The organism is Viridibacillus soli (genome assembly GCF_016612995.1).
In the GTDB taxonomy this organism is placed as follows: domain Bacteria; phylum Bacillota; class Bacilli; order Bacillales_A; family Planococcaceae; genus Viridibacillus; species Viridibacillus soli.
Genome location: NZ_JAEOAH010000006.1, coordinates 115344 through 173014, shown reverse-complemented (window position 1 = coordinate 173014; position 57671 = coordinate 115344). Strand labels below are relative to the sequence as shown.

62 protein-coding genes, 2 pseudogenes, 1 riboswitch and 2 other annotated features (2 of these 67 cut by a window edge) are annotated in these 57671 nt (G+C 37.8%); of the genes and pseudogenes, 50 read left to right on the top strand and 14 right to left on the bottom strand.

Annotated elements, in window-relative coordinates:
* Positions 1–798 carry the 5' end (the start) of an asparagine synthase (glutamine-hydrolyzing) gene (gene asnB / locus JFL43_RS07350; RefSeq protein ID WP_200748490.1) on the bottom strand. Its footprint begins 1038 nt before the window's first position, so the window shows 798 of its 1836 coding nt (coding positions 1–798); it begins with the start codon at positions 796–798; its stop codon lies beyond the left edge, outside the window.
* A gap of 66 nt (positions 799–864) precedes the next feature.
* Positions 865–1209, bottom strand: a complete 345-nt coding sequence (locus JFL43_RS07345; protein WP_200748489.1) for a winged helix-turn-helix transcriptional regulator — start codon at positions 1207–1209, stop codon at positions 865–867.
* Positions 1210–1333: 124 nt separating this feature from the next.
* On the opposite strand from JFL43_RS07345, the gene JFL43_RS07340 reads away from it, so the two are divergent.
* Entirely contained in the window at positions 1334–1936 is a 603-nt protein-coding gene (locus tag JFL43_RS07340) for a nitroreductase family protein (protein WP_100795552.1), read from the top strand.
* A gap of 168 nt (positions 1937–2104) precedes the next feature.
* On the top strand, positions 2105–3031 hold the full coding sequence (locus JFL43_RS07335; protein WP_200748488.1) for a 1,4-dihydroxy-2-naphthoate polyprenyltransferase: 927 nt from the start codon (positions 2105–2107) through the stop codon (positions 3029–3031).
* 63 nt (positions 3032–3094) lie between these two features.
* Here the strand turns inward: JFL43_RS07335 and thiW are convergent, their stop codons facing one another.
* The 5 genes from thiW to tenA are packed head-to-tail and all read right to left on the bottom strand — an operon-like array spanning position 3095 to position 6557.
* Positions 3095–3586 (bottom strand): energy coupling factor transporter S component ThiW, encoded by a 492-nt coding sequence (gene thiW / locus JFL43_RS07330; RefSeq protein ID WP_200748487.1) that lies wholly within the window; start codon positions 3584–3586, stop codon positions 3095–3097.
* Positions 3583–4236 carry a thiamine phosphate synthase gene (gene thiE / locus JFL43_RS07325; RefSeq protein ID WP_200748486.1) on the bottom strand — a complete coding sequence of 218 codons (654 nt, stop codon included), beginning with the start codon at positions 4234–4236 and terminating at the stop codon, positions 3583–3585. The genes thiW and thiE overlap by 4 nt, the downstream gene beginning before the upstream one ends.
* Positions 4229–5062, bottom strand: a complete 834-nt coding sequence (gene thiD / locus JFL43_RS07320) for a bifunctional hydroxymethylpyrimidine kinase/phosphomethylpyrimidine kinase (protein WP_200748485.1) — start codon at positions 5060–5062, stop codon at positions 4229–4231. The genes thiE and thiD overlap by 8 nt, the downstream gene beginning before the upstream one ends.
* Complete coding sequence (thiM, locus tag JFL43_RS07315) at positions 5059–5868, bottom strand: hydroxyethylthiazole kinase (protein ID WP_325166647.1); 810 nt, start codon at positions 5866–5868, stop codon at positions 5059–5061. Before thiM ends, thiD begins: the two co-directional genes overlap by 4 nt.
* Positions 5868–6557, bottom strand: a complete 690-nt coding sequence (gene tenA, locus JFL43_RS07310; protein WP_200748484.1) for a thiaminase II — start codon at positions 6555–6557, stop codon at positions 5868–5870. Before tenA ends, thiM begins: the two co-directional genes overlap by 1 nt.
* Positions 6558–6653: 96 nt before the next feature.
* Positions 6654–6758: riboswitch (TPP riboswitch) on the bottom strand.
* A 167-nt stretch (positions 6759–6925) separates the two neighbouring features.
* Between tenA and JFL43_RS07305 the strand changes: the two genes are divergently transcribed.
* The 5 genes from JFL43_RS07305 to JFL43_RS07285 all read left to right on the top strand — a co-directional run bounded on the left by JFL43_RS07305 (position 6926) and on the right by JFL43_RS07285 (position 12792).
* Complete coding sequence (locus JFL43_RS07305; RefSeq protein WP_200748483.1) at positions 6926–8296, top strand: MATE family efflux transporter; 1371 nt, start codon at positions 6926–6928, stop codon at positions 8294–8296.
* Positions 8297–8499: 203 nt separating this feature from the next.
* Positions 8500–9357, top strand: a complete 858-nt coding sequence (locus JFL43_RS07300) for a putative RNA methyltransferase (RefSeq protein WP_200748482.1) — start codon at positions 8500–8502, stop codon at positions 9355–9357.
* A gap of 88 nt (positions 9358–9445) precedes the next feature.
* Positions 9446–9940, top strand: a complete 495-nt coding sequence (locus tag JFL43_RS07295) for a PH domain-containing protein (protein WP_100795561.1) — start codon at positions 9446–9448, stop codon at positions 9938–9940.
* Positions 9940–11409 (top strand): PH domain-containing protein, encoded by a 1470-nt coding sequence (locus JFL43_RS07290; protein WP_200748481.1) that lies wholly within the window; start codon positions 9940–9942, stop codon positions 11407–11409. Before JFL43_RS07295 ends, JFL43_RS07290 begins: the two co-directional genes overlap by 1 nt.
* Before the next feature lie 51 nt (positions 11410–11460).
* Positions 11461–12792 carry an FAD-dependent oxidoreductase gene (locus tag JFL43_RS07285; RefSeq protein ID WP_200748480.1) on the top strand — a complete coding sequence of 444 codons (1332 nt, stop codon included), beginning with the start codon at positions 11461–11463 and terminating at the stop codon, positions 12790–12792.
* A gap of 51 nt (positions 12793–12843) precedes the next feature.
* On the opposite strand, the gene JFL43_RS07280 is transcribed toward JFL43_RS07285, so the two are convergent.
* Complete coding sequence (locus JFL43_RS07280) at positions 12844–13317, bottom strand: VanZ family protein (RefSeq protein ID WP_100798088.1); 474 nt, start codon at positions 13315–13317, stop codon at positions 12844–12846.
* Positions 13318–13445: 128 nt separating this feature from the next.
* On the opposite strand from JFL43_RS07280, the gene JFL43_RS07275 reads away from it, so the two are divergent.
* From JFL43_RS07275 to JFL43_RS07195, 17 genes are all read left to right on the top strand, one after another.
* On the top strand, positions 13446–14438 hold the full coding sequence (locus JFL43_RS07275; RefSeq protein ID WP_200748479.1) for a YecA family protein: 993 nt from the start codon (positions 13446–13448) through the stop codon (positions 14436–14438).
* 168 nt (positions 14439–14606) lie between these two features.
* Positions 14607–15839: an acyl-CoA dehydrogenase family protein gene (locus JFL43_RS07270; protein ID WP_200748554.1), complete on the top strand. Its 1233-nt coding sequence runs from the start codon at positions 14607–14609 to the stop codon at positions 15837–15839.
* Positions 15839–16615, top strand: a complete 777-nt coding sequence (locus JFL43_RS07265) for an SDR family oxidoreductase (protein ID WP_200748478.1) — start codon at positions 15839–15841, stop codon at positions 16613–16615. The genes JFL43_RS07270 and JFL43_RS07265 overlap by 1 nt, the downstream gene beginning before the upstream one ends.
* Before the next feature lie 18 nt (positions 16616–16633).
* Positions 16634–17194 (top strand): TetR/AcrR family transcriptional regulator, encoded by a 561-nt coding sequence (locus tag JFL43_RS07260; RefSeq protein WP_200748477.1) that lies wholly within the window; start codon positions 16634–16636, stop codon positions 17192–17194.
* An 11-nt stretch (positions 17195–17205) separates the two neighbouring features.
* Complete coding sequence (locus JFL43_RS07255) at positions 17206–18261, top strand: phosphotransferase family protein (protein ID WP_200748476.1); 1056 nt, start codon at positions 17206–17208, stop codon at positions 18259–18261.
* 78 nt (positions 18262–18339) lie between these two features.
* Positions 18340–19344 carry a GTPase gene (locus JFL43_RS07250; protein WP_200748475.1) on the top strand — a complete coding sequence of 335 codons (1005 nt, stop codon included), beginning with the start codon at positions 18340–18342 and terminating at the stop codon, positions 19342–19344.
* 229 nt (positions 19345–19573) lie between these two features.
* Positions 19574–20458 (top strand): DUF7662 domain-containing protein, encoded by an 885-nt coding sequence (locus JFL43_RS07245; RefSeq protein WP_200748474.1) that lies wholly within the window; start codon positions 19574–19576, stop codon positions 20456–20458.
* 44 nt (positions 20459–20502) lie between these two features.
* A complete protein-coding gene (locus tag JFL43_RS07240; RefSeq protein WP_157812903.1) occupies positions 20503–20649 on the top strand; it encodes a peptidase U61 in 147 nt (48 codons plus the stop codon).
* 22 nt (positions 20650–20671) lie between these two features.
* Positions 20672–21139 (top strand): NUDIX hydrolase, encoded by a 468-nt coding sequence (locus tag JFL43_RS07235; protein WP_200748473.1) that lies wholly within the window; start codon positions 20672–20674, stop codon positions 21137–21139.
* 85 nt (positions 21140–21224) lie between these two features.
* Entirely contained in the window at positions 21225–21419 is a 195-nt protein-coding gene (locus JFL43_RS07230; protein ID WP_100795573.1) for a hypothetical protein, read from the top strand.
* 120 nt (positions 21420–21539) lie between these two features.
* Positions 21540–21869 (top strand): PadR family transcriptional regulator, encoded by a 330-nt coding sequence (locus JFL43_RS07225; RefSeq protein ID WP_200748472.1) that lies wholly within the window; start codon positions 21540–21542, stop codon positions 21867–21869.
* A complete protein-coding gene (locus JFL43_RS07220) occupies positions 21866–22981 on the top strand; it encodes a DUF2812 domain-containing protein (RefSeq protein WP_200748471.1) in 1116 nt (371 codons plus the stop codon). The genes JFL43_RS07225 and JFL43_RS07220 overlap by 4 nt, the downstream gene beginning before the upstream one ends.
* Before the next feature lie 82 nt (positions 22982–23063).
* Entirely contained in the window at positions 23064–23222 is a 159-nt protein-coding gene (locus JFL43_RS07215) for a DUF3953 domain-containing protein (RefSeq protein WP_100798089.1), read from the top strand.
* A 122-nt stretch (positions 23223–23344) separates the two neighbouring features.
* Positions 23345–23665, top strand: a complete 321-nt coding sequence (locus tag JFL43_RS07210; RefSeq protein WP_100795576.1) for a PadR family transcriptional regulator — start codon at positions 23345–23347, stop codon at positions 23663–23665.
* On the top strand, positions 23662–24684 hold the full coding sequence (locus JFL43_RS07205) for a DUF4097 family beta strand repeat-containing protein (protein ID WP_200748470.1): 1023 nt from the start codon (positions 23662–23664) through the stop codon (positions 24682–24684). The genes JFL43_RS07210 and JFL43_RS07205 overlap by 4 nt, the downstream gene beginning before the upstream one ends.
* A 397-nt stretch (positions 24685–25081) precedes the next feature.
* Positions 25082–25951, top strand: a complete 870-nt coding sequence (locus JFL43_RS07200; RefSeq protein WP_200748469.1) for an NAD-dependent epimerase/dehydratase family protein — start codon at positions 25082–25084, stop codon at positions 25949–25951.
* A 167-nt stretch (positions 25952–26118) separates the two neighbouring features.
* A complete protein-coding gene (locus JFL43_RS07195) occupies positions 26119–26622 on the top strand; it encodes a DUF2179 domain-containing protein (RefSeq protein WP_100798090.1) in 504 nt (167 codons plus the stop codon).
* Between the two features lie 151 nt (positions 26623–26773).
* Here the strand turns inward: JFL43_RS07195 and JFL43_RS07190 are convergent, their stop codons facing one another.
* Positions 26774–27001, bottom strand: coding sequence for an NUDIX hydrolase (locus JFL43_RS07190; protein ID WP_200748468.1), 228 nt, complete (start codon positions 26999–27001; stop codon positions 26774–26776).
* A 338-nt stretch (positions 27002–27339) separates the two neighbouring features.
* Here JFL43_RS07190 and JFL43_RS07185 point away from each other — a divergent pair, with 338 nt between their 5' ends.
* The 17 genes and pseudogenes from JFL43_RS07185 (at position 27340) to JFL43_RS07110 (ending at position 42124) form a co-directional block, all read left to right on the top strand.
* Positions 27340–27945 carry a lysophospholipid acyltransferase family protein gene (locus JFL43_RS07185; RefSeq protein WP_200748467.1) on the top strand — a complete coding sequence of 202 codons (606 nt, stop codon included), beginning with the start codon at positions 27340–27342 and terminating at the stop codon, positions 27943–27945.
* A gap of 123 nt (positions 27946–28068) precedes the next feature.
* Complete coding sequence (locus JFL43_RS07180; RefSeq protein WP_100795581.1) at positions 28069–28356, top strand: helix-turn-helix domain-containing protein; 288 nt, start codon at positions 28069–28071, stop codon at positions 28354–28356.
* 163 nt (positions 28357–28519) lie between these two features.
* Complete coding sequence (gene lepB / locus JFL43_RS07175; protein ID WP_200748466.1) at positions 28520–29056, top strand: signal peptidase I; 537 nt, start codon at positions 28520–28522, stop codon at positions 29054–29056.
* 331 nt (positions 29057–29387) lie between these two features.
* A complete protein-coding gene (locus JFL43_RS07170; RefSeq protein ID WP_200748465.1) occupies positions 29388–30020 on the top strand; it encodes a thermonuclease family protein in 633 nt (210 codons plus the stop codon).
* A gap of 228 nt (positions 30021–30248) precedes the next feature.
* Positions 30249–30383: pseudogene (locus JFL43_RS07165) on the top strand (neutral zinc metallopeptidase); the annotation flags it as partial.
* Positions 30384–30581: 198 nt separating this feature from the next.
* The gene (locus tag JFL43_RS07160; RefSeq protein ID WP_200748464.1) at positions 30582–31295 is read left to right on the top strand and encodes a YebC/PmpR family DNA-binding transcriptional regulator; all 714 of its coding nucleotides are present in this window, start codon (positions 30582–30584) and stop codon (positions 31293–31295) included.
* Between the two features lie 148 nt (positions 31296–31443).
* Positions 31444–31578, top strand: coding sequence for a hypothetical protein (locus JFL43_RS23015; RefSeq protein WP_267907758.1), 135 nt, complete (start codon positions 31444–31446; stop codon positions 31576–31578).
* Entirely contained in the window at positions 31538–32083 is a 546-nt protein-coding gene (locus JFL43_RS07155; RefSeq protein WP_200748463.1) for a DNA alkylation repair protein, read from the top strand. The genes JFL43_RS23015 and JFL43_RS07155 overlap by 41 nt, the downstream gene beginning before the upstream one ends.
* 617 nt (positions 32084–32700) lie before the next feature.
* Positions 32701–33801: a glycosyl hydrolase family 8 gene (locus JFL43_RS07150; protein ID WP_200748462.1), complete on the top strand. Its 1101-nt coding sequence runs from the start codon at positions 32701–32703 to the stop codon at positions 33799–33801.
* Positions 33779–34636, top strand: coding sequence for a diguanylate cyclase domain-containing protein (locus JFL43_RS07145; RefSeq protein WP_200748461.1), 858 nt, complete (start codon positions 33779–33781; stop codon positions 34634–34636). Before JFL43_RS07150 ends, JFL43_RS07145 begins: the two co-directional genes overlap by 23 nt.
* Positions 34626–36344, top strand: coding sequence for a DUF2334 domain-containing protein (locus JFL43_RS07140; protein WP_200748460.1), 1719 nt, complete (start codon positions 34626–34628; stop codon positions 36342–36344). Before JFL43_RS07145 ends, JFL43_RS07140 begins: the two co-directional genes overlap by 11 nt.
* Entirely contained in the window at positions 36337–37608 is a 1272-nt protein-coding gene (locus tag JFL43_RS07135; RefSeq protein WP_100795591.1) for a glycosyltransferase family 2 protein, read from the top strand. The genes JFL43_RS07140 and JFL43_RS07135 overlap by 8 nt, the downstream gene beginning before the upstream one ends.
* On the top strand, positions 37605–39716 hold the full coding sequence (locus tag JFL43_RS07130) for a cellulose biosynthesis cyclic di-GMP-binding regulatory protein BcsB (protein WP_200748459.1): 2112 nt from the start codon (positions 37605–37607) through the stop codon (positions 39714–39716). The genes JFL43_RS07135 and JFL43_RS07130 overlap by 4 nt, the downstream gene beginning before the upstream one ends.
* A gap of 146 nt (positions 39717–39862) precedes the next feature.
* Positions 39863–40576: an AAA family ATPase gene (locus JFL43_RS07125; protein WP_200748458.1), complete on the top strand. Its 714-nt coding sequence runs from the start codon at positions 39863–39865 to the stop codon at positions 40574–40576.
* Positions 40577–40588: 12 nt separating this feature from the next.
* Complete coding sequence (locus JFL43_RS07120) at positions 40589–41023, top strand: GNAT family N-acetyltransferase (protein WP_200748457.1); 435 nt, start codon at positions 40589–40591, stop codon at positions 41021–41023.
* A 99-nt stretch (positions 41024–41122) separates the two neighbouring features.
* Entirely contained in the window at positions 41123–41686 is a 564-nt protein-coding gene (locus tag JFL43_RS07115) for a YdcF family protein (RefSeq protein WP_234447639.1), read from the top strand.
* Positions 41687–41704: 18 nt separating this feature from the next.
* Positions 41705–42124, top strand: coding sequence for an NUDIX hydrolase (locus JFL43_RS07110; RefSeq protein ID WP_407701966.1), 420 nt, complete (start codon positions 41705–41707; stop codon positions 42122–42124).
* A 37-nt stretch (positions 42125–42161) separates the two neighbouring features.
* Here the strand turns inward: JFL43_RS07110 and JFL43_RS07105 are convergent, their stop codons facing one another.
* Positions 42162–43199 (bottom strand): YecA family protein, encoded by a 1038-nt coding sequence (locus tag JFL43_RS07105; RefSeq protein WP_200748455.1) that lies wholly within the window; start codon positions 43197–43199, stop codon positions 42162–42164.
* A gap of 209 nt (positions 43200–43408) precedes the next feature.
* Here JFL43_RS07105 and JFL43_RS07100 point away from each other — a divergent pair, with 209 nt between their 5' ends.
* Both JFL43_RS07100 and JFL43_RS07095 read left to right on the top strand, forming a co-directional pair.
* Positions 43409–45106 carry a M3 family oligoendopeptidase gene (locus JFL43_RS07100; RefSeq protein WP_200748454.1) on the top strand — a complete coding sequence of 566 codons (1698 nt, stop codon included), beginning with the start codon at positions 43409–43411 and terminating at the stop codon, positions 45104–45106.
* Between the two features lie 63 nt (positions 45107–45169).
* Positions 45170–45445 (top strand) — a binding site (T-box leader).
* A 94-nt stretch (positions 45446–45539) separates the two neighbouring features.
* Positions 45540–46400 (top strand): SAM hydrolase/SAM-dependent halogenase family protein, encoded by an 861-nt coding sequence (locus JFL43_RS07095; RefSeq protein ID WP_200748453.1) that lies wholly within the window; start codon positions 45540–45542, stop codon positions 46398–46400.
* An 18-nt stretch (positions 46401–46418) separates the two neighbouring features.
* Here the strand turns inward: JFL43_RS07095 and JFL43_RS07090 are convergent, their stop codons facing one another.
* Positions 46419–48287: an LTA synthase family protein gene (locus tag JFL43_RS07090; protein ID WP_200748452.1), complete on the bottom strand. Its 1869-nt coding sequence runs from the start codon at positions 48285–48287 to the stop codon at positions 46419–46421.
* Positions 48288–48497: 210 nt separating this feature from the next.
* On the opposite strand from JFL43_RS07090, the gene JFL43_RS07085 reads away from it, so the two are divergent.
* The gene (locus JFL43_RS07085) at positions 48498–49577 is read left to right on the top strand and encodes an AI-2E family transporter (protein WP_100795599.1); all 1080 of its coding nucleotides are present in this window, start codon (positions 48498–48500) and stop codon (positions 49575–49577) included.
* 9 nt (positions 49578–49586) lie between these two features.
* Positions 49587–50207 (top strand): NUDIX hydrolase, encoded by a 621-nt coding sequence (locus tag JFL43_RS07080; protein ID WP_200748451.1) that lies wholly within the window; start codon positions 49587–49589, stop codon positions 50205–50207.
* 675 nt (positions 50208–50882) lie between these two features.
* On the opposite strand, the gene proS is transcribed toward JFL43_RS07080, so the two are convergent.
* Complete coding sequence (proS, locus tag JFL43_RS07075) at positions 50883–52313, bottom strand: proline--tRNA ligase (RefSeq protein WP_200748450.1); 1431 nt, start codon at positions 52311–52313, stop codon at positions 50883–50885.
* A gap of 39 nt (positions 52314–52352) precedes the next feature.
* Positions 52353–52552: a binding site (T-box leader), on the bottom strand.
* Positions 52553–52615: 63 nt separating this feature from the next.
* Between proS and JFL43_RS07070 the strand changes: the two genes are divergently transcribed.
* The 5 genes and pseudogenes from JFL43_RS07070 (at position 52616) to JFL43_RS07050 (ending at position 54943) form a co-directional block, all read left to right on the top strand.
* Positions 52616–53155 carry a histidine phosphatase family protein gene (locus JFL43_RS07070; protein WP_200748449.1) on the top strand — a complete coding sequence of 180 codons (540 nt, stop codon included), beginning with the start codon at positions 52616–52618 and terminating at the stop codon, positions 53153–53155.
* 46 nt (positions 53156–53201) lie between these two features.
* Positions 53202–53672 (top strand): hypothetical protein, encoded by a 471-nt coding sequence (locus JFL43_RS07065; protein WP_100795603.1) that lies wholly within the window; start codon positions 53202–53204, stop codon positions 53670–53672.
* Positions 53669–54115 (top strand): annotated as a pseudogene (locus tag JFL43_RS07060) (GNAT family N-acetyltransferase). Before JFL43_RS07065 ends, JFL43_RS07060 begins: the two are co-directional and overlap by 4 nt.
* A gap of 18 nt (positions 54116–54133) precedes the next feature.
* On the top strand, positions 54134–54307 hold the full coding sequence (locus JFL43_RS07055) for a hypothetical protein (RefSeq protein ID WP_157812908.1): 174 nt from the start codon (positions 54134–54136) through the stop codon (positions 54305–54307).
* 30 nt (positions 54308–54337) lie between these two features.
* Positions 54338–54943 carry an alpha/beta hydrolase gene (locus JFL43_RS07050; protein WP_200748448.1) on the top strand — a complete coding sequence of 202 codons (606 nt, stop codon included), beginning with the start codon at positions 54338–54340 and terminating at the stop codon, positions 54941–54943.
* Between the two features lie 47 nt (positions 54944–54990).
* Here JFL43_RS07050 and JFL43_RS07045 read toward each other — a convergent pair whose 3' ends face one another.
* Entirely contained in the window at positions 54991–57108 is a 2118-nt protein-coding gene (locus tag JFL43_RS07045) for an MMPL family transporter (protein WP_200748447.1), read from the bottom strand.
* Between the two features lie 142 nt (positions 57109–57250).
* On the bottom strand, positions 57251–57671 hold the final stretch of the coding sequence (locus JFL43_RS07040) for an inorganic phosphate transporter (protein WP_100795606.1). It continues 578 nt past the right edge of the window; 421 of the gene's 999 nt are visible here — the last part of the coding sequence; its start codon lies off the right edge, out of view; the stop codon is at positions 57251–57253.

The window sequence follows — 57671 nt, the reverse complement described above, 5'->3', positions numbered from 1 at the left end:
ACCTGATAGGAAAGTACAAAGGGGTACATCGGAAACAAGTTGTCTCTCCACCGCATCTGTCACAAGGTCCCGCACATTGGTAACTGTATGATCAAAGGAATCTATATGCTCGGAACTTTTAACGTTCCAGTAGCGCCAAATACGAAGGCCACCCTTCGTAAAAGTAAGTGCATGAGCAGGGCGCAATTCATTAATATTGTGGAAAATTCCATTGCCAGGGGTACGAGAAGGACCAAGGCTGAAAACATCAGCAAGTCCGTCATGCTTAATGATCGGCTGGACTTCTGGATGTGCGAGGAGTGCCTTTATTTCAGAACCGAATAATAAGCCGCTATTATGTTCTGTATAGAAGAGTGGTTTAACGCCAAGTCGATCTCGTGCAATGAAGAGTTTTTCTGTGGCATCATCCCAAATAGCAAATGCGAAAATACCATTTAGATGATCGACACATTGTTCCTGCCATTCAATATAGCTTATAAGTAAAACTTCAGTATCTGAATTAGATGAAAAGTGGTAATCACGTTTTTGTAATTCACGGCGTAATTCATCGGTATTGTATAGTTCGCCGTTATATGCGAGGGTGTAATTAGTGCCTTTTTTTGACCGAGTCATTGGTTGTTCACCGCCACTTGGATCAATAACGATGAGTCGTTGATGCCCAAAGGCTACATGTGTTTCGGTCCAAAGGTTTTCTGCATCTGGACCACGTTTTTTTAATGTTTTAGTCATGCTATGTAAAACATTTTGTTGTAGCCTTAAATCCTTTTTGAAGTCCACCCATCCTGTAAAACCACACATTTTTACACATCCTCTGCAAGTATTCATTACGTAGTATATGCGAGCGGGGCAGCGGAGGTGCAATTGTTAGTTATCTTTTTCTTTCATATGTTCAATGTGGTTGGCGCCCCATTGCTGCATCGTTTTTAACATAGGCTGAAGTGTCATGCCGTATTCTGTAATTCGGTATTCTACTTTAGGTGGTACTTGTGGATATACAGTACGTGTTAGGATGTCATGTTCCTCTAATTCACGTAGATGCATTGTGAGCATTCGTTGTGTGATATCTGGAATGAGTTTTTTTAATTCATTAAATCTAAGTGGTTCCCCATGTAATAAGTGATCTAAAATAATTGGCTTCCATTTGCCGACAATCATGTTTAATGCGACGACAATTTGGCATTGCTGTGGATTTTTTTTGTCCTTTAACATGTGTAACCTCCCATTAGTATCTTTTTTAATACTATGTTTAAAAAATGTGCCTACTTACAATTCGTAACTACTTACATCATAATTGATATTAGTTAAGAAATATACATTAATTGGGGGATTTATAATGACTAATAAAGATTTTGCAACAGCTGTAGAGGAACGCCGTAGCATTTATGTAATTAATAATGAAGCAATCGTATCCGATGAACGTATCCAAGAAATTATTGAACATGCAGTGAAACATACACCATCTTCATTTAATTCTCAAACTGCACGTGCAGTTGTTTTACTTGGTGAGCAACATTCGAAATTATGGAGTATCACAACTGAAACTTTACGTAAAGTAGTACCCGCTAATGATTTCGCGCCTACTGACGAAAAAATGAAAATGTTCGGTGCAGGTTATGGCACGGTGCTGTTTTTCGAGGACCAATCAATTGTAAAAGGATTGCAAGAGAAATTCCCTTCCTATGCAGATAACTTCCCGATTTGGTCATTACAATCATCAGGTATGGTGCAATATGTAGTGTGGACTGCACTTGAACAAGAAGGTTTTGGTGCCACATTACAACACTACAATCCATTAATTGACGCAGAAGTGAAAAGTGAGTGGAATATTCCTGAGGATTGGAAATTACTTGCTGAAATGCCTTTTGGTAAACCTGTTGTTGCAGCTGGAGAAAAACAATATTCACCAATTGAAGATCGTGTGAAAGTCTATAAATAAGATATGGATTTTGGGGCTACTCCTAAGTATTACTTAGGAGTAGCTTTTTTGTTGTGTAGAAGAGATGTGTACGTTCCATCTAATATGTTAGAAATTTCTCCTTTGGCATGATACCTACAAATCAGTTAATATAGAGTAGTTGTAGTTTAATATGAAAGGAAGTTGATTATGAGTCAAAATCGTAATCAGAATATAGAAGAAATTAGTACGGCAAAGTTAATGTGGCAACTAACTCGTCCGCATACATTAACAGCGACATTTGTACCTGTTATTCTTGGAACAGTACTTGCTATGTTCGATGTAAAAATAGATATGTTATTATTTGTGGCAATGCTTGTATGCTGTTTAGCGCTACAAATTGCGACGAATTTATTCAATGAATATTATGATTTCAAACGTGGTTTAGACACAGCTGACTCTGTAGGAATTGGGGGCGCGCTTGTACGTCACGGTACAAAACCATCTACTGTGCTAACTTTTGCACTAGCGTTATATGGAGTTGCTGTTGTACTAGGCGTTTTTATATGTATGAGTAGTAGCTGGTGGCTTGTTGCAATTGGTGCAGTAGGTATGGCAATCGGTTATTTATATACAGGTGGACCTTTTCCAATTGCATATACACCGTTCGGGGAACTGTTTGCGGGTCTTAGTATGGGGATTGGATTCGTGTTGATTTCATACTTTATCCAAGCTGGAACGGTGAGCATGACAAGCTTTTTAGTGTCAATTCCGATGGGGATATTAGTTGGAGGCATTAATATGTCAAACAACATTCGCGATATCAAGGAAGATATAATTGGAGGACGTAAAACATTGCCGATCCTACTTGGCCGTGAAAAGGCTGTAAACTTACTAGCCATTTCATTTGTCGTATCTTATGTATGGATTATCGTTCTTGTTATTATGGGTACAATTAGCCCGTGGTTACTCGTTGTTTTCATTAGTATTCCAAAACCGCTACAAGCAATAAAGGCATTCAAAGAGGGCGTAAATGAGCCAGCGAAGCAGGGGATTGCGATGAAATCTACGGCGCTAACAAATACATTCTTCGGATTCTTATTGTCAGTAGGACTAGTTATTAGCTATTTTTTGTAATTGCATAAATGTAAAAACTGTCTAGTAGTCAAGTGATACTAGACAGTTTTTTTATAGTGAAAATTAATGTTTCTGCAATTGATGAACAAATTTTGTTTCCTTTAGACGTATAGCGATAATGCAGCCAAGTAGTGCACCGCTAATACTGGAGACAAGAAATGCAGGCATGAAGAATAGCGCAGTAACGGACGTACCCATTAAAATTTTGGCATATGGTACGGCGAACAATGAAGCTAATATACCTGTGCCAATGACTTCACCGACAGCAGCGAGCCAAAATTTTCTGTAATGCCTATAGAGAATGCCCGCTAAAAAAGCACCAATCATGCCTCCTGGAAAGGCGAGTAGTGAGCCAGTACCTGTTATTACTCGAATGAGCCCTGTGAGAAAGGCGATAAGTACAGCAGGTCCAGGCCCAAGCATAACAGCTGCTAAAACATTTACGGCATGCTGAACAGGATAAGCGCGTGCAATACCTGCTGGAAATGATATGAAAACCGATCCTGCTACCGCAATTGCGACAAACATAGCTATGATCATTTTACGTGTTGTCATAATATTTTCGTCTGCTGTTGCAAGACATGTAGTATTTGTCGTGTTGCTACAAATGGTTCTTCATGTGCGGCGATAGCAGAGATGAGTGAAATGCCATCTGCTCCTGATCGGATGACGGTTTGGCAATTATCAATTGTAATACCACCAATGCCAACTAATGGTAAGTCAGGATACACAGTAGTCGTTTGCACAATTAAAGCTGTACCAGCAGGGGGCTTTGCATCTGATTTAGATGTTGTAGCGTAGATTGGACCAATGCCTACGTAATCAGCACCGTCCTCAATCGCGGCAGTCACCTCTACTAATGAATGAGTAGAAACACCTAAAATTTTCTTAGGACCAATCTTTCCCCTTATAACATTGGCGCTAGCATCCTCTTGCCCAACGTGTACACCATCTGCATCTAAAGCAATTGCTAGATCTACGTCATCATTGATGATGAAGGGCACGTGGTATTTTTTACATAGAGCTTGGCAGGCTTTTGCAAATTGTATTTTATCCTGTCCTGTAAGGGAGTCTGCCCCTTTTTCTCTTAATTGAAAGATAGTAATACCTCCGCGAAGTGCTTCTTCTAAGACCACAAGAGGATCACGTTGTCCGGTGTTTTGACTGCCCATGATGAAATATAATTGAAGTTGTTCTCTATTCAATGATCAGAACTTCCTTTCGAACCTTTTCTGAAATTTCACGATAAGCCCAATGATTTGTCGGTCCGTGACCAGCGCCTAAATGTAGACCATTTGCTATAGCAGCTTGTATAAAATGTTTCGCATCAATCACTGCAGCAGAAGCGGTGAAGCCTTGCGCTAAGCGGGCTGCAATAGCTGCTGAGAATGTACAGCCAGTGCCATGTGTATCTTTTGTATTGATTCTTTCAGAACGCATAATGAAACGTTCACCGTTGGCAGCTAAAAATAAATCTTCTGCATAATTTGCTGTATCACGATGCCCACCTTTTAGTACAACGGCTTCCGCTCCCATTTCAAGCAGCTTTTTAGCTGCATTTTCTACATCGCTATCCGTTTTAATTGTGAGACCTGTCAACACTTCTGCTTCAGGAATATTCGGTGTAATAATGGTTGCGAGTGGCAGAAGATCGGTTTTAAGTGCGTTCACGGCGTCGTCTAATAACAGTGATGCTCCGCCTTTTGCAATCATGACTGGATCAATGATAAGTGTATGTTGTTTATAGGCTTTTAATGTTTCAGCGATAGCGTGAATGATGTCTGCTGAAAAGAGCATGCCAGTTTTAATAGCACTTACTTGGAAGTCGTTTAGTACGGCACTAATTTGGCTAACAACAGCTTCAACGGCTACGGGATAAACATCGTGAACACCTAATGTGTTTTGTGCGGTTAGAGCAGTGAGTGCTGACGTTCCAAATGTGCCGAGCTCTTGGAACGTTTTTAAATCAGCTTGAATACCAGCACCACCGCCACTATCAGAACCCGCAATTGTCATCGCTACATTCGTCATAATTGAATGCCCGTATTTTCTACAATTGTCATATTGTCACGCAAATCCTCTGAAGTGAATGAATATAGACTGTTGATCAATTCGACTGCGAATGTACCTGGAGCAATCGCGTTTTGTGCTGCGTTTTCGCCTACTTGTTTGTAAAATGCTAGAGCAGTAGCGGTAGCTTGCAGATTTTGTCCATCAGCAACTGCAAGAAATGCACCTGTAACGGCACTTAATAGGCAGCCAGATCCTGTAATAAGTGGCATTAAGTTATGACCACCTTCAATTTGGAACGTCGTTTGTCCATCAGTGACCGTATCTTTAACCCCAGTAACAGCAACGATGCAGTTATGTTGTTTGGCAACTTGTTCAGCAACGTTTTGGACATCTAGTTGCCCTTCACCAGCATCGACACCTTTTGCCTGCCAATCGACATTAGCAAGTGCTGCAAGTTCACCGGCATTACAACGGATAATGGTTACTTTGACTTCTCTTAAAATATTGGCAATCGATTGCTTACGAAATTCGCTTGCACCTACTCCAACTGGATCGAGAACAACGGGTGTACCTTTTTGATTGGCACTTTTACCAGCGATAATCATGGCTAGGACGTTTGCATGGTCAAGGGTACCAATGTTGAGTACCGTACAGTCTGCATGACTAGACATTGCAGCAACCTCTTCAATCGCTTGCGCCATAATGGGGGAAGCGCCGAGTGCAATTAGGCCATTTGCTTGAAAATTGGCAACGACAATATTCGTAATATTATGGATAAGTGGTTTTTGGGTACGTACTTTTTCAAGTAAATGTTGTTTGGTCACTATTTAGACAACTCCGTTTCATAATTTTGAATAGTCCATTGTTGTTTTGTCCAAGCCATGTTCCAAAAATGCCATTCATAGTAGCTACTCTTACGAAAATGCTCTTTCAGCTGTTGAATACGTGTAGGTGGTAAGTCTTTTGCGAGATCATTCATGCGGTTAATCTGCTCCTCGACTAGCTCTCCGAACCACTCAGAGCCATATGTTTGAATCCATTTATCGTAAATAGGGTGATTAGGTTTTGCGTCTTTTAAACGTTCGCCGATTTCATAGTAAAGCCAGTAACAAGGAAGTAATGCAGCTAGAGTGTCGGCTAAGTCACCATTATTTGCTGTACGATACATATGCGATACGTATTCGTATGCAGTCGGTGCTGGCTCAAACGCTGCGAACTCTTCTTCAGTAATTTTTAACATTGCGAAAAATTGTTCATGAAGAGCTAACTCAGCACCACATGTTTCTTCAGCGTGTTTGGCAAAACGTTGTGTTGTATGTAAATCAATTGCTTTTACCGCTCCGAGTGCTTGCACTTTTGCAAAATGGGTTAAATAGTAAGCATCTTGTTGTACGTAATATTGGAAAATGTCGAGTGGTAAAGTACCTGCTGCTAGTGATTTTACAAATGGATGTTGGAAGCTTCCTTCCCATAAATCATTACATTCTTGTCTTACTTCTTCACAAAATGTCATCTCTTTGCACCCCAAATTCTTCATTTTTTGAAAATAAAAAGCCGCCCCTAATCTTAGTCAGGAGGCGGCGGACAATCATTTTCAATGAAACAAAATAGACTGGTAGCGCCACTTCCCTCCGCTGGTATGAGCCAGATCAGGTTCCAAGGGTCCGCAGTGTTGTGCGTCTCAGTCAAATAAATGACTCCCCTAGTGGTTAAAAGCGATTTAGTTTTCATCATCAATATAACATAAATAATGTGATTGGCAAGATGTAAGTTAATCATAGTAAATAGATTGTAATAAATGGCATTATGTCATAGCGGTGCATTAATTTATATGTTAAGATACAATCTATCTCAATTTAATGAGGAAAGATAGGTGGTTGAATGGCAGCAATGGCAACAGTGAAAGCGCCTAAGGAGAAATTGAATTTATTTCATTTAACATGGCCAATCTTTTTAGAAGTGTTTTTATTTATGTTGATGGGGCTTGCTGATACATTTATGCTGAGCGTATTGTCTGATGATGCGGTTTCAGGTGTAGGGGCAGCCAATCAATATATTCATATAGCAATATTGATTTTAGAAGTAGTAGGAAACGGGGCATCGATTGTTGTTGCCCAATATTTAGGATCGAAGCGTTATTTAGAAGCTTCTAAAATTTCAGCATTGGCCGTTTCATTGAATTTAGTTATTGGTTTAATAATGAGTGTTGCTTTTGTTATTTTCTCAAAAAATATAATGATAGCAATGAATTTACAAGGTGATGTTCTTGAGTACGCTAGTAAATATTTATTCATTGTTGGGGGAGCTATTTTCTTACAAGCAATCATTAATTCATTAGCAGCGATTATTCGTGTGCATGGTTGGACGAAGCAGACGATGTATGTGTCACTTGGAATGAATATTTTTCACGTAATAGGGAATTATGCTTTGATCTTCGGTAAATTTGGTTTCCCTGAACTAGGTGTGCAAGGTGCAGCCATTTCTTCAGTTGTCAGCCGTGTTTTGGCTCTACTAGTATTCTTCTGGCTATTGTATCAAGTACTAGAGGTGCGCATTAAATTACAATACTATGTGTCATTATCGAAAGAATACATCGGTAAGATTATGCAAATTGGCCTTCCATCTGCTTTTGAGCAGGTGATGTACCAAGGCTGTCAAATTGTCTTCTTATATTATGTGACGTATTTAGGCGCAGAGTCACTGGCGGCCCGGCAATATGCGTATAATATTTCAATGTTCACCTATTTATTTGCCATAGCGATTGGGACAGGTACAGCGATTATGGTCGGTCGTTACGTTGGTGCTAATGAGAAGGATGTGGCTTATAAACAATTGTGGGTAAGCGTGAAGTGGGCAATTATCTTTACATTAGTGATGGTCGCAGTAGTCGTTATTTTCCGTTATCCATTAATGCGTCTCTTTACCGATAATCCAGAGGTTATAAAAATTGGTGCGACGGTGTTAGTATGTAGTATTTTGTTAGAAACAGGACGTACATTTAATATTACGATCATCAACTCATTACGTGCATCAGGTGACGCCAAATATCCGTTAGTCATTGGATTTTTCTCAATGGTTTGTATGAGTTTGCCGCTTGGCTATTTGCTTGTATTTCAATTGGATATGGGATTAATAGGTGTGTGGTTAGCGATTGCAGCAGATGAATGGTGCCGAGCTATTCTCGTCTTCTTCAGATGGAAAAGTCGTCGTTGGGAAAGATATGCACTTGTTGCTCCGAATAAAACAAAATAATTGGATTGGATGTTATATATAGTTTGGGATGAGAGGAAAGACGCTAGCATTTGGGTGCTAGCATTTTTTTGAACTTTGGTGAGGATGAATGCTATTCAAAAGCAAACTATTAATTCCTCGAATCCCACCATATTTTATCCTTAGCCAATCACCCCCTAGTTTTGTATACTAAGTAAAGAAGAAAAATGAACGAGGTGTTTGGCATGGCATTGCCGAGGAAAGTAGCAAGTGCGAATTATATGAGGGAACGTGAGGAGCTTTTTGCTTGTCCAGTTTGTGGGAGCGAGATGATGGTGACGGAGGATTGCAGTATTGTTTGTGATAATCGGCATTCCTTTGATATTGCGAAGCAAGGCTATGTGAATTTTATGACACATGCTGCTACCTCAATGTATGGGAAAGGTTTATTTGAAGCGCGTAAGCAGGTTATCGAAAGTGGTTTGTATGCACCGATGCATACAGCGCTTTGTGATTTACTGAAGCAGATGAATACTAATGTTGTTGTATTAGATACGGGCTGTGGAGAAGGGTCACATTTAGCAAGCATAAAAAATGAATTCCAGGAGCAATCTGATCACAGTTTTGTTGGAGTAGGTATTGATATTGCAAAAGAAGGAATTATCGCAGCAGGGCGCAATTACGATGACATGATTTGGTGTGTCGGCGACCTAGCAAAAAGTCCGTATCAACAAACTAGCTTTAATGCGATTTTGAACATTTTATCACCTGCAAATTATACGGAGTTTAAACGGCTATTAAAGCCGAATGGAATGGTTATTAAAGTCGTGCCGCAAAGTGGATATTTACAGCAATTACGCGCTATGTTTTTCGCGGATTCTGAAAAAGAATCCTATTCAAATGAACTTACTGTTGAACGATTCAAAGAGAATTTCCGTGAAGTTGAGATAAAGCGTATTGCAAAAACTATAGCAATAGATCAGGAATTGGTGCCTCTATTAATGCATATGACACCGATGGGCTGGCATCAAAATAATAATGATACAGCTATAAATTTAACTGAAATTACGATTGATTTAGATATATTAGTTGGGAAAATATAAGATAGTCCTCCGCTTTTTAGCGGGGGACATTTTTTATTTAGAAACTTTTTCCTTATCCTATCCGTATAAATAAAGAAGGAGTGATTTGATGTATTTAAAGATTGAAGCGCCACAGCGAAGTATTTCGAAAGAGGCTGTAAAGGTTTGGCGTATAACTGAGACGTTAGAAAATGCCGGAATTCTTGCAGTACTTGGGATCCTCTACTATTTACATATGCGTTTCGAGTGGAAGGAATGGATCGGTTGGATTATTTTAGGGCTTCTAATATTGACTGTCTTAAATGCAATTTGGGAGATATTGTTCGAGCCAACATTAAAGCAAAAGTATTGGCGTTATGATGTGGATGAGGAGTTTATTCAATTAAAGCATGGGGCTTTAAAAGAGGTGAATGAATTGATTCCAATGACAAAGGTACAGTCTGTAGAATTGAATCAAGGGCCCTTCTTGCGTAAATATGGCTTGTATTCTATTCAGATTGGTACGATGGGAACAGAGCATGCTATTCCTGCAATTCCTGAGAAAGAGGCTTTTGAATTGCGTGATCAAATTGCACATTATGCAAAAATTAAGGAAGTGGAATAATGGAGCAATCGTTGAAAAGACTACATCCGTTCATTCTAGCATTCGATTTATATAAGTTAATTAAAGGTAACATTATCTTTTTTGTATTTATTTTTTTACTAAATATGGGATCTGATAAATGGTGGATTCAAACAGCAAAATGGCTCTTCTTGGCTTATGTAGTGATAATGCTCTTTGTGAATATTGGTAAATGGTTAACATATAGGTATGAGATAAAAGATAATGCTATCTATATTAAGTCGGGGATTTTTTTAAAAAGCGAGCAAACTGTGCCATTTTTAAAAGTGCAGAATGTCCAACGCCAAACAACAGTTTTTCATAAGATTTTTAAAGTGACGTCTTTAACTTTAGAAACGGCAGCTGTTGGTGAAGAAAGTTCTATTACATTTGATGTAATTTCTAGAGCTGAAGCCGAAAGTTTAGAGAGAGTTGTTACAGTAACTTATGAACAGCAGGTAATTAATGAACTAACTGAAGCTGAACTTTTTGAAGAGCAGCTAGTAGAACAAGAGCCGAAATCTGAAAAGACCACTCATTTTACACCGACAAAGCGGGATTTGGTGAAAGCATCTTTTACATCACTTAGCTTTTTAATTTTGATTCCGATTATTTTTAAGCTTGATGATATTGTGAAGTTCGATACGTTTGCGGATGAAGTGACGGATGCTTTGAAATGGGGTTGGGCAATTTTAGCGATTGTAATTATTGGTGTACTTCTTATCTCCATAGCAATTGGTATGATTCATACTTTTATAAAGTATGGCAAGTATGAAATTTCATCAGATACACAGAAGGTTTATATAAAAAAAGGTGTGCTAGATGAGTCAATATTTTCGATTCGTAAGGAGAAGGTACAGGCTGTTGAGATATCGCAATCGCTTATGAAGAGGCTTCTTGGACTTGCTGAAGTGAAGCTGATTAGTGCGGGGAATACGACGATTGGTGAAGTAGAGACGAATACGCTGTATCCATTTTTACCGGTGCATAGGGCATATGAATTGATAAGTGAGCTGTTACCGGATTATCAAGTGGAAGAGAGTATGCATAAATTGCCGGGGAATGCATTTTGGATTCGTATGATTCGTCCAAGTTATATTTGGCTTATTGCAACGGCAGCAATTTGGTATTTCAAGCCTTCATTATGGTGGATTTCGCTAGCTTTGCTTCTAGTCATCTATGTTTCTCGTATATTAGATTTTAAAAATAGCCGATATTTACTGAATGAGTCCTTCATTCAAATGAAAGAAGGTGGATTTTCTACGACATTATTTATTACAAAGCGTAGTCAAGTCATTGAAGTGAAGGCAGAACGTTCGAAGTTACAGCGGTACTTTAATGTGGCCTCAATTGAAACGGTGAATCGTGCAAAACCAGTGCATCATAACAAACTTATTGATGTACCTCACGAGGTAGCGAATGAATTTTACAGATGGTATATGGATAGGAAGCATGAAATCAAAACACAGTAACTAGTTTTATTATTCAAAGAATGGGAATAATGAAAGTAGAGGTGAATGTATATGAAATATGTAATAATCGGCGGGGATGCTGCAGGTATGAGTGCAGCAATGGAAATTGTACGCCGCGACGAGAGTGCTGAAATTACGACATTGGATAAAGGGTACATTTATTCTTATGGGCAATGTGCTTTACCATATGTTATTGACGGGCGAATTCCATCAACGGATGATGTGATTGCGCGCAGTGTAGAAACGTTTCGAACGAAATATGGTATTGATGCAAAAACAGGTCATAAAGTAACACGTGTCGATTCGAATGCGAAAACAGTGTCTGGAGTTGTGATTGAGACAGGTGCGGATTTTGAAATAGCATATGACCGTTTACTTGTGGCTACAGGTGCTAATCCTATACTCCCGGATTTTGAGGGTTCTGGATTGGCAGGCATTCATACGTTGAAAACTATTCCTGATACAAAGGCGATATTGAATGCGTTAGATAATTCGGTTGAACAAGTAACTATTATTGGTGGTGGCTCCATAGGTTTGGATATGGCCGAAAGTTTTGTGACACTTGGTAAAAAAGTACGGATTATTCAACTTGGCAATCAACTAGCGGAAATTTTCGATGAAGATATGGCAGAGCTCATTCATGAAGAGGCAAGACAAAATGGAATTGAGTTAATTTTTGGGGAAGAAGTGAAGGGTTTTAAGGGTGAAGGTGTTGTGCAAACTGTTGTGACAGATCAAGGAGAGCATGCGACTGATTTCGTTTTGGCAGCAATTGGCGTACGACCTAATACAAAATTCCTTGAGGGAACAGGTATTCATACGATGCAAAATGGCGCGATACTTGTAAATCCATATATGGAGACAAGTTTAGAAGATATTTATGCAGCAGGAGATTGTACGAGTCATTTTCATCGTGTAAAGCAGAAAAATGATTATATGCCGCTTGGGACGACCGCGAACAAGCAGGGCCGTATTGCAGGTGTGAATATGGCCGATGGAGCCGAAACGTTCAAAGGAATCGTTGGAACTTCTATCGTGAAGTTTTTTCATCTAACCTTGGGTAGGACTGGTCTGTCTGAAAGAGAAGCCAGCGAGCTTGGGTTAGATTACGAAGTGCATAAACAAAAGGCGACCGATATTGCGGGCTACTATCCTGGCAAACAGGAAATGCAATTGAAGTTTATCTACGAAAAAACAACGCAGCAATTGTACGGCGCACAAATTATAGGTAGAAATGGCGTGGATAAACGCATTGATGTTGTTGCAACTGCTCTCTATCACAAGATGATTTTGCACGATTTACTTGATTTAGATCTTGCCTATGCACCTCCCTATAACGGTGTATGGGATCCTATTCAGCAGTTAGCAAAACAAAAATCTTAAAGTTGATAGTATTTTTGCGACACTAAGTTAATTCGAAACCCCGCAGAGGTATTAAGCCTTTGCGGGGTTTTTTCGAATTAGTAAAAGTATACATTTGAAAAGAATTAGAAATGTGACAGCACCTACCGTATCTAACATTACATCTTGAAAAGTAGCAGTTCGACCGGATGTAAAATATTGATGAAATTCATCAAGTGCCGCTAATGAAAATGTCAGAAGTGCTGCGGTAAATAGACGGAATTTATGTTTAGGTAAGGCGATGAATACTGTTATCGCTATTAATCCAAACATGCCAAAATGTGCCGCTTTACGGATTAGAAATTCTAAAAAGTAATAATAACCGCGCTCTTCCACTGATACAATAATGCCCCAATATGGAATTTCGAATAGAGACAAGAAAGGTTTTAGCGGTTCATTCGGAAACCAACTGCGTAATGTTGGTACGATGGATTGCTGCTCATAACTCTGACTAGACGAGATAAAAATGACTAATAGTAATATGAGTAGTGGAATTAATTTTTTCATACAAGAACCATAACATAAAACGACAGGATTTTCAGTCATTAAGGAAAGGAGAATTTTTTCGTAACCTTTTGCTATTTATCGAAAGATGGTATGCTAAAAAAGCACTTAAATGAAAAGGACGTGTTAGAATGCCTGGACGTAATGATCCGTGTCCATGCGGTAGTGGTAAGAAATACAAAAAATGCTGTGAGAAGAAAGAAGCTGTCACAGTAGAAACCGTATACGCAGAAGAATTAGAACGAGTATTGCAAACATTTTATGATAAGTATCCGTTACGTAGTGACTACGCTTCATACGGCGAAGTAGCTGAAAAATGGCAAGCGGCTGTACAACAATATCTAGTACCAGATATGATCGAAGCAATCGCAATGGACGCATTTTTCTTCCATGAAAGAACGGATGTTTGGCAAGGATATTTGCAAAAAGTGAAAAAAGAAATTGTAAGACCATCAACTTTAGCTGTATTAAACACTTGGGAGCATCCAACGATGATGGTTGCAGAAGTGACAGTCATTGAAGAGAATTATATGATGGTGCGTAATATTTTAACAGATGAAGAGCTACACTTACGTCGTGAAAGCGACAAGCCTGTACCTGTAGGTGTCCATGTATTCTGCTTTATCTTGCCAGATGGCTCGAACAAAGAAGGACATGTATTAGCGGTATCAAGTATGATTTTCTTCCCGAAAGACCATCAAGCTGTATTTGGAAAATTAGCTGCTACATTTAAAGCGCAATCTACTTTAGATGAGGAAGCTTATTGGAAAGAAAATAGCATGAGCTTCTGGAAAGAGCTTGGACAAGCTGGCTTTGAAGGTGGAGAGTTCACTGATTTTGAGGCAGATGTATTTTTACGTGTGCTTGAGTTTTTAGAGGACAAAGGACAAGATCCAAGACGAGTTCTTGAAATTGTAGAGGATTATGTCGTGGAGCGCCAACCGAAAGCGCGTAAAGCAGTAGCTATTGCAGCTGGCGCAATTCGCTTTGGTGAAGAACAAAAATTGTTTGAACCACTTAGTATGACAGTAAAAGAAATTGCTGAAAACTTTGAGGTTTCAACATCTTCATTAAACAAATATTACAACGAGCTAACGGCTTATTATACTGAAAAAAATATTTAACAAAAAAGCTACTTCATTATTGAAGTGGCTTTTTTTATGCTAAAAATTGTAAATATAATCCTTGCATTCCACTTTTATAAACGCTATCATTTTGATATGAACGAATATTCAGTCATTAAACATACTGTCCGGTTAGTATGTGCTGAATAAATAAGGGGGCTAATAATGATGGATTTTTCATATTCAGAGAAAGTAGTAGCTTTACAACAGAAATTGACGGCATTTATGGAATCGTATGTTTATCCTAATGAGCAGGTGTATGCGGAGCAGCTTCAGGCGCAAGAAAATCGTTGGTCAGAGATTCCGCCAATTATAGAGGAGTTAAAGCAAAAGGCGCAGGAGCAAGGATTATGGAATTTGTTTTTACCAGATAGTGAGTACGGGGCTGGTTTGAGCAATTTAGAGTATGCACCGCTTTGTGAAATTATGGGGAGATCACTTATTGCACCAGAAATTTTCAATTGCAATGCACCTGACACGGGCAATATGGAAGTGCTCGTGCGATACGGTACAGAGCAGCAGAAGAAGCAGTGGCTTGAGCCGCTTTTAGCAGGAGAAATTCGCTCTTGTTTTGCAATGACGGAGCCAGACGTAGCTTCAAGTGACGCTACGAATATTGAAGCGAGTATCGAGCGCGATGGTAATGAGTATATTTTAAATGGTCATAAATGGTGGACAACTGGTGGTGGGGATCCCCGCTGTAAAGTAGCCATTTTCATGGGCAAACATAGGAACACAATCGCGCCAATTCATGAGCAACAATCAATGATTTTAGTGCCGCTTCAAACACCAGGTGTGAAAATTGAGCGTATGCTATCAGCATTTGGCTATGATCATGCACCTGAGGGCCATGCAGAGGTGACGTTCACGAATGTAAGGGTACCTATAGAAAATATTATATGGGGTGAAGGAAAGGGTTTTGCTATTGCTCAAGGAAGACTTGGGCCAGGGCGTATTCATCATTGTATGCGACTTATTGGAGCGGCTGAGAGAGCTCTCGGGGAAATGTGTATTCGCGTGCAAGAGCGTACGGCCTTCCATCGTACTTTAGGGGAGCAGGGTGTTATTCGTGAACGTATTGCCGAATCTCGTATTGATATTGAACAAGCTAGATTGCTAACGTTGAAGGCAGCTTTTATGATGGACACTGTTGGCAATAAAGAAGCCAAGGCTGAGATTGCAATGATCAAAGTAACGGCACCCAATATGGCGCTACGTGTAATTGATCGTGCTATTCAAGCATTTGGTGCAGCTGGGGTGAGCTCTGATTTTACATTAGCTGCACAGTGGGCGAACTCAAGAACTTTACGCTTAGCAGATGGGCCTGATGAGGTTCATCGCAATCAAATTGCGAAAATCGAGTTAAAAAAACATACTTCTAAAGTGAAGGAGCGAGTGTGATGAGCGTAATGAATCTGTTTAACCTAAGAGGTAAAACAGCAATTGTCACTGGTGGTGGACGCGGATTAGGAGCTCAAATTGCAAAAGGTTTTGCAGAGGCTGGAGCAAATGTCGTGTTATGTTCCCGTAAGGTAGAGGCTTGTGAGGAGATGAGTAAAGAGCTCGAGACATTAGGAATACGCTCTATTGGGCTTGCTTGTGATGTGACGAATCCTGAGGATGTAAAACATGTCGTTTTGGAAACTGTGAAGCAATTTGGAACGATTGATATTTTAGTTAATAATAGTGGTGCTTCATGGGGAGCGCCGGCTGTTGAAATGCCTTATGAGGCGTGGCAAAAGGTTATGGATGTCAATGTAAATGGCACATTTTTAATGAGCCAAGCGGTTGGTAAAGTGATGATTGAGCAAAAATTCGGCAAAATTATTAATATTTCATCTGTAGCAGGTGTTTCGGGAACACATCCAGACTTTATGGATACAGTTGGCTACAACACAAGTAAAGGTGCAGTTATTACGTTGACGAAAGATTTAGCGGCAAAATGGGGCAAGTATAATATCAATGTCAATGCGATTGCACCGGGATTTTTTCCAACGAAAATGTCGTCTGCTTTGATTGAGCACGGGATGGAGTATATTATGAATGCAACGCCATTACAGCGTTTAGGGTCAGATAAGGATTTGAAAGGTGTAGCATTATTTTTAGCTTCAAAGGCATCCGATTATGTGACGGGTGATGTTGTCATGGTTGATGGCGGGATGAGTGCCGTAATTTAAGTTAGGGGTTTTGTAAAGATGAAAGAAGATATTACTCGAGTGAGCATAGAGCTTTTTGAGCAGCAGGGTTTTAGCTCCACATCGATTCAACATATTACACAGGCTCTTGGTGTGACAAAGGGGACCTTCTATTATTATTTTCCGAGTAAAGAAGCGTTGTTAATGGATATTCACCAACATTATATTGATGATTTACTTCTTCGTCAGCATAAAATTATGGAGAATATAGGGACTTTTAAGGAGCAACTTACGAAAATTGTAGAGATGCTTATTTTTGATATTGGACAACAAGGCTCTTATGCGCGTGTCTATTTTAGAGAGATGCGTCATTTGAGTGAGGATCATGCGACTATTGTGAAAGAGAAGCGTAGTTTATTTCGTTTGCGAATTGAAAAAATGATTGAGCAGGGGCAAACAACAGGAGAGTTTAAGGCAGAGCTTGTGCCAAAGCTTATGGCGTTTGCTGTTTTAGGAGTAACCAATTGGAGCTATGAGTGGTTTGATCCGGATGGGGATATGACTGCAGAGCTGTTAGCGGCTCAATATATGGCTTTTATTTTGCAAGGCATTCAAAGCTAGGGGGTTTTTTCATGGTACAAGATACGATACCTGTTCGTAGTGGAGAAGAGTTGGATGTTGGCAAGCTTGGGGCATTTTTGTATGACAAAATAAAAGATTTACCTGAAGGGGAGCTTGTAGTTCGGCAGTTTGGTGCAGGACATTCAAATTTAACGTATATGTTGGCAATTGGCGAATGGGAAGCGGTTTTGCGTCGTCCTCCACTAGGGCCAGTTGCTGCAAAGGCACATGATATGGAGCGAGAGTTTAAGGTGCTATCGTCATTGCACCTTGTGTTCCCTATAGCACCAAAGCCGCTAGTTTTTTCAAATGATATGAAGATTATAGGCAGTCCTTTTTTCATTATGGAAAGAAGAAGGGGCGTGGTATTAAATACGGTGTTTCCTGAAGGTACAATCGATGCAGTCACGATTGCTCGTAAAGTATCTGAAGTGATGGTTGATCAATTAGTGGCTTTACATGCAATTGATTATAAAAAGACTGCACTTGCTGAAATGGTAAAGCCTGATGGTTTTTTGGAAAGACAGGTTCAAGGTTGGATTGGACGTTATGAAAAGGCGAAAACGTCTGACATTAAGGAAGTCGAAGAGTTAACGAAGTGGTTTACAGAACATTTACCGCAATCTGGTGAACCGGCGATTATTCATTATGATTATAAGTTAAATAATGCAATGTTTTCTAATGATTATGAGGAAATGATCGGACTGTTTGATTGGGAAATGACTACAGTTGGTGACCCTTTAGCGGATGTTGGAGCAGCGCTTAGTTATTGGATGGAGCCTAATGATCCTTCTATGATGTTATACGGCTTAGGTGATCCACCGATTACGGTGAAGGAAGGTTTTTATTCACGAGATGAATTTATCGCACGTTATGCTGAGAAAAGTGGTCGTGATGTATCGAATATCCATTATTATTTAACGTTTGCGTATTTTAAATTAGCGGTAATTTGCCAGCAAATTTATTATCGTTATTATAATGGCCAGACAAAAGATAAGCGTTTTGCACATATGGGTGATTTTACGAAGGTGCTAATACAGCAGGCACTTAAAAGTACAGAAAAGTAAAAAGTTTGCATTCTAAAGAGGTCTGTTATAGCTTTAAAATATGATAAGTATTGTCCAACCTTCAGGAGGTTATAATAGATGAACTCAAATCAACCTTTTACAGATGCAGAATTCGATCAGATTTTTGACGAAAAGTCAGAGGAAATCAATGTCCAGCTGAGCCGTGAAGTTTTGATTGCGATGATTGGCGATGTGAATGCTGGAAAGTCCTCAACGGTAAATAAATTAATGGGTGACGAAGTGGCGCCAGTTGGAGCAAAACCAGGTGAAACACAGGAGATTAAAAAGTATATATACAAAGATAAAATTGTTTTCGTCGATACACCAGGGCTTGATGATATTAAAAGCGAGCATTCTGAAATGACGATGAATTTTTATCATGAAGCAGATGTTGTGTTATTTTTCCTAAACGCAGCAGGCACTGTACTTTCAGAGACAGAGCTGGCTTCATTGAAGAAAATTAGCGAGGTCAATAAAGATATTATTCTAGTGCTAAACAAAATTGATGCGGCAGATGATATTCCAAGCCTTGTGAAATATGTACAGGACCATACAAATTATGATTATCCAGTAACGCCAATTTCTTCTCGCACAGGAGAAAACATGTCTATGTTACAAGAGAAGGTGCTAGAGCTATTGGAGGTCAAAAAAAAAGACATCTTAATGGCCGCCTATATGGCCGATAAATCAGCTACCGCGAAAAAGTGGATTTTAGGAGCAGGTGCATCGGCAGCAGCAATTGGTGCAGTACCGATTCCTGGAGCGGATTTCGTACCGTTAACGACTTTACAAGTAGGTATGATGTTAAAATTATCGACCCTCTATGGCAAGCCAATCTCTAAAGACAAAGCGAAGGAAATGATTATTGCTACGATCGTTGGTAATGTAGGGAAGACGATCTTCCGACAAATTGTGAAATTCGTGCCAGGAGCAGGTAGCATAGCAGGAGCGAGTGTTGCAGGTGGCATGACAATTGCACTCGGTTATGCCGTGAAATATGCGTATGAAAATGACATTGACATCAATTCTAAAACACTAAAGCCTCTCTATGAGATGTTTTTAAAGGATCAGAAGAAAAAGTAAACTAATATACTATGCTATAGATCTTGTAAGGGGTCTATAGCATAATTTTTTATTAAAAAAATATTAGGGTGGAACACGAAGTGTAAAAAGAATTATGAGTTCTAATCTTCTCTCTTTAGAAAAAATACGTTATTCGAATATAATAGAAAGAATTTTTAGAATTTTTAGTATAATTATGTTAGAATGTACTAATATTGCGTAATTTTTTTCGAGCGGGGTGTAATGAAGGATGGGAACTACATTAGTACAGGGGAAATATTCCCCTCTATTTAATTATTTAAGCAAGCAAGAAGCACGTCGAGTTGTGCTAACCTTCGAAGAAATCGAGCATTTATTAAGTGTGACGTTGCCACGATCAGCTTATACATATCAAGCTTGGTGGGGCAATACGAGGAGCGGTACATATGTTCAAGCGGCAGCATGGCTTGAGGCTGGATTCCGTGTGGATGACGTACAATTTGGTAAAACTGTCGAGTTTGTAAAAGTTTCCCGGGAAATCTTGACGAAGAAAAAGAACAAAGTAGTGAAGGAAGAAATGATTACAAATAAAGAAGAGATTTTAGATATAGCACAGGAGGAATTTGAATTCTTTCAAAAGATAACTTCTAAGATGGATTTGATTCAGACATTTTTTGCACAAAATTCACATCGCCGCTTTGCAGAAGAAGAGTTACAACAGCAATTTGATGTAATCCGTTCATGGAGAAGAATGCTAGGGAATATTGAGCTGGATATGAATTTGCTAGCCGCACAGTTAGTGAAGGAGTTTCTAGTAGATCAATATACGATTACGTCCTTTGCTCCGAACAGGAAGCAGGAAGATCCAGCTACATTTTTATATGATGAGAAAACAGCCGATGGCGAAAGAATCTTAGCAACTTTAAAAACTGCTATGCCCGCATTGCCGAATGATTTTGGACCACATCAAAAAGGCGGAATTCTACATGATTTTAGAAAGCTTACTAGTAAACAAGCTACTGCAAAATATTTCTTCGTCACAGAAGCACTTGCCTTTAGAATTATTCAGAAGAAATATGCCCAGCATTTATCAGGTATCTCGCTCGTTCTATTGCCACAAGCGTTGGATGATGAAAAGTGGATAATTGAGATGTGAATTAAAGTAGAAAACACCCTAAATAACAACTTCAAAAGCTACTGTTGGAATGCAATGACTTCCCAATCGTTTATAATGCTGACTTTGGCCATACAGATCCAATGTTCATATTACCAAACGGTATTCAAGCTAGGATTCAAGCAAATGATGAAGGAATCGAATTTTACTTTTTAGAAGCAGCTGTACAATAATTAACAAAAGAGGTGCTGTCCTGTGGATATTTGTTTCAAAGTAGATGAGGGTATTTTTAATTATCGTACAGCATGTGTATGGATACACAATGACAAAATACTTATACACAAAAATAAGAAAGATGATTTTTGGGCATTGCCTGGTGGGCGTGTGAAAATAGGAGAGGCCTCACAAAATAGTATTGTAAGAGAGTGTTATGAAGAGCTTGGTGTACATATTCATGTGGATAGATTATTGTGGATTGTGGAAAACTTTTTTGAGTTTGCAGGCAGAGAATTTCATGAAATAGGCCTCTATTATACAGTTTCATCAGAAGACCACTCTTTATATGATAAAGAGCAACCTTTCTACGGAATTGAAGGTGAGAAACTCATTTATAGATGGGTGACTGCTGATGAGTTACAGAATTTAAAGTTACATCCGTTGCCTATTAAAGAAAAGTTGTTCGCTTTGTCGCAAAATATTGAGCAACTAATTGTTGAAGAGTAAATTTCTTTTAGTGGCAGATTCGTATTTGCCATGGTACTATCAAAATAAATAAGACTGAAATTTTCAAATAAAGAGGCGAAGTAATTTGTTAAAAGGTTTACCAATATACATGGTGCTAATCGCTGTCGGCTCCCTTGGTATCACATTTGGTATGACGCGTAATTTACCTTTGACGATGCAATGGATATTACTTATTAGCGGCACGGTTTTGAACATCATTAGCTTAATCGGACTTTTCATCTTTTTAGCTAGGCAAGATTCGAATAAAAAAATCAGGTAGTTATGAAGGCTATTCCAATTCAAATGGGATGGCTTTTTATTTTGGTAAATAATGTTGATTTTATATGTCGCGTCGTGATATAGTCGAGGTGTGACATAGTAGAAGTGAAAGAGGTGTCGCATGAATTTAGAGAAAATCATTAAAAATTATAGCCCCATGACAGAAACGGCTTTTTATATTTTATTGTCATTAACTGAACCTAGGCATGGCTACGGCATTATTAAGCATGTGGAAGAAGTGACGGGTAATAGGTTGAAACTTGGGTCAGGTACAATTTATGGCACACTTACAAAAATGGAACGTGACGGTATTATCACAATGTATGCTGATGAGAAGCGCAAGAAGATTTATGAAATTACCGAGGACGGGAAGGTTTTAATGCGACATGAAATGGAGCGATTAAAGGAATTGCATGTCAATGTCATAAAATACGAGGAGGATTTTGAATGACGATTAACAAGTGGAGACCACTGTGGAGTTATCGCATAGATGAGACAGAGCAATGGTTAGCTGAAATGGCACAGGGCGGTCTACAGTTAACAAATATTCAACGATTTAGTCGCGTATTTCAATTTGAAAAAGAGTTACCAGCAGAAACAACTTATCAAATTCAGTATGATAAATCAGCTCAATTACCAAAAACACTTCAAAATAACGGCTGGCAAGAAGTTGTGAAGGCAAAGCGCTGGCAAATTGTAAAAAATGAACAGTCATCTGTTTCGCTATTTCCTTCAAGAGATGGTGTTATTAAGCGTAATCGTTTTCACATGTATATATGGAGTATTTTTGCTTTCATAGGTACATGGCAATTACTGATGCTTTTTGCTCTCCTTATTACGAGTTTCTTTATAGCAGGAGAGAGACAAACAACACCATTTTGGTGGATGGGTCCTTTAGTTATCGTGCTGTTTAATACAAGTGTTATTAGCTTGACCATATTCCAATATAGACAGGTGAAGCGTCTTGAAAATAAATATTTTAAAACGTCGGTAGACCAAGTGAAGGTGGTAGGACGGACATTTAAAAAATGGAAGCGGACTTGGACGTATTTCCCGAAAATGACAGAGCAATGGCTAATGAACATGGCAGAACAGGGTAATAGGTTAGTTAAAGTTAAAGGATTTTTCTTTACTTTTGAAGAGGGACCGAAAGAAAGGGCCTCATATGTTTGTGAATTGAGATGGAGAGTTGCGCCCTCTTACTTTGAAATGCATAAGGAAGCTGGTTGGCAACTTAAGTTTAAATCTAGTGGTGGATTTTGGACTTGTATAATTTGGGCGAGGTCATATGAAGAGGGCGAAAAAGTACCAAGATTGAGCTATGATGCCGTTGAAGAAAAAAGGCAATCCTTCCGAGCGTATTTGATGAACAGTACAGTATTTATCTTGTTACTCGCACTCATTTCAATGAATTTATGGCTGAATATTACCAAATATGAAATAGATGGGGGCGCCGTTCAAAAAACGATGATATTAATTTTTACGTTAAGCGGGCTAGTATTTGCTTGGCTTTTAATCAAGATAACCTATACGTATTTCATAAAAGAAAGAAAGCTTTATTAACATAGTGGGATTGTATTTGTGGTTATTGGCAGGGCGTATTACTTTTAGTGTGATAGTTATTGTACTAGCAATTTATGGTCTTATGACAAAGGATTTTCAGTTTATGCCATATATGACACTAGCATTAGGGCTGGTTATGCTCTTTAGTGGAATACAAGAATTCAAAAAAAGCCAGGTAATTGGCATTATGTGTTATTGCGTAGCAGTATTTTCAATTTTTGTTGGCTTTTATACAATGTAGTCACAGGCTATCCTTCTCGATAAGGATAGTTTTTTATTTATCTTTTATTCAGTACCTTGCAATGAACAATAGTCATATGTTATAGTACTGTTTAATAAATAGTAGTGAAGGGAGGAAGCTGTATGAACGTACAATTTAAAAAGGGTGTTTTGAATTTATGTGTATTGGCTTTGCTTGAAAAGCAAGATCGTTATGGTTATGAGCTAGTGCAAGCTATTTCACATCAAATTGAAATTTCAGAGGGCTCTGTTTATCCATTGCTTCGCCGTCTCACGAAGGAAGGCTACTTTACCACTTATTTAAAGGAATCAACGGAAGGACCGCCGCGTAAGTATTATCAAATTACAAAGCAGGGCTTAACTTATCTAGAAGAATTACGTCAAGAATGGGATTCATTTATCGCAGGGGTAAACCATTTAATCCATGAGGGGGATGCAAAATGAATGAGGAACGTTATTTGCAAGCACTAGAAAAAGAGTTAGATTGTTTAAAACAAGAGGAAAGACAGGATATCCTTCGCGATTTCCGTGAGTATTTTTCAAATGGTCGTAGTGAAGGGAAAACGGACATCGAGATTGTTGATGCCCTTGGAACGCCAGCCCATATTGCAGAGGAGCTATTAAAGGCCTATGGTGAGGAGGATATGAAAGTGACAGAGGAACAGCCCAAAGGGGAATACTTTACGAAAGTAAGTATCGAGGCTGATTTTGCTGACCTAGATATTATTCCATCACCCGATGATCGTGCTTATGTCGATATGAAAGATCAACTGAGCAATAAAATAATTACAATGGACATTGAAGGTGACACACTTAAAATCGTTATTAAAGAGAAGAAAAAGTGGTTTGCATTCGGCATTATTTTAACGTTTGGAAGTGCACCTAAAGTGACGATTAAATTACCTAAACGTATGTACGATATGGTCCGCATTTATAATGATAATGGTGCGACAAAGGCTGAACAATTACACGCCACAATCATGCATATCGAGTCGGATAACGGCAGTGTCAATTTAAAAGAAAGTACCTCCACCAACTTACATGTTGAAACAGATAATGGCCGTATTTCGATAAAAGACGTTCAAAGTAAAACGTTGACGGGTGAAACGGATAATGGTCGAATTGAGCTTGAGCATGTACAAACAGAGACGGTGAAATTAAAAACGGATAATGGCCGAATTGAGTTGCGGGCAGTGACGGGAGCAATCGAAGCTGAAACAGATAATGGTCGCATTGAAGCGTATATTCCAAGTATCAAAAAACCAATTCGTTTAGAAACAGATAATGGCAGCATTCAATTATACGTAAAAGAAAAACCCGATAATGCTACAATACAAGCAAAAAAAGATATGGGTAAAAGCTCGATTTTCGGTGAAAAAACGAAAAAAGTAATCTTCGGTGATGGTTTATTACCAATCTTTTTAAAAACAGATAATGGTAGCATTACTGTCGCAGAAAAATAATAGAAAAGGGGTAGTTTCACAAGTTAGTTTTCTGACTTAGGGACGCCCCTTTTTGATTTAGTGAAAACCTTTGGCATACCCTGGTATGTATTTTCATAGAAATATTGTAAAAGTTGCCAGTAAAGTATTCAGAGTTGCTAGTAAACAGAAAAAAGTTGCCAGTAAAGTATTCAGAGTTGCTAGTAAACAGAAAAAAGTTGCCAGTAAAGTGTCCAAAGTTGCCAGTAAACAGAAGAAAGTTGCCAGTAAACTTCAAAATTAAGAAGAATAACTAAATATATACCCCTATACTCGTTTAAAGGCTTTGAGAAAACTCTTTTTGTTATAGTTAAAAATTGTGTATTATCCAATATTTGATAAAATAAATGCATAAGGAATTACATAAGGAGGAGCCATTATGAAAAAAATTTTAGTATTAGGTGGCACGCGATTTTTTGGAAAGAGATTAGTGGAATTATTAGTAGAGGATGGTCATGATGTGACGATTGCTACACGCGGAAATTTGACTAATCCGTTTGGTCATAAAGTACGCCAAGTGACCGTGGATAGACTGAATGAGGAAGCGCTAAAATCAGCAGTGGGTAATGAAGAATGGGATATTGTGTACGATAATATTTGTTATTCACCTGATGATGCAGCAGCGGCTTGTGTTATTTTCGATCATAAGGTAGGGCATTATGTTTTCACTTCTACATTGTCCGTTTATCCAGCTGATGGGGTTGCGAAAATAGAGGCCGACTTTGATTCTTACGACTATCCAATTCAAATGGGGAATCGAGATGCATTTTCGTATGGAGAAGGCAAGCGTTTAGCGGAAGCGGTGTTTTTCCAAAAAGCAACATTTCCAGTGGCAGCGGTGCGCTTTCCAATAGTTATCGGAGAAGAGGATTATACAGAAAGATTACTTTTCCATGTTGAGCATGTAAAAAATGGAGAAGAGATAGGTATGGTCAATACAAAAGCACGGATGTCCTTTATTTCATCTGATGAAGCAGGTTCTTTCTTACGTTGGGTAGGACAAGAGAAAATTACTGGACCAATCAATGCCACATTAAAGGGCACATACACATTAGCTAAAATGCTTGAAATGATAGAGAGAATAGTCGGTAAAAAGGCGATTATTGCAACTGAGGTGGAGCAGTCAAATGTATCTCCTTATAATATTCCAGATTCTTGGTATATGGATACATCAAAAGCCGAGACCGCGGGGTACACATTTGCCACATTAGATAGTAGTTTTCCACAACTTGTCCACAAGCTTGCATAGGAAGTACAAAACACGAGCAGTCCAATAAACTATAGATAAGAAAGAAGCTACTATTTTATAGTTAGCTTCTTTTATTTTTAAGTATATAAATCTATTTTTCGGGAACTATAAATGTAAGGAAACAAATCTATGGTGAATGCTAATAGGAGTTGAATACTTTGTTTGAAATGATTTTGCTCATCATTGGGATTAACATTTCTTATATGACCTTAACGACGCTACGTCTGATTTTAGTCATTAAAGGATATCCAAAGGTTGCGTCATTGCTATCAATGGTAGAAGTATTTATCTATTTGATGGGATTAACGATTGTGTTAGACAATTTGGATAATCCATGGAATATTGCTGCTTACTGCTTAGGTTGGGGATTAGGTGTTTATTCGGGAAGTTTAATTGAACAACGTTTGGCTTTAGGATATGTAATGTTTGAAGTAGTAGTTGACGCAAGTGAGGCAGCACTTATTGGTGAGCTACGTACTAGAGGATACGGCGTCACATCATGGTTCGCCGATGGTAAAGATGGTAAGAAAATTTGTATGACAGTGATTGCTAAGCGTAAAAATGAAGCGAAATTACGTGCGACAATAATAGGTATATCGTCAAAAGCATTTATCATTTCGTATGAGCCAAGTAAGCTCAATGGAGGATTTTTAGTAAAGCAAATGCGTTGAGGTAATTAAAGAAAAGGCATCGTATCGTCGGGTTCTAGGTTTTATGATGCCGATTTCAGGGTCACTGCTCATAATGAGCCTTACTACTTGGGCGGACATCTAATTCATCTATTTTTGAAAGGGCATCCAGATAGCTTCATATGAGCCGCTTTCAATTGGAGAATTTGTGAATTCTTCGCCAACTGGTACCAAATTTTCCACCTATTATTTGAGCTGAATAATAAAATTGTGTACCATTGAATGAAACGGTTGTGATTAAGTTTTTGAGCTTAACATGAACACTGAGTTCTTTAAACGCCGCTCTAATAGCTGCGTGTTCAGCCGTTTCGCTATGTTCGATTTCGCTCCCAGCGAACATATTACCTTTATCTTTTCTCAATAAAGCTACTTTTTCATCTTGGACACTGACGGTAGCTGCACGATTTTACATAAAATTACTGCTTTTAACTTAAAATGTTTGAAAAAATAATTAATTATTACCTTTTTTTGTACATTGGGTACAAAATTTTTAATTTTAGATTACAATAATAGGTAGGGGAATGTAGAATGATGGATTCAATGTATTAGCCACCTATTTGTTGTTATCGTTTTAATGAAATTTCTTTTGTAGAAGCTTATCTCTAGTATAGGGTAGGATGGCTGTACAAAATAGTAACAAACGCAGTAAATGGATATCGCTGAAGATAGATATTCTTAGAGTAAGTAAGGAGTAGAAAATTGTATAGATTTGTAGGTCTTTTTGTAGTAAAATTTTTGGGTTTATTTAACAAGGTGAAGGTTTTTGACAAGCATAATGTGCCAACAGAGGGTGGCTATGTTGTTGCTTGTACCCACACTGGTTGGATCGATATTTTGAATCTTGGTGTTTCTATATACCCGAAACCTATTCACTTCATGGCGAAGAAGCAACTTTTTGATCACAAGCTGTTAGGTTGGTTTATTACAAAGATGAACTCCTTTCCAGTAGATCGAGATAATCCAGGTCCAAGTGCGATTAAAGTACCAATTAAGTTGCTGAAAGATGGCGAAGTGGTAGGGATTTTTCCAAGTGGAACAAGAAATGCGGAGGGAAGCTCTTTAAAGCAAGGTGCGATTACAATTGCTCAACTATCGAAAGCACCTATTGTACCTGCAGCCTATATTGGTCCTAATACACCAAATGAAGTGTTTGCTCGTGAAAAGGGCTACCTAATTTATGGTGAACCGATTTATATTACAGCTAAAGGTAAAGCCGGGAGAGAAGAATTTACGCATCTTCTTGAAGAACAATTAGTTACTTTGCAGAAGAAGCTAGAAGAGAGAATTGCTCATGACGCTAGCTGATATCCATCAGTTGATGACTGTATAACATCATAGAGAGTATCTACTTATTGCGGGGGCAAATCAACTTTAAAGTAACTGAAGAAATGAATCGTTAATACACAATTTCTTTTAGGGGTGGAGCGTATGGTTACTGTTGATTTTTATGAAAGAGAAGAGAAGTTTTATGGCGATGGGAAATCTCCGTTGGAACTGATGGCGGAAAAGCGCAGTCAGCTGATTTTCAAACAAAGAATGTCAGTTGGACTAACGCAATCTGAATTAGCAGTGCAGGCAAATGTGACACAGAAGACAGTAAGCCGAATTGAGCGTGGGGACACGAAAGTGCGCGAAACGACTTTACAAAAGGTTTATGATGTTTTAGGGATAACGGAAGAGCATCTCATGGTATTGAAGGGTCACCCAAATACATAAGTGAGTACTATTTTGGCGTGCCATATCGACTATGATATGGCATTTTTTTATAGATAGAGATTGAAAAAAATCACGAAATTAAGCTAGTATACGGGATAATATTACTAATTTTCAGTTATAATAATAAGTAATTAAACTACTTTTGTAGGGGAGATGGTTTTAAGTGGAGAAAAGCCGGAAGAAAGAAATCCTTTCATGGGTACGACCGATTGTCATCGCTATTATTATAGCCATTGTTTGTCGTCAATTTTTGATTTCGCCTATTACGGTTAGGGGTGAATCGATGGAGCCAACCTATGTTGATAATAATAAAGTATTAATAATTAAAAAGAGCTCAATTGAAAGATTTGATATTATTGTATTTGATGCACCTGATTCAGATGAAAATTATATCAAAAGGGTGATTGGTCTACCAGGGGATCACGTTGCTATGAAGGATGACGTTCTGTACATTAATGGCAAAGCATATGAGGAGCCTTATTTGGATACGATGAAGGCGGATTTACTTGAAGGCAATTTTACATATGACTTTACATTAGAAGAAGTAACTGATGAAAAAGTAGTACCTGCAGGCAGTTATTTCGTTCTGGGAGATAATCGTTTAAAAAGCTCGGATAGTAGAGAATATGGTTTTATTGCAAAAGGTACAGTTAAAGGTGAAGTAAAAATCAAATTTTTCCCAATTTCATTAGCTAAATAATAGAGAGCGTTGGTATATGTAAAATGCCAATGCTTTTTTTATTCTCTAAAAATGTAATCGAAATTAACATATTCTAATTATGGGGATACATTGAATGCTGTATAAAAAGCTATAATATGAAGCTTCTTGTGAATATAGATAAATGCGGACAGATTTTGGTGCTTCTGCAATTTTGACTTATTCATATAATTACTGAAGGAGGAAATTTAATGAAAAAGGAGGTAAATTTACTTGAATTATGAGATAAATACTATTTTCTTTATTTAAATGTGCTATGGTTTATTTATAGGGAAAATTTTCCCCTATAATTTAAGTCAAAAGGTGGAGCAACATGCAAAAATTATTGAAGTTACTTGTCGTAATGATGATCTTCGTATTAGGATTCACAGGATTCGCTGCAAATAACATAGCTGAAGCAAAGGCCGGAAAGAAATTCACTGATAAACTAGTTAAATGTGTGGATGGCGATACAGCTTATTTCAAAAAAGCTGGGAAATCCCGTTTTCTATATGTAGATACACCAGAGTCGACAAATAAGATTGAAGCATATGGTAAAACTGCTTCTAAATATACATGTAATAAACTTAAAAGCGCTAAAAAGATTCAATTACAATACGATGGCACTAAAAAAGACAAATATGGTCGGACATTAGTGTGGGTTTGGGTCGATGGTAAGCTACTCCAAAAATTACTTGTACAAAAGGGCTATGTAAAAAAATTCTATGATTATGGTACATACTCATATGAAAGTGAATTAGTAAAACTTCAGAAGAAAGCTCAAAAAGACAAAGTTGGACTTTGGAGCAAGAAGAAAGAGTCAGTAACAATTGCAACAACTAACAAGACTAATTTTAAAAACTGTACAGAGCTAAGAAAGTACTATCCAAATGGTGTCCCTAAATCACATAAGGCTTATCAAGCTAAAATGGATCGAGATAAAGATGGATATGCTTGCGAACGTTAATCGTGACAGAGAGAAACAGCATTATATGGAGTTATCTATCCTGCCGCTAAAATTAAAAAATGACGTTAGAATATCTTAAGATAACTACAAACTGACTGAATTATAAGCTGATTTGCCATCCCGAAAGCGATGTGTGAGTCAGCTTTATTTTTTTATTAAATTTAATTTCTTACTATTAAAGGCTAAGCACATATAAGGATGGGCAAAGATAAAAGCAGCTCTAGCAATAAAGAAGCACGTGGTTATATCGTACCGGAAATCTTTACACACGGGACATCTAAGCAAAGTGTGAAATGGTTTAAAAAAGGTTTTAATGATGGAACACTTGAAGGTGGAGATACTTTCAATACGAAAGACTTATAGTAACTAGAAAAGGGTATAAAACGCAGAAAAATACGAAATAAGGCTAATTTAGCTCTAGTTTTGCATTTTACGAATATATTAATTGCAATGAAAATAGTGTATAATACTACAGTAAATTAATGGCTAATCCTCATGTAGGCGAAAGTATATGCCTACGCGTCATTTATATGTAGACTATTTGAAAGAGAGTGAAAATACATGGGACGTAAGTGGAACAATATTAAAGAGAAAAAAGCTGCAAAAGATCAAAGTACGAGTCGTATTAATGCAAAATTTGGACGTGAAATTTATGTAGCTGCTAGACAAGGTGAACCCAATCCAGAATCTAACGGTGCACTAAAAGTTGTTTTAGAACGTGCAAAAACATACAGTGTACCAAAACATATTATTGACCGCGCAATTGATAAAGCAAAAGGCGGCGGTGAAGAAAACTTCGATGAACTTCGTTATGAAGGTTTCGGACCAAACGGCTCAATGGTAATCGTTGATGCATTAACAAATAACGTGAACCGTACTGCTTCGGATGTTCGTGCAACATACGGTAAAAACAACGGTAACATGGGTGTCAGTGGTGCAGTAGCGTATATGTTCGATGCAACAGCTGTATTCGGCATTGAAGGAAAAGAAGCTGAAGAAGTACTTGAGATGCTAATCGAAGCTGACGTTGATGTACGTGATGTATTTGATGAGGGCGAAGCAACAATTATCTATGCTGAACCATCTCAATTCAACGCTGTACAAGAAGCCCTAAAAGCACAAGGTATTACTGAATTCACAGTAGCAGAATTAACAATGCTACCACAAACAGAAATTACACTTGAAGGTGCAGACCTAGAAAAATTCGAACGCCTAATAGACGCACTAGAAGACCTAGAAGACGTCCAACATGTGTATCATAATGTTGAAATCTAAATGTTGAAGGCGTTCGTTTAAGGAACGTAACCTAAGCTCGCGACGTCCTGTCGCAACGGTTACGTGACCCGCATCGTGCGTGCCTCAACAACTTACAACCAGTGGCAATTTTGCCACTGGTTTTTTTAAACTCAAAGAGGTGAAAATAATGACGACAGCAGAAGTCATAGAAGTACTTAAAGAATTAGGAAGTGAAAAATCCCGCCAAGCTTATATAAAACAAGGTGCTGGGGAAAATCAGTTTGAGTACAACGGAAATTCGCGCACTTCCAAAAAAGATTAAAAAGAATCATCTACTCGCAATGGATTTATGGGAAACGAGTAATACCGATGCAATGATGCGGGCAACGATGATTATGGACTATAAGCAACTTACAATTGAAGAAATAAATGAAATGACTTGTGAAGTGACTTATACAAAATTACTAGATGAATTTGTTGTGAAAATCATAGGCAAAACTGCATTTAAAAATCAATTACCAACTGCTTATATTAGTCGCTCTGGATGGAATTTACTCATTGTAAAGCTATTAAAAAAAGAGACAGATTCTGCAACGGTAGATATTGTCTTGGAAAAGCTTCAACAAGAGTTGAAAAAAGCACCGGTGACGAAGCAAAAAACGATGAATCGCTGTCTTGTTGAAATAGGGATTCGTTATCCGGACTATACAGCAAAATGTATTGGAATCGGTAAGTTGGATGACCGCCCTGTAGCAAAAGGTTGTACCTCTGAATATGCACCTGAGTGGACCATGGCTGTATTAAATAAAGATAACAATAAAAACTAACAATGTGTGTTATTAGGCATACTTGCATCGTTTATCAAGGCTGATAATTGCTCAATGGAGCGTCTTAATATGTTTCGAAAGTTATATTCTTGTTCAAAGGGAGTCCTTGTTTTGAAAATGTTGGTTTAATCACTTACATTTTATAAGAGAATGAGCTCTTTTTTTTTGTTAAAATCCAACGCTAGATAGTAAAAGTGTTAAAGAAATAGATAATATACCATAAAAAAACGAGTTATTGATTCTTTGTATCTATAAATTTCTGAAGTTCAGAATTTGTTCAGAAGGAGTGGTTAATATTGCATAGAAGATTCTTTGTGCAAAGAAATAATCCATATAAGATGCAAGTATAGAAGATTGTGAATAGCTGTGCACCTACACGGACGCAAATATTTTAAGGCGATAAAAATACCCATTTAACAGATGCGCAGAAACTGTAGGATTTTATAGAGATTATTTCTATAGAATTTTTTAAAACATTAATTGTATAAAAAAGTATAAAATTATATATCAACCCAAATACAAGCTATTTTTAGTAATATTCGGGTATATAGGTATATATATTGATAAGTATGTGCAATTATTGGAATCTAGTAGAGCTGAGAGAAAGGGTATTATATATGAAGATGCGAAAAATGATATTGCTATTATGTTCATTCGTTTTAAGTGCATGTTCCTCATCCAATCAACCAGATGGACAAATGAAGAAGCTTTCAGCTGAGGCAGCTATAGCTGAAACAGAAGCATTTACTCAAAGCTATCTGATTGAAAAAGATGGTCGTATACGAACGAATTTAACGGATCGAGCGGATAATTATTTATCTGAATCTATTGGATTATGGATGCAATATTTAGTGGAGAGAGATAGTAATAGACAGTTTCATAATCAAGTAGAAGTGCTAAATCACTATTTTTTAACTAAGGACAATTTAGTCACTTGGGAACTAAATGGAAATGTTAAAGCATCTGTTAATGCTGCTATAGATGATTTACGCATAGTCGATGCCTTATTTGAAGCGGGTGAAAAGTGGGAGAATCCCGCTTATACAGAACTTGCAAAACGGATAGGTAAACGGTTAGTGGATGTCCAAATGAAAAATAAGCTCATGGTTGACTATGTTGATTTAAAAAGCAAACAGCAGAGCAATGAAGTAACGCTTAGCTATATTATTCCATCAGGGTTTGAACAATTAAAAAGTGCAGGATTATTAAATGAAGATGTATATGAAGCTAATCGCAATTTACTTATACAGGCACCAATTTCAAAGAATGGACTCTATCCAAAGTATTATAACGTGGAAAAGGCTACTTATCATTATGATGAGGAAATTAATTTAATCGATCAATTATATGTTGGTTATCACTTAGCAGAGTGGCAAGAAAATCCTGATAAGTTATTACAGTTTTTAAAGACCGATTTTCAAAAAAATGACGGTAAATTATTCGGACGTTATCATGCAGAAACGCTTGAAGCAACAGTAAATTATGAATCCTCATCCGTATATGCATTGGCGATTTTACTTTGTTTAGAACGCCGCAGTGATGGAGAGTTTGCTCAGCAACTATATGAGAGAATGCTTGCATTACAGCAAAGTAATGAAGAGCAGGAATACTACGGCGGTTATATCGATTTAGAAACGAAAGAAACACATGCATTTGATAATTTATTACCGTTAATTGCAGAAAGGAAGGGATTAGATGGGGCGAATATTCAACGTTAATAAGCATTCGCTTATGCTCATTACGATACTAGTTTTGCTATTACAAATTCCTTCTTATATTATGTTGGAATATGAGCGAGAAGGTGTTTTGTTATATACCTTTTTGCTCATTTTAATTGTAGTAACCCTAATATTTGGAACTGTAACGGGGCTTTATTTTAGCCTAATTTTCATATTCGTTATTGGCAGTGTTTTGTTATATTTTAATTTTGCTAGTAGCACTTTAGCGATTAGCTTGACGTTACCTTTACAAGTGTTTTTTATGTACGGGGTAATGCTTATCATACTCGTATTAATTGCAGGACGTTTGCATGAAATAATTATTTCCCAGGAAAAGTTGACTCAGCGTTTACAAGCAGAGGTAAGGGAATTTATCGCCGTTGATGTGGAAACAGGTTTCGATAACAATTATCGGATGGGCTTGGCTGTGAAAGAAGAGATGATGCGAGTAGATCGCTATGGTAAATCTTTCACATTAATACTACTACAAATTGACCACTTAAAAGATTTTAAAAAGCTATACGGTGAAAAGGAACAGAAGAATTTACTAAAAGAGTTAGCACAAACGATGGACAAGGCAATGCGTTTGACAGATAAAAAGTTCAGGTACGATAAAGATCGCTTTGCGATTTTATTGACAGAAACAGGTGGGGGTTCTATTGATTTAGTTATTGATAAGCTAGCAAGCAAAATTAAAACGCATCAGCTTTTAAATGGCAAATATGTAACTCTAACATTCCGCACAGGCTATTTCGTATACGAACCGCGATTAGATACGACATTTGAGGAGATTGTGAGCCGGGTTGAAAGTGAGATGGTATCTCATGAACTATAAACGATGGTTTATAGGAGTTGCCTTTACATTGATTATATTCATTCAAAGTATGTTGATTTTTGCATCAGCTTCTACAGAGCAGGAGCAGCCTAACATTGTAATGGCTTATGAAACGCCGGATGGTTTTGCAAGCGTAGATACTTTATTTCTTGAATCGGTTTTTGCAGGAATGACTGATCAAGTTCACCTAATGCATATCAAACAAGTTACAGCGGATACGCTTAAAAATGCAGATGTGATGGTTTTTGTTGGAGAGAGCAAGGGTAAACTACCAAAAGAATTTATAACAGCAATTAACAATTTCAAGGGGCATCTAATAGTCTTTGGGAATAATGCTGAGCAACTCCCTCAATTTGAAAAATGGCAATTTCGGGGTAAGCAATCACTTCGCACTTTGGATGGGAAAGCATTATTAAAAGTGTCGAATATTATTGAAGTCAAACCACCAAAAGACAGTGATGTAATTGTTGGAGGTGCGGATTTGAATACAATATATCCTGTTATTGTAAAAGATGGACGGACATCTTATATTGCAAAAACAAGCTTTAGATCTGAAGATAGATATATATTATCGCGAGAACTATACCGCTTGCTTGACATACAACCTCCAGCAACACATATGGCTTATATACGTTTAGAGGATATTTCCCCTAATTCTGATCCGAAGCTTGTGAAGGAAACAGGTGAGTATTTGGCGGAAAAAGGAATCCCTTTTTACATGGCGGTTACTCCTGTCTATGTGAAGAGTGAAACTGGCGAGCAATTACAATTGAAGGACAATAAAAAGCTCGTTAAGGTGCTTCGTAATTTACAAAAATCAGGTGGCATGGTCATTGCACACGGTTATACACATACGTATCGTTATACGGAAAAAGGTACGGATTTTGAATTTTGGGATGCTATTAACGATCAAAAAATTGCATCAGTTAATCCAGAAGAAGCACCGAAAACAGTTAAAAATAGAGCGGATTTTACTACAGAGAAAGAGTATGAACAACATTTGAAAAAGATTGATGCAATAGAGAGACGATATATTGAAGATAAAATGAATCTCTCTATCGAAAAATTGACGGAAGTTCGCCTTTACCCAATATCATTTGAGGCACCGCAATATGCAATGAGTTCGACTGGGTACGAAGTCATTGCTGAGCAGTTTACATCTACATTTGGACAAATTCAATTATCAAATGATACACACAAGATAATGGGTTCACCATTAAAAATTGGCAAACCGGCGCTACTAGAAGGTATGACTTTGTATCCTGAAACAATCGGCTATATTGACCCGAGTAAGTCTAATCCTCTAGAAGATATGGAAAAAGCGATTAAGAAAGTGCAAGAAGTTCCGGGTGCAGTCATCGGTGGCTTTTATCACACGTATCTAGGGGTGGAGTATTTGCCGAATATGGTGCGTCTAATGGAGACTGTTCCAAATTTAGAATGGTTAGATTTAAGAAAGACAACTCAAACGGTACAGTCAGAAAAGGTAGTTATTCAGCAAAAGCCAAATGAGGAGCTACAAGTGACTTCACAAATTAATTGGACTGATAAGATACAGCAAAGGTTGAAAGAACGTCCATTTGAAATGGTGTTATGGATTTTAGCAATCGTTGTCGCTTTATTTGTTACAGCATTCTTTATGTATGTTGTTAGATTACGAGCAAAGTTACGAAAACGATTGTTTGAGGAGCGGAATTTCAATGGCTAATATATTATTTTACATTGCGCTATTTTTAATTTGGATTATGCTTTTGTACCATATGTTCTTAATGCAAGGTGGTTATCGTCATTTTATGACGTTTGAGCGGGTCATTCCTGAATGGGAAAAGAATATGGTGAACTTGCCTACGGTGAGCGTTTTTATTCCGGCACATAATGAAGAGGTTGTCATCGGTCAAACTTTACAGGCAATGTCACGACTACATTACCCAAAAGATAAGCTCGAAGTTATCGTTATTAATGATAATTCCTCTGATCGAACTGGTGAAATTGCCGGACAATTTACAGCGAAATATCCCTTCATTCGAGTTATCGAAACTGAGCCACCAAATAAGGGGAAGGGCAAATCTTCCGCACTGAATGAGGCATTAAGAAAATCATCTAGTGATGTTATTGTCGTTTATGATGCTGATAATACACCAGAGAAAATGTCAGTTTGGTATTTAGTAATGGGCTTAGTAAATGATCCGAAGGCAGCTGCGGTTGTTGGCAAATTTCGAGTTATTAATGCAGCGAAAACATGGCTTACTCGCTTTATTAATATTGAAACGATTTGTTTTCAATGGATGGCACAAGGTGGACGCTGGAAATGGTTTAAGGTCGCGACAATTCCTGGGACAAACTTTGCCATTCGTCGCAGCGTTGTAGAGGAGCTAGGTGGCTGGGATGTGAAGGCATTAGCTGAGGATACGGAGCTAACGATTCGCGTCTACAATAAAGGTTATCATATTCGTTTTTTTCCGAAGGCTATTACATGGGAACAGGAGCCTGAAACACTGAAAGTTTGGTGGAAGCAACGGACTCGCTGGGCTAGGGGAAACCAATATGTTGTTATAAAATTCTTAGGCCAATTTTTAAAATTAAAACGCAAACGGATAATTTTTGACTTATTTTACTTTTTCTTTACGTATTTTTTATTCTTTTTTGGTGTTATTTTGTCGAATGTACTTTTCATTATTAACCTGTTCTATAATTTGGATTTATCAATCGGAAATGTAGCTATTGCCTTATGGGTATTAGCATTTTTACTATTCCTTGCAGAGGTAATGATTACTTTAAGTATTGAAAAGGCAGAAATGAATAGGACAAATTTCTTTTACGTTATATTTATGTATTTTACGTATTCGCAAATGTGGATCGTTCTCGTCGTTTATTCACTCTATCTTGAAATAAAACGTGTGTTATTTAAACAAGAAGTGAAGTGGTATAAAACAGAGCGCTTTGCACAAAAAGATAAAGGAGGTACAAAATGAAGCAATTTCAACTATTGATTGCGTGCTTAATATGTATAATTATAGTAGCTATTTCACCAATGAAAAGTGAAGCTAGCACTACGATTTCAGTCAAAGGATTAAAGATGACTGCTGCAGAAAAAACAGACTATCCTCAACCTATTACAAATACGCCAATAACCTTAAATGGCCCTGCAGGAGAGGTGACTTTTTATTACAATTTAGTATCGGATGTGGAGGGTAAATCTAGTAATCTCGTGCTAAATACAGAAAACTCCGAGTTACTTATTGCACCTTCATCAATATCAGTTAGTATCGACAATAAAATGACGAAATCAATTGCATTAAACGGGGATAAACCGCTACGTCAAATGACTATACCTTTAAAAGGTGATGCTTTGAAAGAAGGTACACATGCTGTAACTGTAAAATATTATGGTGTTTTAAAAGAAGGTATATGTGTTAAGCAAGGAACATCAGCGAATTGGCTCACACTTAATATAAATTCATATTATCAATTGAATGGACTTGTCAAAAATTCAAAAATGACGCTAGGAGATTACCCTTCTAAATTTGTTGGTTCAGAAGATAAGTCTGTCTATGTCGTCATACCAGAGAATGCTTCGATAAGCACATTAAATAGCGCTTTACAGATTGTTAGCTTCTTAGGAAATCAATCAGGTAAAGTAAGTACAGTACAAATTAAAAGAGAATCAGATTTAAATGAAATAAACGGAAATATTCTTTTTGTAGGTTTAGCCTCCGAATTTTCAAATGCTAACATCGTAAGACTTTGGCAGGACGCGAATATCAAGCAATCTGCAAATGCATTAAACTTAGCAATTCGTACACTAAAACAGGATAAGCGCCAAGTATCCGCATTGTTTGTAACAGCAAACACAGCAGCCGATTTAGAAAAGAGAGTATCGATATTAACAAACCTGCAATTTTCAAATCAGCTAGGCGGGGTAGATTTATCAGTGAAAAATTTGCCGAAAAAGCAACAAACAACGCAGAATGGTAGTGCGACTTTAAAGCAATTTGGTGTCGAAAATTTAACGCTTGATAGTCAAGGTGTTAATAGTTCGCATTATTATTATTATGCACCGGTTAATACGCAATTAAATAAAGCATCAACACTATCATTGAAATTAAAGAAATCTGAAACAATTACATCATTAAAAGAGCAAGTTGAATTAAAAAATGATACGAATGTAGAGTTAATCGTGAACGTTAACAATATACCGCATTCTGTGAATTTACGTGAATTGGCAGATAGTAAAGATGGTATATACACAGTGACTGTACCGATTGATGCAAAAGCAATGAAGGACAATCGTCTAATTGATTTGCAATTTCAAACTACGGGATTAGCTGTTAATGATCCTTGTAAATCATCAGATGAAAAACGTTGGGTATATATTGATAAAGAGAGCGCATTTACATTCCCTGTCTTACAAGATAACGAAGCGCAAACGGGCTATACTTTTGCAGCTTTCCCTTATCCATTTATAAATAATGACAATACACCAATGATTGTATTACCACAAAAAAAAGATGTGCCAGATGAACAATTGCTTAATCTATACCATGCCCTATCAAAAGGAAATCAACAATCGAATTTACAGTTGAAAACAGCGGATCAAGTAACTGTTGCGGATGTTGAAGAGGAGGATGTCATCTTTATTGGTGGTCCTAATGTACAGCCCTTGTTACAAAAAAAGGTGAATGATTTAACGATTTCATATAAGGGTGAGATAGCTGAATTAAGTGAGGAGGGTTTTGTATCAGAAGCGGTTGAGCAGTTTAGCTGGATTCAAAAGAACCCTTGGAGTAAAGATAATCACTCAATTCTTGTAATCGACCAACAAAAGGACAAACCTGCATATTTGGATGAGGAATTGGTTAATCAATTAGCCAATTCAGATGAAAAAGCAACAATTATTGTACAAACGAGTAACAAACAATTTTTCACAAACGCTGACAATGTGGAAGCAAATGAATACATGAATAGTAAAACGAAGGATAGCGAAGGTAATCAATCTATTTCACTTTGGTGGATTGTCGCATTTGCAGGCTTACTACTACTTATTGGCATTCTGCTTTGGTGGATTAAGCGAAAAAAATGAAAAAATGTAGCTTCAGAGCAAAGGATTCAAGCTGTTTCGCAATTTGAAATGTAATTTATACTTTTTAAATACCCTAAGACTAGTCATAGTTCTTAGGGTATTTTTGATATAATAGTGAAAAAATGTTTAGAAGGAGGGGAATTGGCGTGTTTCTAAAAAAGGTAACTTTATTAAAGGATCGGATAGAAAATCCTCATGATTATCCATTCAATATTCCTTCTGTGCAAACACTTGAAACATTAGAATTTACGCAAAATGTGACGTTTTTAGTCGGCGAAAATGGCTCTGGTAAATCGACTTTATTAGAAGGGATTGCAGATAAATGTGAATTTCATACAGCAGGTGGAGGGCGAAATAATTTATATGAGGTACACGCTGCAGAGTCTGTATTAGGCGAGCATCTACGTTTGTCTTGGTCACCAAAAGTGATGAGCGGTTTTTTCCTCCGAGCAGAAACTTTTTATCAATTTGCTTCGCATATAGACTCGAATCCAGAAAATTTTCCAGCATATGGGGGGAGGTCATTACATCAACAATCACACGGAGAGGCGTTTTTGTCGCTTTTTAAAAATCGCTTTGGCAATAAAGCAATCTATTTACTAGATGAGCCAGAAGCGGCCTTATCGCCTGCTAGACAATTGTCATTAATGCGGATCATAAAAGATTTAGAGCAAGAAGCGCAATTTATTATTGCAACACATTCACCTATTTTACTGGGTTATCCTGGAGCTACGATTTATGATTTTGATAGTCAGCCGATTCAAGCAGTGCGTTATGAAGAAACATTACACTACATATTAACTAAGCGTTTTTTAGACAATCGGCAAGCCATTTTAAATGAACTTTTTGCGGATGATTAAAGGAGGAAGTTAATGAAATATACATATTTCAACGGAATACCTAATGAAGAAGTTCTTATGGGCATACAAGGCCTCCATCAGCACGTATTTGAAGGTGCAGAGATAGAAGTGAGTGAATTACAGGAGAAATCACAATTACTTTGTTGTGTCGCTTTAGAAGAGGGAAGTGTAGCTGGCTTCAAATTAGGGTATGAGTTAGAGACGGGGGAATTTTACAGCTGGCTAGGTGGAGTTCATATGGATTACCGTGGTCAAGGAATTGCCACTCACTTAATGGAGCTCCAGCATAAAATAGTAAAGGAAAAAGGCTATGAAACAATTCGTACAATCGGAAGGAATCACCGCCGTGCGATGTTAATTCTTAATATTAAATATGGTTTTAATGTAATAGAAACATTTACGAGCAAAAAAGGTACACATAAAATAGTGCTAGAGAAGGCGTTATGATTTTTAATTTTACTTTGTGAATCTTTTCCATAAAATAATTCGTTAATAAATAAAAAGTGGAAGAGAGCTGATTAAGTGAAACCTTTAATGAGGAGGTTGATGTTAATAGGGGGAGGCATTATTGTTGTAGCAGGTTTAACATTTTGGATTGTCACGACGAAGTGGCTAGCAGATGGTTTAGATTCGGCGGCAGACGGTTCGAATGATTACGCGCTCGTATTAGGTGCTAAAGTGAAGCACGGTGCCATACCATCCAAAGCGCTAGCGTATCGTTTAGATGCTGCGTTGCAATATGCACAAAAATATCCTCATGTTACATTGATTGTATCAGGAGGGCAAGGACCAGATGAAGATGCAACAGAAGCATCCGTTATGCAAACTTATTTAGTAGAGTACGGCTTAAGCGCCGACCGAATTATAATAGAAGAAAAGGCAACAACTACTTATGAAAACATTGTTTATTCTTTAGATTTAATACATGATGAAGTTAGCTCTTTGACAATTATTTCGAGTGATTACCATTTGGAAAGAGCGAAAATACTTGCAGATCGATTGGATCTAGAAGTAGATGTTGTAGCAGCAAAAACGCCTAAGATTATTGAAGCAAAGGTGCGTTTCCGCGAACGATTTGCATTAGTAAAATCGTTTATATTAGGAAAGTAGTTAATGGGAGGAAATTGAGTGAGTATTTATAAATGGCAAGGTGCGGCGGGAGTTTGTCTCAATGACAATGGAGAAGTGCTAATGGTACTTCAAGCTGCACCGGGTGAAGAGCAGAAATGGACGGTACCTAGTGGAGGTATTGAAGATGATGAAACGCTAGAGGAATGCTGTCGCCGTGAATTCTTTGAGGAAACAGGCTATGAAGTAAAGGTGATAAGAGAACTTTATACGAAATCAAACGAACTAAAAGCACTAGGAATCGAGATTGATGTACACTATTTTCATGTTGAAATTATCAGTGGAGAGCAAGTTATTGCGGATCCAGACAATTTAATTTATGAAATTGCTTGGAAAAAAGGCGAAGAACTTTCGACTTTGCCAATGTCGTATTCTGACGATGTACCGCTGTTACAGGAATTTATTAGAGCACTAAAGTAAATATAAAAAGGCAATCCACAAATGGATTGCCTTTTTATTATTGTGCTAAAAACTCGCCAATCTGGCTACGATATTTCGACACGGATGAAGCAGATACGTCGTAGTATGCTGCAACATCTTTTACTTTAGACAAACCGCCTTCAGGAATGGTAGTAGCTGCTTGTCCAGCTAGTACTGCACCTGCAGCGACAGTATTCGCCTTTTTCGCTTTCACTTCGTTTTGTTCTAAATATTGTTGTAGTAAAGGAATGAACGCATCTACAGATAGGTTGTATTCATTTGCATATTGTTGAACGAGAGTAAGAATTTCAGTTTGGAATGGTGATAATTCACTTTCTGTTACTACTTGCTTCTCTTCAACAGGTTTAGCTGCTTGTACTTCTTTGACAACAGTAGCTGCTGCCTCCACATGGTTAATTGGAGCAACTGCTTCTAGGAACGTTTTATACAGTTCAAATGAGTCAGTGATGTTACTTTCAAGCTTGCTTCGTAAAGCTTGTGTAATACCTATTTTGTCATTTGGAATGAAAATAACGCTACTAGTCGCTGTTAAGCCATTTTCACCTTTACGAGTATCTGGCATGAAAATACCGAATAACCAGTTACCGCTGAATTTCTTAGATGGTGAGCCAGTCATCAAATAACGTTTTTTAGTTACGTCATCTATTAAAGTAATTAAATCGCCATCTTGTGATTCAACTTTCGCAAGTAAGAAGACTGGTGTTAACCAAGCTGCTAAAATATTCTTTACTTGAGGACGAATTGGTTGTGCTAGTTGTTTATTTAAATAGTTTCTCCACAAATTAGGGCGATCAATATAAATATATGTTTCCATAGCAATTGTATCTATAAGGCTGTCTGCAAATGCAGGGTTTAATGCTTGTTGCCACTGATGATTACGTTTTTCTAATGCGTGATAATCAGCTGTATTGAAGGATTCTTTCACAAACCCTTCTACAATGCGATCGATATTTTCACTCACTAGCGTTGTAATATCTCCAACTGCATTTTTTCCACAACACTTTTTGTATTTTTTACCACTGCCACATGGACAAGGATCGTTACGACCTACCAATGTAAAGCACCTCACTTTAAAATTAGGCATGCAAATAGGTTAGCACAAAATGAACTAAAACATAAGTGTTTTAGAGGTAGTATTTAAAATAAGTAATTAAATACCATTTTTTAACTAATTACGACAATAATAGTTGCAATATTTCTGAAAATATTGAACAATGTAATAGACTTTTCGGAATTCGAAGCATAAAGGAGAGAAGATTACATATGGCCAATTTTACAGAATATGAATACAAAAGACCTGATTTAACTGTTAGCAAAGAGCAATTCTATAAACTGTTAGAAGAGTTTAAAGTTGCTAAAACAGTAGAAGAACAAAGTACAGTTATTAGTGCGATTAATACCATCCGTAATGATTTTTCTACGCAATCAAATTTAGTACACATTCGTGCTTCAATCGATACGAATGATGAATTCTATCAAAAAGAACGCGATTATTTTGATGAAATCGGACCTGAGATGGATGATCTAATAACTGAGTATTATAAAGCACTTATCGCATCACCATTCCGCCAAGAGTTACAAGAGAAATGGGGAGAACAGCTATTTGATTTAGCTGAATTCCAAATTAAATCGTTCTCGCCTGAGCTCATTTCATTAATGCAAAAAGAGAATAAACTATCTTCTGATTATTCTAAACTAATAGCTTCTGCCCAAATTGAATTTAACGGTGACGTACTAACCCTTGCTCAATTAGGGCCCTATGCAGAATCAGCGGACCGTGAAACACGTAAGAAAGCAAGAGAAGCAAGCACTGGATTCTTTAAAGATAATGAAGGAAAATTTGATGACATTTACGATCAACTTGTAAATGTGCGTCATGAAATGGCTGTTAAATTAGGCTATAAAAATTATGTAGAGCTTGGCTATATCCAAATGAATCGTATTGACTATAACGCTGAAATGGTGAAAAAGTTCCGTGATCAAGTACGCGATTATATCGTACCTGTAGCGAATAAATTATATGAACGCCAAGCGAAACGCATCGGTGTGGATAAATTAAAGTACCAAGATGAAGGTTTGAACTTCTTAACAGGTAATGCAACTCCTAAAGGTACCCCGGAGTGGATTGTGGATAACGGTAAAAAAATGTATGAAGAGTTATCCGCAGAAACGGGAGAATTCTTCAACTTCATGATTGAACATGATTTAATGGATTTAGTAGCGAAAAAGGGGAAAGAGGGTGGCGGTTACTGTACATTTATCGATGATTACGAATCACCGTTCATCTTTTCAAACTTTAATGGTACTTCTGGTGATATTGATGTGTTAACACATGAAGCAGGCCATGCATTCCAAGTGTATACCAGTCGTAATATTGGTATTCCAGAATATATTTGGCCAACATTTGAATCTTGTGAAATTCACTCTATGAGTATGGAATTCTTCACATGGCCTTGGATGGAGCTATTCTTCAAAGAAGATACGGAAAAATACAAATTTGCTCATCTAAGTGGTGCACTATTATTCCTACCATATGGTGTAGCAGTAGACGAATTCCAACATGTTATCTATGAAAATCCTGAAATGACGCCTGCAGAACGAAAAGAGGCATGGAAGAAAATAGAGGGAATTTACTTACCACACCGTGACTATGATGGTATTGAGTATCTAGAGCAAGGTGGCTTCTGGCAACGCCAAGGCCACATTTATGAAAGTCCGTTCTACTATATCGATTACACTTTAGCACAAATCTGTGCATTCCAATTTTGGAAGCGTTCAAGAGACAATCATGGGGAAGCATGGGCGGACTATATCCATCTTTGTCAACTAGGTGGCTCACAATCTTTTACAAAACTTGTAGCGGAAGCGAATCTAGTATCGCCATTTGAAGAAGGCTGTGTTGAATCCGTAATCGATTCAATCGAAGAATACTTAAATTCAGTCGAAGATGACAAATTGTAAAAAATTTTCAGAAAACTGTTGACATACGATTTCTAACAATGTAAATTTACATTGTTAGAAAAAATAAAAGCGTAGAAGAGAAAAAGTAGGATGAATGCATTTCTCAAAAGAAAGCTTCGGTAGCTGAAAAGAAGCAGAAATTCGTCATTTGAAAAATGGCCTCTGAGCTCCGTTTTGAACGTGTCTATATGGCATCAGTAGATTGCGGCGGGAGTTGGTACCCGTTACCTATATCACAGTCTAGAGTGCATTTTGAAGCGATTCTGTACTGATGGAGGTTACTTATGTGAATAAGTAACAAATAAAGGTGGTAACACGAGAATATATCTCGTCCTTTTTAATCATTTTAATGATTGAGAGGGACGGGATTTTTTTAGCTATTTTTGGCTTTAGCATAAGGGATTTAATAAATGAACAAGGAGATGTTTGTATAATGGCAAAAGGTTTACTTGTTTTTCAATCTGACTTTGGTGTCAGAGATGGTGCAGTGAGCGCTATGTATGGTGTGGCAAACGGTGTAGATCACACGATTAAAATTTATGATATTACGCATCAAATCCCACAATTTAACATTTGGGAAGGGAGCTATCGTTTATTGCAAACGGTTCGTTACTGGCCTGAAGAAACAGTGTTTGTATCAATTGTCGACCCAGGTGTTGGTTCTGATCGTAAAGCGGCCGTTGTTAAAACGATTAATGGACAATATATCGTCACGCCTGATAATGGAACATTGACACATATTAAGCGCTATTACGGCATTGAAGAAGTTCGAGAAATTGATGAGACTATTAATCGTTTGCCGAATTCAGGTGAGTCACATACATTCCATGGTCGAGATATTTTCGCTTATACAGGCGCACGTTTAGCATCTGGTACCATTGCATATGATGAAGTTGGATCATCCCTCCAGGTGAGTGACATAGTCGAATTGGAATTGAAAGAATCAGTCATTGAGGAAGGGGTTATAACAGGCATCATAGATATTATCGACAGACCTTTCGGGAATTTATGGACAAATGTTAGACGTTCGCAGTTTAAACAAATTGCAGAAAGCTACGGGGATGCTTTTGAAGTAACGATTAGTACGAATGGTCGTAAAATCTATAAAAGTATTATGACATACGGCCACTCATTCGCAGACCTTCATATTGGTGAACCACTTGTCTACGTTAATTCACTTGATAATGTAGGTATTGCGATTAACCAAGGTTCGTTTGCAGATGCTTACCGTATTGGTACAGGTACTAATTGGGAAGTAATAATTCGGAAGGCACCTAACTTTATATATGCATAAAAAAACCTCATTGAATGTTCAATGAGGTTTTCTCTTACTGACCGATTTCTCACGGCGTAGTTGGTCGGAGTATTGCAAAATCGATAGCGTATTATTTATATTTTTTTGCGAACGATTTGTGAATTTCGCCTTTTTCATCGTTTCACGCGTTAATAGAGAGGCAGGCTGCTGAGCACTCGGTGCAATATACATCGTGTGATCGCTAATATAAGAGCCTCCAGGCAAGTAATAACGCATGCCGAGTAGATTATGTTCATACTGGAATAAATTGTGTCCTATAAGCTGTGAAGTAGGTTCTATGCCAAGTAAGTTCATGAGCGTTGGCATTAAATCTGTTTGTCCACCAAGATGCTCAATCTTTTCATTATCAAAAATACCCGGTGCAGCAAATAATACGGGTACGATGAAGCGATCCTTTAAGTTGTACGGGTGACCTAGCAAGCCTTCTAACAACACTTCATCCTCTTTTGTAACAGGTTTCCCATGCAAGCCAGAGTGATCCCCGTAAACAAGAATAACGGAATTTTCATATAATCCTAATTTCTTTAAATTTGCAACAAACTGTCCAATTTGTCTATCTGTATAACGTATAGACTGCAAATAATTGCCGACATATGTGTCTTTGAAGTTTTCTGGTAAGTCCAGGTATTCATACTCCTCGGGCATTTTAAATGGCGTATGGCTAGTCAATGTAACAATGTTAGCGTAAACGCGGTTATACTGCTGTAACAAGCTTTGAATTTGGGTTTCAGCATATCGGAATGTCACTTCATCGGCAGGGCCAAAGCCGATGGGTTCCTGGTCTGGAATATCTTCTGCAGTATAAATATGTCCAAAGCCAAGTGCTGGATAAAGCTGATCACGACTCCAATACGTAATATCATCTGCATGGAATGTCGCTGTGCCATAACCTTCTGCACTGAGCATGCGTGGTAACGAAGCAATTTCCATATCCTTAAGTAAATTGACAGTAGGGTCCATACCTTCAGGATAAAGACCTGTATGCATTATCCACTCTGCGTCAGATGTGTTACCTGCACCAATCTGTTGATAGACATTATTGAAATAAGCACTATCTTCTAATAGCTTATTTAAGTTAGGTGTGATTTCTTGCCCATTAATGTCACGTTTGATGACGAAGTTTTGCAATGATTCTACTTGGATCACAAAGACATTACGGTTTTTAGCGACGCCAAATGTGTTGTGCTCATTAAATGGTACATAGTCATTACCTTTTAGTTTTTCAAGATCGGCGTCAATTAGCTTTTCTTTAGTAGCTAGTGCGATGCCGAAGCTACGTTCATAGAGTTGGACGATTTGCGTTTGCAAATAGCCATTTTCTTTTGCAAAATAAGACACATCAATGAGTGGTTGTCTGAATGCAAGGGAGGTCGTAATGACACCGATACATGTAAAGGCAAGCAGTCCCTTTCTAGCCCCTTTGAAGTAAAGTGACTGTCGATCTTTTGTGAAATATTTTATCAACGGTAGAATCAAAATAACATCCAGGAAAAATAAATAGTCATAAGGGGTACCGAGTAAAGCAACGGTTCCACCGACTGAGTGCGATTGGTAAATTTGCTTCACATCATAATAAGACGGTAGAGTTGAAAAATACCGTGTGTAATACAATATGACAATAAATAATGCGGATAAAACGGCATTGAAAATCCATACAGCAAGCCATGTCCGCTTTTTAAATAGTACGATGATAAGGGTCATCATCAACGCCCATATTGGATACTCTAATAGCACAATTTGCAGCACGGAACGGTTGTGGAATATCACTGTGCGAAAGGCAATTATTTTAATAAATAGCACGATGAGTGCGAGAGTATATGGATGTAGTAAATATTGCTTAGACGCATGTGCCCAATTGTTCTTCATTACACCAACACCTTTATGTAAAGTTCTACTAAATAACGTAACAACACCTCACTAGAAAATCAACTAATGTCATTGGATTTACTCGAATTTTTTGATGGATATTCATATAATTATAGTTTTCTTAATAAGATTTACATTTCTCTTCCAATATAAAATGACGTATACTTAATGATAAAATGATGCCTTATAGGCGATAAGGAAGTGAAGTTTGTGACAAAAAAACTATGGTTTCAAGCAGGCGTTGGTATTTTGCTCGCGTTATTAATAGTAAAGTACTTCTTGGAAATTAATTATTTGTTTTACCCAGTGGTTATTATTGCAAGCGCAATTTTCACACCACTTTTACTTGGGGGCATTTTGTATTACATAACAGAACCTATACAGCGGTTTTTAGAGAAACGTAATTTTCCTCGGTGGGCAAGCATCTTAACTATTATCATCGCATTAATAGCAGTTATAGGCGGTTTTGCCTTAATGATTGCCCCCTCTGTGTCAGAGCAGACGAATAATTTAGTGAAGAGTGCACCAAATCTTGCTCATGAAATTATGAACATGGCAAACTATATTCAAGATAATAGTACAAGCTTACCTCCGCAAGTAAATGAAGCGATTGATAAGATTGCAAACTCTATCCAAAAGTATGCAATGTTGACGAGCGTATTTTTAGTGCAACTAATACAAACGATTGTTTCGTGGGCATTTATCTTAATATTAGTGCCGTTCTTCTTTATCTTCATGTTGAAGGATCACGAGAAATTTGCACCATCAATTTATAAAATGTTTTCAGGAAATCGTCGCGATTGGATTAAGAAAACATTGGCTGATATTGATGATGTACTGCGTTCTTATATTCAAGGACAGCTTCTTATCAGTTTCTTATTAGCAACTATGATGTATATCGGCTATTTAATTATTGGATTAGATTACGCGTTGTTATTAGTCGTTTTTGCATTTTTTATGAATGTTATTCCATTCATTGGCCCGTGGATTGCTTTTGTACCGGCGCTAATAATTGGTTTTTTACAAGATCCAAAGCTAGCCATTTGGGTGTGCGTAGTCACATTAGTCGCACAACAAATTGATAGTAATTTAATTACTCCAAATGTTATGGGGAAATCACTAGATATTCACCCACTCACTGTAATTACGATTATTTTAGCCGCGGGTAACATAGCTGGATTCCTAGGTATCCTTCTAGGCGTACCTGCTTATGCTGTAGGAAAAGTAATTGTAAAAAATATTTATGAACATCGTAAGGCTATTCGTTCAGCCGCCACGAAAAATGTTTAGGTGATTGCAATGGATAGTGAACTATTAAGGATATTTGACAGTAATCATGAACCAATCGGCGAGGCGACTAGAGAGGAAGTCCATACGAAAGGCTTGTGGCATGAAACATTCCATTGTTGGCTTGTAAGTAAGATCGGGGGACAGAATTATCTTTATTTTCAGCTGAGAAGCGCTTGCAAAAAGGATTATGCGAGTCAATTCGATATTACAGCTGCCGGGCATTTGTTGGCCAATGAGCGAGCAGAGGATGGTATTCGTGAATTACAAGAAGAGCTTGGTTTACCACTGAAGGCTAGTGATCTGAAAAAGCTCGGAGTGTTTGAAACTCGTATTCAACAGCCATCGATAATCGACTTGGAATTTGCGCATGTGTACTATGTTGCCCGTGACGCAGATTTTGAAGGTTTCCATTTACAGGAGGAAGAGGTAGCTGGCATTGTTTGTGCAGAGCTCGGGGCAGTGCAAGATTTCTACTCAGGTCGGAGCAATACTCTATATGTTGAAGGTTTTGAAGTAATCGAAAGTGGAGAGAAAATAGCTCTTTCGAAAAATGCTACATATGCTGATTTTGTTGGGTATAATACATCGTATATGGAGAATGTGTTAGCAAAATTACATGAGGTTTTATAAGAAAAGCACGTTGCATAGGCAACGTGCTTTTTGAGTGGGTGGATTTTGGTGTTTAGATTTTAGTATTGCCAGGTTTGAGGTGTGATCTTAGGCTAGCGTCTTTAAAACGGATGATTTTACTGAATAATGGGATTAACTTTGCTTGAAAACCGGTGATTTATGTTTGTTGTTCTAATAATAAAACTGTTTTGGAGTTAGAGGATATTGAGTCATAGAAGATGGTGCTCGAGTTATAACAGATAAGCGTTTAGTCATAGAAGCTAATCTAGCCGCTTCAGCAATAAGTATATCCAGCTTCGGACGCCAACTGCTCGGGTCACTTCGGTCTCTCGGCACAAGACAAAAAGCGTCTTGTGTTCGAGCCCTCCAGTGCCTGTCGCAGCTAGACGGGCGTCCTCAGCATTAAGTATATCTAGCTTCGGACGCCAACTGCTCGGGTCACTTCGGTCTCTCGGCACAAGACAAAAAGCGTCTTGTGTTCGAGCCCTCCAGTGTCTGTCGCAGCTAGACGGGCGTCCTCAGCATTAAGTATATCCAGCTTCAGATGCTAACGGCTCGAGGTCGTTTCCGTTCTCTCGGACAAAAGTTGAAAAGATGCTTTTGTTTCAGGCCCGCACGATGCGGCGTTCTTAGACTTTACAACGCTTGTCGCCGTTAAACGAGCGCCTTTAGCATTTAGTATGCTTTAGCCCATACGACCATTTTATCTGCTGATTTGCCACAGCAGATGCAGGTGTGTGAAACTTGTTCTTGATCAAATGGTATGCAACGGGATGTTGCGCTTGTTTCCTCTTTGATTTTATCTTCACAAGCTTGATCACCACACCACATTGCTTTGATAAATCCTTGCTTGTTTTCTAGTTGAGATTTAAATGCATCAAGTGTTTGGACAGTAAATGTATTTTCTTCTCGGTGATTTAGAGCTTTATTGTATAGATCATTTTGAATCTCTTCTAGTAATGCTGGCAATTTCTCTTCTAGTTCATCGAGTGCTACGAAGATTTTTTCTCCTGAGTCACGACGAGCTAAGACGACTTGCTTATTTTCAATGTCTTTTGGTCCGACTTCAAGACGGATTGGAATGCCTTTCATTTCGTACTCATTAAATTTCCAACCCGGTTTTTTGTCGCTAGCGTCAATTTCGACACGTGCAACTTTGCGGAGACGCTCTTTCAAATCATATGCGAAGTCTAATACGCCTTCTTTATGTTGAGCGATTGGTACAATCATCACTTGTGTTGGAGCGATACGTGGAGGAACGACTAGACCACGATTATCTCCATGAACCATAATAAGTGCGCCGATAATACGTGTTGTGAACCCCCAAGAAGTTTGATGGACAAATTGTTGTTTACCTTCTTTATCGAGATATTTAATGTCAAATGCGCGTGCAAAGCCATCTCCAAAATTATGTGATGTACCTGATTGTAAAGCTTTGCCGTCATGCATTAGTGTTTCAATAGTGTAAGTTGCCTCTGCTCCAGCGAATTTTTCTTTTTCTGTTTTTTGGCCTTTTAATACTGGAATGGCTAAGTACTTCTCACAAATTTGGGCGTACACATTTAACATGCGTAATGTTTCTTCTTGAGCCTCTTCTTGTGTAGCGTGTGCCGTGTGACCTTCTTGCCATAAAAACTCGAGTGTACGCAAGAATGGACGTGTCGTTTTTTCCCAACGTACGACATTTGCCCATTGGTTATAAAGCTTTGGTAGATCACGATAAGAATGAATAATATTAGCATAGTGCTCACAGAATAATGTTTCTGAAGTTGGACGAACTACTAAGCGCTCTTGTAATTTTTCTTCCCCACCATGAGTAACCCATGCAACTTCTGGTGCAAATCCTTTAACGTGATCCTTTTCTTTTTGCAATAGAGATTCAGGAATGAAAAGGGGCATATAGACGTTTTCATGGCCTGTTTCTTTAATTTTTGCATCGAGTGCATTTTTAATATTATCCCATAGAGCATAGCCGTAGGGGCGGATAATCATACAACCGCGTACACTTGAATAGTCGATTAAATCTGCTTTTGTGACAACATCGGTATACCATTTGGCGAAATCTTCATCCATTGCCGTTACATCTTTTACAAATTCTTTTGCCATTATAAACACCTCTTTCTCAAAATAAAAAGCCCGATTCAAATAAGGGACCCATTACGGCGGTACCACCCTTATTTAAAGCGAAGCTCTACTCTCGAACATGTTAACGACTGTCGCCGCATCATTTTTCAATGATGAACTCGAAGGTAGGTTCAAGTAGTTGTTTTTAAGGATCTTCCACCAAGCAATCCTCTCTCTTTAAAAACAGGTCTATCTTTACTAATCCTTGTCTTTGTTTCAAATGTTATTGTCAAAATAGTATGTCAACAGTATACAATATTATACAGAAGATAGGGGGAATATTCATGAAGAAAATTTATATTATTCGTCATTGTAAGGCGGCTGGTCAAGAAAGAGAAGCGATGCTAACTGTTGAAGGTATTGAACAAGCGAAACAATTAGCAGAAAGCTTACAGCAATACGAAATTAAACGAATTATTTCAAGTCCTTTCACTAGAGCTATCCAAACAATTGAACCATTTGCAAAGAAAGCACAAATTGATATTGAACGTGATGAACGTTTAGCCGAGCGCATATTAAGCACACAAAATATTGATGATTGGTTAGAAAAATTACAACAAACTTTTCTTGATATGGATGTGAAATACGAAGGTGGCGAATCTAGTAAAGAAGCAACAGAGCGTATTAACCAGTTAATAGAAGAATTGTTCGAAGCATCTGTTGAAGATGCTGCAATCATTTCACATGGCAATCTATTATCGTTACTAATCACGAAATATAATTCTGGTTTTGGTTTCTCAGGTTGGCAAGCGATGAAAAATCCCGATGTATTTTTATTAACGAAAGATGGACAAGATATTACTATAAAGCGAATTGACATGTAAAAGATGCTATACTTAATGATGAATGCAAACAATAAAGGAGCATACTATGTTAACATTTGAACAAAAACAAGCGATCATCGAAAGCTTTCCTCAATTAACACGCAAAGAAATTTCGATGAAACGATTAAATTACCACTTTGATGGTAGCCAATATGAGAAAAAAATTGTTGTAGAAAAATTACATCCAAACGGTAACGGTTATGTTTACGTAGGCGATTTGTTACGTTATAAAGCAGAAGACCGTGGTGGCCTTGTAAATATTCGTGATTTCTCTGAGCAAGAACTTCGTGAAATTATTGAGGATGCCCTTACATTCTTATCTGAGATTGATGAAGTAGTACCAGAGGTGAAAATTGAGCAAAGCTGGCGCAACCGCAATGATGACCAATTGCTTTTAGTAAATGATGATTCTTTCTGGAATATTTATCATGGGTTCAACCTTGAAGAAAGTTTTGGAACACGTGATGATGCAGAAAACTATTTATACGCTGAAGGCTTTAAACCGTCTAAGAAATGATACTAACATATCGTTTGCTAACGGTAACTGAACGACCACCAATGGAATTGCTATTACTGGCAGATCCGTCTGAGCACATGATTGCCCAATATATTCGCGATGGTAAGTGTTATATCGCGAGTATGGCGGGTGAGGATGTTGGGTGGTCGTTTTATTCTCTCAAAATACAGAAATTACTGAGATTATGAATGTTGCAGTAGCTGAAAAAGGGCAAGGGCACGGTATTGGTAAATTACTTGTGCAGCATGCTGTTAGTGAAGCGCAACCGCAGAATTCTGATCGCAACAGGTAACTCTAGTATTGGCAGGCTTGCATTGTATCAAAAATGTGGATTCGACATGATCCAAATTGAACACGATTATTTTATAAAGCATTATGAAGAAAAGATTTTTGAAAACGGCATTCAATGCCGGGATCGTATAGTCCTAGCGTTCAATTGCTAAAGAAAGTAGGGAAATCCTATGTCTGGCAAGAAAGCAGTTATTGTATTAATTAGTATCGTTATTATTGCTGTTATTCTCATTGTCCTTTCTATTCAACGATATTATGCGAATAATCCAACGCAAAATAGCCAAGCAAATTCATTGACGCCTGACACGGTTCAATCTATAATTATCTCGAATTCGAGATATTGATTATAGAATATGAATTAGGAGGCGTTCTCCATGCAACATATTTTCATTAAAGGTACAGATGACAGTAAACCAACGCTGTTATTACTACATGGTACGGGTGGCAATGAGCATGATTTAGTCGCCTTAGCAAAAGAAATTGATCCGACTGCATCCCTTTTAGGAGTGCGAGGAAATGTTGTGGAAAATGGTATGCCACGGTTTTTCCGACGCTTAGCAGAAGGTGTCTTTGATCTGGCGGATTTAGAGCTTCGTACAAAGGAATTGGTCGATTTTATCGATGAAGCAGCAACACAATATCGCTTTGATCGCAAGAATGTTGTAGCAATTGGCTACTCGAACGGTGCAAATATTGCAGGTAGTCTGTTATTCCATAACGGTCCAATTGTAAAAGGTGCTATTTTGCATCATCCAATGGTTCCAAGAAGAGAGATTGAAGTACCAGCATTGCCACAACTTCCTGTTTGGATTGGAGCTGGTAAAAATGATCATATGTGCCCACCAAAGGAATCGAAAGACTTAGAAGTGCTGTTAACAGTAGCAGGGGCAGAAGTAGAAGTATATTGGAGCGACTATGGTCATCAGTTAACACATGATGAACTAAACGCTGCGAAAGCTTGGTATTCTAACCATTTTTAATAAATAGGAAAAGGGGCAACCTGGTTTTTGAACAGGTTGTCCCTTTTTTATTTGTTCTTTTTCTTTTGGAATGGCATCCACCAGTTCCAATCACCTAATAATTTCATCAAGCTTGGAACGAGCATTAAGCGAATAATGGTGGCATCGATAGCGATTGCAATCGCTATGCCGACACCAATTTGCTTCACTGGCATAACATCTGTGAAGGCAAATGCCCCTGTAATAACAATCATGATTAATGCCGCAGATGTAATGATTTTACTTGTAGAAGTAAGTCCATCAATTGTTGCACGGGTATTACTCATCCCTTTTTCATACTCTTCTTGAATTCTTGAAATTAGGAATACTTCATAGTCCATACTTAAACCGAATACTAGGCAAAATGTAATGACCGGAATGATTAATACAATTGACCCTGCCTCGATGCCGAAATGTCCGTATTGGAATATATAAACGAGAATCCCAAATGCCGAAGACAATCCAATAATGTTCATTAAAATCGCCTTTATGGGAATTAATATGGAGCGGAATGCAAGCATAAGGATAAAGAATGTAGAGATAATGATAATCGACAGAGCAACGATAATTTTATCTGAAATTTCATCGAAAATTTCTTGATTAAATTTTGCCTCACCGCCTAGTTTGAAGTCTATGCCTAAATCTTTTTTAGACCATTTACGCACCCAATCTTGCGCCTCTGTAGAAGTACCTTTTGCTTCAATTGTAATCGGGATAAATAACTTATCACCTCGTATGAACATTTCCTTTAAAGGGTTTAGTTGCTTTGCAACCTCAGGCAATTGCATACGGTTCTCCCAATCATTTACTTGATCGATTTTAGATTCTGTAAAGATAGTTTTCACATCACGCACTAAAGAATCTTTTTGCAGTTTCTCTTGCAGCTTATGAAGATCTTCTAGACCAGTCTTAGAGTCCCAGCCATTCTGACGTTCTGCTAATAAATATACAGTGGAATTTTTGCCTAAGTTAAATTCTTTTTGCAGCTTTTCAAAAGATGTACGAGCATCATATGACGTTGGTAAAGCATCCATTTGTGGAATCGTTAGCTTCATATCTTTCACAGGGATAATACCTATTCCTAAAATGATCAATGAAATGATAACGACTGTTATGGGACGCTTCATGACAAATGTTGCAAAACTATGCCAACGTGTTACACTACTCGGTTTTACGCGAATAATCGTCCACTTGTTCAAGCGATCACCTAATAGCAATATACTTGCAGGTAATAAAGTTAATGAAGCAACGACTGCTAAGAATACTGCAATCGTGCCACCAAGCGCAATATTATGGAAGATTTCAACTTGAATAACAATCATCGCCCCAAGCCCAATCATGACACAAAAGGCGGAGAAGATAATCGATCGTCCAGCTGTTTGGATCGTTGTTTGCACGGCTTGCTCAACAGTTGAATGTAATCTTTCCTCACGATAGCGGTTAATAAATAATAGTGCGAAATCAATGCTGAGTGCAAGACCAAGCATTGGAATAATATTCAATACGAAAATGGATAACTCGAATTGTCCGCTTAACATAGAAAGTATGCCAAATGCGGATACGACTGTAACGACACCAATTGCAATTGGTAAAATAGAAGCGACGACGCTACCAAATGCAAGGAGTAAAACAAGTATCGCAATTGGTAATCCGATTGCTTCAGCATTAGCTAAATCTTTCTGACTGGCCGTATTAATATCTGAGGAAATAACCGAGCCACCAGTAATTGCGACACCCTTTTTGTCAGCGATTTTATCGCGAATATCTGTTACGATAATTGACATATCATCTACAGTATTGTCGAAATTTAATACAGCATAGGAAACGTCCTTTTTATGGAGTTTGGCAACATCTAGAGGAGATTGGATTGAAACGACATCATCTAACTGTTCAATCTTTTGCAAAGTCATTTTAATGTCTTTATCAGAGACGCCGTCAAAGACAACAAAAATGGATTCGGCAGGTATGCCAAAATCCTCTGTCAGTTCGTCCATAACGGCTTGATGATCACCATCAACTTTAAATCCATCACCTTGCAGCTGTCCAGGTAACTGAATAGCGAAAAATGCAAAAGCGATAAACAATGTACACCAGATAGTTGCTATGATTTTATAATATTTCGTAATGAATCGAGATAAGCTTTGCAAATGCTTGAACCGCCTTTCTAAAACACTCTATAAAAATAGTGTAAAGCATTGTATAATTTTTTGTCGTAAAACATTTGAACGGTTTTGGCTATATAAAAAGCTACCATTCATTTTGATGAATGATAGCCTATAAATTTATCTATTAGAAAAATAGATTGAGCACAAAGAAGAAAGCTGCACCCATTAATGCGGATGTAGGTAAAGTGATGATCCATGTAATGACGATTTTTCTTGCTACGCCCCATTTAACCCCTTTTACACGTTGAGCTGAACCAACCCCCATGATAGAAGATGAAATAACATGTGTTGTACTTACAGGTAAGTGGAATTGTGTAGCACCGAAAATTACAGCAGCAGAAGCTAAATCAGCTGCTGCTCCGTTAACAGGTCGGATTTTCATAATTTTACCGCCAACCGTTTTGATGATTTTATAACCACCAATGGATGTACCTAGCCCCATTGCAGTTGCAGCTGCAATACGTACCCACATCGGAATATCGTCCCCAGTTTGCATACCAGCAGCGATTAAAGCCATTGTAATGATACCCATTGATTTTTGAGCA

Excerpts from the sequence above, each read along its gene's own strand:
- JFL43_RS07345 (WP_200748489.1), bottom strand. The coding sequence starts at position 1,209 with ATGTTAAAGGACAAAAAAAATCCACAGCAATGCCAAATTGTCGTCGCA.
- JFL43_RS07340 (WP_100795552.1), top strand. The coding sequence starts at position 1,334 with ATGACTAATAAAGATTTTGCAACAGCTGTAGAGGAACGCCGTAGCATT.
- JFL43_RS07335 (WP_200748488.1), top strand. The coding sequence starts at position 2,105 with ATGAGTCAAAATCGTAATCAGAATATAGAAGAAATTAGTACGGCAAAG.
- thiW (WP_200748487.1), bottom strand. The coding sequence starts at position 3,586 with ATGACAACACGTAAAATGATCATAGCTATGTTTGTCGCAATTGCGGTA.
- thiD (WP_200748485.1), bottom strand. The coding sequence starts at position 5,062 with ATGACGAATGTAGCGATGACAATTGCGGGTTCTGATAGTGGCGGTGGT.
- tenA (WP_200748484.1), bottom strand. The coding sequence starts at position 6,557 with ATGACATTTTGTGAAGAAGTAAGACAAGAATGTAATGATTTATGGGAA.
- JFL43_RS07305 (WP_200748483.1), top strand. The coding sequence starts at position 6,926 with ATGGCAGCAATGGCAACAGTGAAAGCGCCTAAGGAGAAATTGAATTTA.
- JFL43_RS07300 (WP_200748482.1), top strand. The coding sequence starts at position 8,500 with ATGGCATTGCCGAGGAAAGTAGCAAGTGCGAATTATATGAGGGAACGT.
- JFL43_RS07295 (WP_100795561.1), top strand. The coding sequence starts at position 9,446 with ATGTATTTAAAGATTGAAGCGCCACAGCGAAGTATTTCGAAAGAGGCT.
- JFL43_RS07290 (WP_200748481.1), top strand. The coding sequence starts at position 9,940 with ATGGAGCAATCGTTGAAAAGACTACATCCGTTCATTCTAGCATTCGAT.
- JFL43_RS07285 (WP_200748480.1), top strand. The coding sequence starts at position 11,461 with ATGAAATATGTAATAATCGGCGGGGATGCTGCAGGTATGAGTGCAGCA.
- JFL43_RS07280 (WP_100798088.1), bottom strand. The coding sequence starts at position 13,317 with ATGAAAAAATTAATTCCACTACTCATATTACTATTAGTCATTTTTATC.
- JFL43_RS07275 (WP_200748479.1), top strand. The coding sequence starts at position 13,446 with ATGCCTGGACGTAATGATCCGTGTCCATGCGGTAGTGGTAAGAAATAC.
- JFL43_RS07270 (WP_200748554.1), top strand. The coding sequence starts at position 14,607 with ATGGATTTTTCATATTCAGAGAAAGTAGTAGCTTTACAACAGAAATTG.
- JFL43_RS07265 (WP_200748478.1), top strand. The coding sequence starts at position 15,839 with ATGAGCGTAATGAATCTGTTTAACCTAAGAGGTAAAACAGCAATTGTC.
- JFL43_RS07260 (WP_200748477.1), top strand. The coding sequence starts at position 16,634 with ATGAAAGAAGATATTACTCGAGTGAGCATAGAGCTTTTTGAGCAGCAG.
- JFL43_RS07255 (WP_200748476.1), top strand. The coding sequence starts at position 17,206 with ATGGTACAAGATACGATACCTGTTCGTAGTGGAGAAGAGTTGGATGTT.
- JFL43_RS07250 (WP_200748475.1), top strand. The coding sequence starts at position 18,340 with ATGAACTCAAATCAACCTTTTACAGATGCAGAATTCGATCAGATTTTT.
- JFL43_RS07245 (WP_200748474.1), top strand. The coding sequence starts at position 19,574 with ATGGGAACTACATTAGTACAGGGGAAATATTCCCCTCTATTTAATTAT.
- JFL43_RS07225 (WP_200748472.1), top strand. The coding sequence starts at position 21,540 with ATGAATTTAGAGAAAATCATTAAAAATTATAGCCCCATGACAGAAACG.
- JFL43_RS07220 (WP_200748471.1), top strand. The coding sequence starts at position 21,866 with ATGACGATTAACAAGTGGAGACCACTGTGGAGTTATCGCATAGATGAG.
- JFL43_RS07215 (WP_100798089.1), top strand. The coding sequence starts at position 23,064 with ATGACAAAGGATTTTCAGTTTATGCCATATATGACACTAGCATTAGGG.
- JFL43_RS07210 (WP_100795576.1), top strand. The coding sequence starts at position 23,345 with ATGAACGTACAATTTAAAAAGGGTGTTTTGAATTTATGTGTATTGGCT.
- JFL43_RS07205 (WP_200748470.1), top strand. The coding sequence starts at position 23,662 with ATGAATGAGGAACGTTATTTGCAAGCACTAGAAAAAGAGTTAGATTGT.
- JFL43_RS07200 (WP_200748469.1), top strand. The coding sequence starts at position 25,082 with ATGAAAAAAATTTTAGTATTAGGTGGCACGCGATTTTTTGGAAAGAGA.
- JFL43_RS07195 (WP_100798090.1), top strand. The coding sequence starts at position 26,119 with ATGATTTTGCTCATCATTGGGATTAACATTTCTTATATGACCTTAACG.
- JFL43_RS07180 (WP_100795581.1), top strand. The coding sequence starts at position 28,069 with ATGGTTACTGTTGATTTTTATGAAAGAGAAGAGAAGTTTTATGGCGAT.
- JFL43_RS07170 (WP_200748465.1), top strand. The coding sequence starts at position 29,388 with ATGCAAAAATTATTGAAGTTACTTGTCGTAATGATGATCTTCGTATTA.
- JFL43_RS07160 (WP_200748464.1), top strand. The coding sequence starts at position 30,582 with ATGGGACGTAAGTGGAACAATATTAAAGAGAAAAAAGCTGCAAAAGAT.
- JFL43_RS23015 (WP_267907758.1), top strand. The coding sequence starts at position 31,444 with ATGACGACAGCAGAAGTCATAGAAGTACTTAAAGAATTAGGAAGTGAA.
- JFL43_RS07150 (WP_200748462.1), top strand. The coding sequence starts at position 32,701 with ATGAAGATGCGAAAAATGATATTGCTATTATGTTCATTCGTTTTAAGT.
- JFL43_RS07145 (WP_200748461.1), top strand. The coding sequence starts at position 33,779 with ATGGGGCGAATATTCAACGTTAATAAGCATTCGCTTATGCTCATTACG.
- JFL43_RS07140 (WP_200748460.1), top strand. The coding sequence starts at position 34,626 with ATGAACTATAAACGATGGTTTATAGGAGTTGCCTTTACATTGATTATA.
- JFL43_RS07135 (WP_100795591.1), top strand. The coding sequence starts at position 36,337 with ATGGCTAATATATTATTTTACATTGCGCTATTTTTAATTTGGATTATG.
- JFL43_RS07130 (WP_200748459.1), top strand. The coding sequence starts at position 37,605 with ATGAAGCAATTTCAACTATTGATTGCGTGCTTAATATGTATAATTATA.
- JFL43_RS07120 (WP_200748457.1), top strand. The coding sequence starts at position 40,589 with ATGAAATATACATATTTCAACGGAATACCTAATGAAGAAGTTCTTATG.
- JFL43_RS07115 (WP_234447639.1), top strand. The coding sequence starts at position 41,123 with ATGTTAATAGGGGGAGGCATTATTGTTGTAGCAGGTTTAACATTTTGG.
- JFL43_RS07100 (WP_200748454.1), top strand. The coding sequence starts at position 43,409 with ATGGCCAATTTTACAGAATATGAATACAAAAGACCTGATTTAACTGTT.
- JFL43_RS07095 (WP_200748453.1), top strand. The coding sequence starts at position 45,540 with ATGGCAAAAGGTTTACTTGTTTTTCAATCTGACTTTGGTGTCAGAGAT.
- JFL43_RS07090 (WP_200748452.1), bottom strand. The coding sequence starts at position 48,287 with ATGAAGAACAATTGGGCACATGCGTCTAAGCAATATTTACTACATCCA.
- JFL43_RS07080 (WP_200748451.1), top strand. The coding sequence starts at position 49,587 with ATGGATAGTGAACTATTAAGGATATTTGACAGTAATCATGAACCAATC.
- proS (WP_200748450.1), bottom strand. The coding sequence starts at position 52,313 with ATGGCAAAAGAATTTGTAAAAGATGTAACGGCAATGGATGAAGATTTC.
- JFL43_RS07070 (WP_200748449.1), top strand. The coding sequence starts at position 52,616 with ATGAAGAAAATTTATATTATTCGTCATTGTAAGGCGGCTGGTCAAGAA.
- JFL43_RS07065 (WP_100795603.1), top strand. The coding sequence starts at position 53,202 with ATGTTAACATTTGAACAAAAACAAGCGATCATCGAAAGCTTTCCTCAA.
- JFL43_RS07055 (WP_157812908.1), top strand. The coding sequence starts at position 54,134 with ATGTCTGGCAAGAAAGCAGTTATTGTATTAATTAGTATCGTTATTATT.
- JFL43_RS07050 (WP_200748448.1), top strand. The coding sequence starts at position 54,338 with ATGCAACATATTTTCATTAAAGGTACAGATGACAGTAAACCAACGCTG.